General features: G+C 71.6%; 48 protein-coding genes (2 of these 48 cut by a window edge). 20 read left to right on the top strand and 28 right to left on the bottom strand.

Annotated elements, in window-relative coordinates; translation table 11 throughout:
* The 3 genes from AB0A90_RS28685 to AB0A90_RS28675 all read right to left on the bottom strand — a co-directional run.
* Positions 1-993 carry the 5' portion of a hypothetical protein gene (locus tag AB0A90_RS28685; protein ID WP_357253967.1) on the bottom strand. The gene continues 54 nt to the left of window position 1, outside the view, so the window shows 993 of its 1047 coding nt (coding positions 1-993); the start codon lies at positions 991-993; its stop codon lies beyond the left edge, outside the window.
* Between the two features lie 133 nt (positions 994-1126).
* On the bottom strand, positions 1127-3247 hold the full coding sequence (locus tag AB0A90_RS28680; RefSeq protein WP_357253965.1) for a RecQ family ATP-dependent DNA helicase: 2121 nt from the start codon (positions 3245-3247) through the stop codon (positions 1127-1129).
* A gap of 59 nt (positions 3248-3306) precedes the next feature.
* Positions 3307-5103 (bottom strand): BTAD domain-containing putative transcriptional regulator, encoded by a 1797-nt coding sequence (locus AB0A90_RS28675; protein ID WP_357253964.1) that lies wholly within the window; start codon positions 5101-5103, stop codon positions 3307-3309.
* Between the two features lie 141 nt (positions 5104-5244).
* Here AB0A90_RS28675 and AB0A90_RS28670 point away from each other — a divergent pair, with 141 nt between their 5' ends.
* A complete protein-coding gene (locus tag AB0A90_RS28670) occupies positions 5245-6066 on the top strand; it encodes a hypothetical protein (protein WP_357253961.1) in 822 nt (273 codons plus the stop codon).
* Positions 6067-6124: 58 nt separating this feature from the next.
* Here AB0A90_RS28670 and AB0A90_RS28665 read toward each other — a convergent pair whose 3' ends face one another.
* The 7 genes from AB0A90_RS28665 to AB0A90_RS28635 all read right to left on the bottom strand — a co-directional run bounded on the left by AB0A90_RS28665 (position 6125) and on the right by AB0A90_RS28635 (position 13464).
* Positions 6125-6871: an SDR family oxidoreductase gene (locus AB0A90_RS28665; RefSeq protein ID WP_357253960.1), complete on the bottom strand. Its 747-nt coding sequence runs from the start codon at positions 6869-6871 to the stop codon at positions 6125-6127.
* A gap of 104 nt (positions 6872-6975) precedes the next feature.
* Positions 6976-8079 (bottom strand): branched-chain amino acid ABC transporter permease, encoded by a 1104-nt coding sequence (locus AB0A90_RS28660; protein WP_357253958.1) that lies wholly within the window; start codon positions 8077-8079, stop codon positions 6976-6978.
* Complete coding sequence (locus tag AB0A90_RS28655) at positions 8076-8966, bottom strand: branched-chain amino acid ABC transporter permease (protein ID WP_357253956.1); 891 nt, start codon at positions 8964-8966, stop codon at positions 8076-8078. The genes AB0A90_RS28660 and AB0A90_RS28655 overlap by 4 nt, the downstream gene beginning before the upstream one ends.
* Positions 8966-9691, bottom strand: coding sequence for an ABC transporter ATP-binding protein (locus tag AB0A90_RS28650; RefSeq protein WP_357253954.1), 726 nt, complete (start codon positions 9689-9691; stop codon positions 8966-8968). Before AB0A90_RS28650 ends, AB0A90_RS28655 begins: the two co-directional genes overlap by 1 nt.
* Entirely contained in the window at positions 9691-10434 is a 744-nt protein-coding gene (locus AB0A90_RS28645; protein ID WP_357253952.1) for an ABC transporter ATP-binding protein, read from the bottom strand. Before AB0A90_RS28645 ends, AB0A90_RS28650 begins: the two co-directional genes overlap by 1 nt.
* Positions 10435-10437: 3 nt before the next feature.
* Positions 10438-11637: a substrate-binding domain-containing protein gene (locus AB0A90_RS28640; protein WP_357253950.1), complete on the bottom strand. Its 1200-nt coding sequence runs from the start codon at positions 11635-11637 to the stop codon at positions 10438-10440.
* A gap of 714 nt (positions 11638-12351) precedes the next feature.
* Positions 12352-13464: a glycerophosphodiester phosphodiesterase gene (locus AB0A90_RS28635; protein ID WP_357253948.1), complete on the bottom strand. Its 1113-nt coding sequence runs from the start codon at positions 13462-13464 to the stop codon at positions 12352-12354.
* A 141-nt stretch (positions 13465-13605) separates the two neighbouring features.
* Between AB0A90_RS28635 and AB0A90_RS28630 the strand changes: the two genes are divergently transcribed.
* Positions 13606-14940: a potassium transporter TrkG gene (locus AB0A90_RS28630; protein WP_357253946.1), complete on the top strand. Its 1335-nt coding sequence runs from the start codon at positions 13606-13608 to the stop codon at positions 14938-14940.
* 17 nt (positions 14941-14957) lie between these two features.
* On the top strand, positions 14958-15626 hold the full coding sequence (locus AB0A90_RS28625) for a TrkA family potassium uptake protein (protein WP_357253944.1): 669 nt from the start codon (positions 14958-14960) through the stop codon (positions 15624-15626).
* Positions 15627-15667: 41 nt separating this feature from the next.
* Here AB0A90_RS28625 and AB0A90_RS28620 read toward each other — a convergent pair whose 3' ends face one another.
* The 7 genes from AB0A90_RS28620 to AB0A90_RS28590 all read right to left on the bottom strand — a co-directional run bounded on the left by AB0A90_RS28620 (position 15668) and on the right by AB0A90_RS28590 (position 24392).
* Positions 15668-17332: a serine/threonine-protein kinase gene (locus AB0A90_RS28620; protein ID WP_357253943.1), complete on the bottom strand. Its 1665-nt coding sequence runs from the start codon at positions 17330-17332 to the stop codon at positions 15668-15670.
* A 71-nt stretch (positions 17333-17403) separates the two neighbouring features.
* The gene (locus AB0A90_RS28615) at positions 17404-18966 is read right to left on the bottom strand and encodes a fused MFS/spermidine synthase (RefSeq protein WP_357253940.1); all 1563 of its coding nucleotides are present in this window, start codon (positions 18964-18966) and stop codon (positions 17404-17406) included.
* Between the two features lie 36 nt (positions 18967-19002).
* On the bottom strand, positions 19003-20019 hold the full coding sequence (locus tag AB0A90_RS28610; protein ID WP_357253939.1) for a hypothetical protein: 1017 nt from the start codon (positions 20017-20019) through the stop codon (positions 19003-19005).
* Between the two features lie 192 nt (positions 20020-20211).
* A complete protein-coding gene (locus AB0A90_RS28605; RefSeq protein WP_357253937.1) occupies positions 20212-21021 on the bottom strand; it encodes an inositol monophosphatase family protein in 810 nt (269 codons plus the stop codon).
* Positions 21014-21466 carry a response regulator gene (locus AB0A90_RS28600; protein WP_357253935.1) on the bottom strand — a complete coding sequence of 151 codons (453 nt, stop codon included), beginning with the start codon at positions 21464-21466 and terminating at the stop codon, positions 21014-21016. The genes AB0A90_RS28605 and AB0A90_RS28600 overlap by 8 nt, the downstream gene beginning before the upstream one ends.
* Positions 21463-23196, bottom strand: coding sequence for an ATP-binding protein (locus AB0A90_RS28595; protein WP_357253933.1), 1734 nt, complete (start codon positions 23194-23196; stop codon positions 21463-21465). Before AB0A90_RS28595 ends, AB0A90_RS28600 begins: the two co-directional genes overlap by 4 nt.
* Positions 23193-24392 (bottom strand): fused response regulator/phosphatase, encoded by a 1200-nt coding sequence (locus AB0A90_RS28590; RefSeq protein WP_357253931.1) that lies wholly within the window; start codon positions 24390-24392, stop codon positions 23193-23195. The genes AB0A90_RS28595 and AB0A90_RS28590 overlap by 4 nt, the downstream gene beginning before the upstream one ends.
* Positions 24393-24785: 393 nt before the next feature.
* Between AB0A90_RS28590 and AB0A90_RS28585 the strand changes: the two genes are divergently transcribed.
* Positions 24786-27104, top strand: a complete 2319-nt coding sequence (locus AB0A90_RS28585) for a M28 family peptidase (protein ID WP_357253983.1) — start codon at positions 24786-24788, stop codon at positions 27102-27104.
* Between the two features lie 225 nt (positions 27105-27329).
* Positions 27330-27584: a hypothetical protein gene (locus AB0A90_RS28580; protein ID WP_357253929.1), complete on the top strand. Its 255-nt coding sequence runs from the start codon at positions 27330-27332 to the stop codon at positions 27582-27584.
* Positions 27585-27679: 95 nt separating this feature from the next.
* Here AB0A90_RS28580 and AB0A90_RS28575 read toward each other — a convergent pair whose 3' ends face one another.
* The 5 genes from AB0A90_RS28575 to AB0A90_RS28555 form a co-directional block, all read right to left on the bottom strand.
* Positions 27680-28285: a DUF2625 family protein gene (locus tag AB0A90_RS28575; protein WP_357253927.1), complete on the bottom strand. Its 606-nt coding sequence runs from the start codon at positions 28283-28285 to the stop codon at positions 27680-27682.
* Between the two features lie 77 nt (positions 28286-28362).
* On the bottom strand, positions 28363-28896 hold the full coding sequence (locus AB0A90_RS28570) for an SUKH-4 family immunity protein (protein WP_357253925.1): 534 nt from the start codon (positions 28894-28896) through the stop codon (positions 28363-28365).
* 7 nt (positions 28897-28903) lie between these two features.
* Positions 28904-29158, bottom strand: coding sequence for a Smr/MutS family protein (locus AB0A90_RS28565; protein ID WP_007465523.1), 255 nt, complete (start codon positions 29156-29158; stop codon positions 28904-28906).
* Positions 29159-29280: 122 nt separating this feature from the next.
* The gene (locus AB0A90_RS28560) at positions 29281-29649 is read right to left on the bottom strand and encodes a tetratricopeptide repeat protein (protein WP_357253923.1); all 369 of its coding nucleotides are present in this window, start codon (positions 29647-29649) and stop codon (positions 29281-29283) included.
* 99 nt (positions 29650-29748) lie between these two features.
* The gene (locus AB0A90_RS28555) at positions 29749-30519 is read right to left on the bottom strand and encodes an ROK family protein (protein WP_357253921.1); all 771 of its coding nucleotides are present in this window, start codon (positions 30517-30519) and stop codon (positions 29749-29751) included.
* 62 nt (positions 30520-30581) lie between these two features.
* Between AB0A90_RS28555 and AB0A90_RS28550 the strand changes: the two genes are divergently transcribed.
* The 3 genes from AB0A90_RS28550 to AB0A90_RS28540 all read left to right on the top strand — a co-directional run bounded on the left by AB0A90_RS28550 (position 30582) and on the right by AB0A90_RS28540 (position 33629).
* A complete protein-coding gene (locus tag AB0A90_RS28550; RefSeq protein ID WP_357253919.1) occupies positions 30582-32219 on the top strand; it encodes an ABC-F family ATP-binding cassette domain-containing protein in 1638 nt (545 codons plus the stop codon).
* A 38-nt stretch (positions 32220-32257) separates the two neighbouring features.
* A complete protein-coding gene (locus AB0A90_RS28545) occupies positions 32258-32566 on the top strand; it encodes a hypothetical protein (protein ID WP_357253917.1) in 309 nt (102 codons plus the stop codon).
* A 337-nt stretch (positions 32567-32903) separates the two neighbouring features.
* The gene (locus tag AB0A90_RS28540) at positions 32904-33629 is read left to right on the top strand and encodes a methyltransferase domain-containing protein (RefSeq protein ID WP_357253915.1); all 726 of its coding nucleotides are present in this window, start codon (positions 32904-32906) and stop codon (positions 33627-33629) included.
* A 16-nt stretch (positions 33630-33645) separates the two neighbouring features.
* On the opposite strand, the gene AB0A90_RS28535 is transcribed toward AB0A90_RS28540, so the two are convergent.
* Entirely contained in the window at positions 33646-34653 is a 1008-nt protein-coding gene (locus AB0A90_RS28535; protein WP_357253913.1) for a LacI family DNA-binding transcriptional regulator, read from the bottom strand.
* 147 nt (positions 34654-34800) lie between these two features.
* Between AB0A90_RS28535 and AB0A90_RS28530 the strand changes: the two genes are divergently transcribed.
* From AB0A90_RS28530 to AB0A90_RS28510, 5 genes are read left to right on the top strand one after another with little or no spacing between them, the layout of a single operon-like run.
* Positions 34801-36315, top strand: coding sequence for an alpha-N-arabinofuranosidase (locus AB0A90_RS28530; protein WP_357253911.1), 1515 nt, complete (start codon positions 34801-34803; stop codon positions 36313-36315).
* Between the two features lie 60 nt (positions 36316-36375).
* On the top strand, positions 36376-37707 hold the full coding sequence (locus AB0A90_RS28525) for an ABC transporter substrate-binding protein (RefSeq protein WP_357253910.1): 1332 nt from the start codon (positions 36376-36378) through the stop codon (positions 37705-37707).
* A gap of 6 nt (positions 37708-37713) precedes the next feature.
* The gene (locus AB0A90_RS28520) at positions 37714-38679 is read left to right on the top strand and encodes a sugar ABC transporter permease (RefSeq protein WP_357253908.1); all 966 of its coding nucleotides are present in this window, start codon (positions 37714-37716) and stop codon (positions 38677-38679) included.
* Between the two features lie 10 nt (positions 38680-38689).
* Positions 38690-39547, top strand: a complete 858-nt coding sequence (locus AB0A90_RS28515; protein ID WP_357253906.1) for a carbohydrate ABC transporter permease — start codon at positions 38690-38692, stop codon at positions 39545-39547.
* A complete protein-coding gene (locus AB0A90_RS28510; protein WP_357253905.1) occupies positions 39544-40572 on the top strand; it encodes a glycoside hydrolase family 43 protein in 1029 nt (342 codons plus the stop codon). The genes AB0A90_RS28515 and AB0A90_RS28510 overlap by 4 nt, the downstream gene beginning before the upstream one ends.
* A 42-nt stretch (positions 40573-40614) precedes the next feature.
* Here AB0A90_RS28510 and AB0A90_RS28505 read toward each other — a convergent pair whose 3' ends face one another.
* On the bottom strand, positions 40615-42111 hold the full coding sequence (locus tag AB0A90_RS28505; protein ID WP_357253903.1) for an amino acid permease: 1497 nt from the start codon (positions 42109-42111) through the stop codon (positions 40615-40617).
* A 200-nt stretch (positions 42112-42311) separates the two neighbouring features.
* Here AB0A90_RS28505 and AB0A90_RS28500 point away from each other — a divergent pair, with 200 nt between their 5' ends.
* On the top strand, positions 42312-43967 hold the full coding sequence (locus AB0A90_RS28500) for a family 10 glycosylhydrolase (protein WP_357253901.1): 1656 nt from the start codon (positions 42312-42314) through the stop codon (positions 43965-43967).
* Positions 43968-44148: 181 nt separating this feature from the next.
* Positions 44149-44688 (top strand): phospholipase, encoded by a 540-nt coding sequence (locus tag AB0A90_RS28495; protein WP_357253899.1) that lies wholly within the window; start codon positions 44149-44151, stop codon positions 44686-44688.
* 116 nt (positions 44689-44804) lie between these two features.
* On the opposite strand, the gene AB0A90_RS28490 is transcribed toward AB0A90_RS28495, so the two are convergent.
* Together AB0A90_RS28490 and AB0A90_RS28485 are read right to left on the bottom strand one after the other, a co-directional pair.
* Positions 44805-47645, bottom strand: a complete 2841-nt coding sequence (locus AB0A90_RS28490; protein ID WP_357253898.1) for an adenylate/guanylate cyclase domain-containing protein — start codon at positions 47643-47645, stop codon at positions 44805-44807.
* Positions 47646-47797: 152 nt separating this feature from the next.
* Positions 47798-48013 (bottom strand): zinc ribbon domain-containing protein, encoded by a 216-nt coding sequence (locus AB0A90_RS28485; RefSeq protein ID WP_357253896.1) that lies wholly within the window; start codon positions 48011-48013, stop codon positions 47798-47800.
* 53 nt (positions 48014-48066) lie between these two features.
* On the opposite strand from AB0A90_RS28485, the gene AB0A90_RS28480 reads away from it, so the two are divergent.
* The 5 genes from AB0A90_RS28480 (at position 48067) to AB0A90_RS28460 (ending at position 55911) form a co-directional block, all read left to right on the top strand.
* Positions 48067-49737: a lytic murein transglycosylase gene (locus AB0A90_RS28480; RefSeq protein ID WP_357253894.1), complete on the top strand. Its 1671-nt coding sequence runs from the start codon at positions 48067-48069 to the stop codon at positions 49735-49737.
* A gap of 72 nt (positions 49738-49809) precedes the next feature.
* Positions 49810-50826 carry a GNAT family N-acetyltransferase gene (locus tag AB0A90_RS28475; RefSeq protein ID WP_357253981.1) on the top strand — a complete coding sequence of 339 codons (1017 nt, stop codon included), beginning with the start codon at positions 49810-49812 and terminating at the stop codon, positions 50824-50826.
* 92 nt (positions 50827-50918) lie between these two features.
* Complete coding sequence (locus AB0A90_RS28470) at positions 50919-54197, top strand: lamin tail domain-containing protein (RefSeq protein ID WP_357253892.1); 3279 nt, start codon at positions 50919-50921, stop codon at positions 54195-54197.
* Positions 54198-54382: 185 nt separating this feature from the next.
* Positions 54383-54952 carry a sigma-70 family RNA polymerase sigma factor gene (locus AB0A90_RS28465; protein ID WP_357253890.1) on the top strand — a complete coding sequence of 190 codons (570 nt, stop codon included), beginning with the start codon at positions 54383-54385 and terminating at the stop codon, positions 54950-54952.
* Between the two features lie 17 nt (positions 54953-54969).
* Entirely contained in the window at positions 54970-55911 is a 942-nt protein-coding gene (locus tag AB0A90_RS28460; protein ID WP_357253888.1) for a CU044_5270 family protein, read from the top strand.
* Between the two features lie 111 nt (positions 55912-56022).
* Here AB0A90_RS28460 and hemB read toward each other — a convergent pair whose 3' ends face one another.
* Both hemB and AB0A90_RS28450 read right to left on the bottom strand, forming a co-directional pair.
* On the bottom strand, positions 56023-57006 hold the full coding sequence (gene hemB, locus AB0A90_RS28455; protein WP_357253886.1) for a porphobilinogen synthase: 984 nt from the start codon (positions 57004-57006) through the stop codon (positions 56023-56025).
* A 19-nt stretch (positions 57007-57025) separates the two neighbouring features.
* Positions 57026-57671: the final stretch of a uroporphyrinogen-III synthase gene (locus AB0A90_RS28450; protein WP_357253884.1), read on the bottom strand. It continues 935 nt past the right edge of the window; only the last 646 of its 1581 coding nucleotides appear in the window; its start codon lies beyond the right edge, outside the window; its stop codon occupies positions 57026-57028.

The raw sequence follows: 57671 nt of genomic DNA, 5'->3' as shown, positions 1-57671 counted from the left end.
GTCCAGGTAGAGGCGGTAGCGGCCTGGACCGGGAGTGGTCAACCAGAACTTGACCTGGCCGTCCACCAGTTCCGGCTCCGGGTGCACGTGCAGGTAGCCGAGGTCGCCCTCGCGCAACGCCACCAGGTGCCCGTACGCCCCGAGGTACCGCTCCAGCGGGGCGGCACCGCCGGCGCCGTCGATCCGGAAGGTCACCGGCACCGTCGCACCGGCCTGCGGAGTCCCCAGGTAGCCGACGGTGAACCCGTCCACCGTCGTCGAGGTGGCCGGGGCGGGCAGCGACCGAGGCCGGTAGTCGCCGGGCACGACCAGGTCGGCGCCGAGGGTCACCGCGGTCTGCGCGCCGTTGTCGGCGACCGCGGTGAAGTCGGCGTACGCGCGCCAGACGCCGGGCTGCGCGAGGGTCAACGGCACCGACCAGGTGCCATCCGCTGCCATGGTCGGATGCAGGTGCTGGTAACCGGTCAGGTCCCGCCGGACGACGATGAGGTGCAGCGGCTTGTCGTGCACGATGGCGAACCGGGTGACCGGCCGGCGCTGCGCGTCGCGTACCTGGAAGCGGAGCTGACCGGGGCGACCCGCCGCGAACTCGGTGACCAGGGGGGCCAGGGTGAACCCGGCCGCGCTGACCGCCAGCCCGCCCGGCTCGGTGGCCGCGCCCTGATCGGTGGTCGTGGCGGAGCCGTGGTTGTGCGGCGCGACGCCCGGCGGGTCGGTGTGCTCGGCGGCCAACGACGGGCTGCCGGTGGTCCCCGTGGCGTTCACCCGGCCGAGGCCGAAGCCGAGCAGCACCGCCAGCACCAACCCGCCGACCACCAACGCCAGCCGGAGTGTGCTCCGATCCGGTGCGGCGGAGACCGGGTCAGACACCACCGCCGAATCGGAGACCCGGTCAGAGACCAGCGCCGGATCGGGGACCCGGTCAGAGATCACCACCGCGTCGGGGACCTGGTCAGGCACCACCGGGACGGCGGCGGGGCGCTGGTCGGTCATGCCGCCCACCGTACCGCCGCGACGGACCACCCCGGTCCGACGCCCGGACGGCGTGGCGACCGTCGCATTCGCCGCCGCCCGGGAACTATCCGGCACCGACGTGCGCGCGGCGGTCCACCCGGGTCGCGGCAGGTCAGCCGGCCACGGCGAGGGCGAGCGGGAGCACGTCGGGCGCGCCCGCCCGGCGCAGTGCCCGAGCCACCAGGGTCATCGTCCAGCCCGAGTCGACCAGGTCGTCGACGAGCAGCACCGGGCCGTCCAGGCCGGCCACGGCGTCGGCCAGGTCGACCGGCACGGTGAACGTGTCGTGCAGCGCGCGCACCCGTTGGGCGCTGTTGCCGCGCGGACCGGCCGGCCCACCCGGACCGGCCGGGGTGACCTCGCCGAGCAGCGGCAACCGGCCCACGGCGGCGATCCGTTCGGCCAACGAGCCGACCAGCCGGGGTCGTCGCCGGGAACCCACCGCGACCACACCCACCGGCCGGCGCGGCCACGGGTCGTCGCCGTGCGCCCACGCCTTCAACACCTCCACCACGGCCGCGACGACGTCGTCGGGCACCGGCGCGTCCGGCGCCTCCGGGCCGACGAGGTCGCGCAGCCGGCCGCCCCAGCCCAGGTCGGAGAGGCGCCCGACGGCCCGCCCCGGCAGCGCCTGCTCCGCGGGGGCGATCCGGCCCTTGAGGGGTACGCCCACCGCGTCCAAGCCGGTCGGCCAGAGCTTCTTGGGGGCGATCTCCACGCCAGGTCGGCCCAGGAACGTCTGCGCGGCGGCGAGCGCGGCCGTCGACACGTCGGCGACGAAGATCGGGTCGGCGCACCTGTCGCACCGCCCGCAGTCGGCCGCCCCGGCGTCGTCCAGGCACTCCCGTAGATACCGCATCCGGCAGTCGGGCGTGGTCGCGTACTCCCGCATGGCCTGTTGCTCGACGGTGCGTGCCTCGGCGACGCGGCGCAACCGGGCCTCGTCGTAGACCCAGGGCTCTCCGGTGGCGAGCCAACCACCGCGCACCCGGCGGACCGCGCCGTCCACGTCGAGCACCTTGAGCATCAGTTCCAGGCGGGTCCGGCGCAGGTCGACGAGGGGTTCGAGGGCCTGGGTGCTGAGCGGGCGGTCGGTGTGCAGCGCGGCCAGCACGGCACGCACCTGCTGCTCCGGAGGGAACGCCAGCGAGGCGAAGTAGCGCCAGATGGCCGCGTCCTCGACGCCGGGCAGCAGCAGCACCTCGGCGTGCTCCACGGCGCGGCCGGCGCGGCCGACCTGCTGGTAGTACGCGATCGGTGAGGGGGGTGCGCCGAGGTGGACGACGAAGCCCAGGTCGGGTTTGTCGAAGCCCATGCCGAGCGCGCTGGTGGCGACCAACGCCTTGATCTTGTTGTCGAGCAGGTCCTGCTCGGCGGCTCGCCGGTCGGCGTCCTCGACCTGCCCCGTGTACGAGGACACCGGGTAGCCGCGGGAGCGCAGGAACTCGGCCGTCTCCCCCGCTGCCGCCACGGTCAGCGTGTAGACGATGCCCGAGCCGGGCAGCTGGTCCAGGTGGTCGGCGAGCCAGGCCAACCGGTGCGCCGGGCTGGGCAGGTCGAGCACACCGAGGCGCAGCGACTCGCGGTCCAGGGTGCCGCGCAGGACGAGGGCGTCACCCAACTGCTCCGCCACGTCCTGGGTGACCCGGGTGTTGGCGGTGGCGGTGGTGGCCAGCACGGGCGTGCGCTCGGGCAGCTCGGCAAGGAACGTGCGCAGCCGCCGGTAGTCGGGGCGGAAGTCGTGCCCCCAGTCGGAGACGCAGTGCGCCTCGTCGACCACCAGCAGCCCGGTGGTCGCGGCCAGCTTGGGCAGCACGCCGTCGCGGAAGTCCGGATTGTTGAGCCGCTCCGGGCTGATCAGCAGCACGTCCACCGCACCGGTCTGGATCTCCGCGGTGATCTCGTCCCACTCGTCGAGGTTCGCCGAGTTGATCGTGCGGGCCCGGATGCCGGCCCGGGCGGCCGCCTCGACCTGGTTGCGCATCAACGCCAGCAGCGGCGACACGATGACCGTCGGGCCGTGCTCGCCGCCCTCCCGCAGCAGGGCGGTGGCCACGAAGTAGACAGCCGACTTGCCCCAACCGGTGCGCTGCACACAGAGCACCCGCCGCCGGTCGACGACCAGCGCTTCGATCGCCCGCCACTGATCTTCGCGCAGCCGGGCGTGGTCGCCGGCCAGCCGACGCAGCACCGCCTCGGCCCGTTCCCGTACCGCCGCCCGCTCGTCGCCCATCCGGCATTTCTACCAGCAACGGGAGACGTCCCTGCCCGTCGCGCCCTGTGCGGGTCGCCTCACTCGACCCGGCCGGGTGTGGCCGCGGGCGGGGCGGGCACCGGCGGCGGGGGCAGGAAGATGAGCAGCTCGCGCAGGGAATCGGTGAGCACCGGCGGGAGGAGGCACCGGCCGGCCAGGTCCTCCATCGAGCCGAACGGCCCACGGAGCCAACGGTCCATCACCACCTGCCGTGCCTGCCCGGCGGTGATCCCGGGCAGCTCGGCGATCGTCGGCTCGCCGACCGCGTTGACGTCCACCAGGCCGCCGTCGTCGAAGGTGCGGTACAGGTCGGGCCGACCGATGTGCAGCTCCTGCCGCGCCGCCGGGTAGTGGTAGAGCAGGTAGCGGGCCTGCTCACGGCGGACCCGACGGTCGTCGACCACCGGCGGAGGCGACCCCGCGATCCGATTGGTGAGGGCCGACCAGAGCGCGCCGTTGAGCAGAATCGTGTGCACGACCCCGATCAGCCAGACGAGCAACCAGGCCACGACCAGGAGACCTTCGGTGTCGCTCATCTCCTCCGAGTCGCTGTTGCCGAATATCGCGATGATCGTGGCGGTCAGCGACAGATAACCCACACCGATGAGTCCGTTGCGCCAGCTTCGCCGCCAAGTGGCGTAGAGCAGGACCACCAGCCAGGTGAGCAGACCGAAGGAGAACACCGCGGTCAGCGTGCCGACGATCGTCACGCTGACACTCAGCCAGCTCGGCGCCGACTGCCCCCGGGTGTTCCGGGACGAATGCCGGTCCGGGGGCACCGCGACCGGAAACGGAACGGGCGGTGGGGTGAACGCGACAGCCGGCGACCCGGGCGGGCTGGGCTGCGCGGTCGGCGGCGGCAGGGGCGGAGCGGCCGGCGTTGGTACGGGCGGCACGGGCGGCGTTGGTACGGGCGGCACGGGCGGCGTTGGTACGGGCGGCGTTGGCGCGGCCGGCACGGGCGTCGGTGACGGTGCCGCCGGCGCGGGCGGGTCGGCTGGTTGTCGAGGGCTGGGAGCCGGCGTGGGTCGGGGTGGTTCCGGCTCGCTCGACGGCTTCGCCACGGTGAGGGTCGGGTCGGAGCAGAGGATGCGCCGGTGCAGGGCCTGAAGCGCCTCGCCCGGCCCGATGCCGTACTCCTCTCGGAGGAGGTCGCCGAACTCCCGGTAGGCCGCGAGCGCCTCCGCCTGCCGCCCACCGCGATAGAGCGCCAGCATGAGTTGGTGCCGCGGTCGTTCCCGGACCGGGAACTCGGCCACCAACTCCACCAGTTCCCCGACCATCTCCCGGTGCCGGCCGAGGTCCAGCATCAGATCGGCCCGGGTCTCCAACGCCACGGCCCGCAGTTCGATCAACCGTTGCCGTGCCGCCTCCAGGAACGGCCCGGTGAAGCCGGTGAACGGCTCGCCCTGCCAGAGCGCCAGGGCGGAGGCCAGTTCGGTCAACGCCTCAGCGGCACGACCCTCGGCCCGTCGCTGCCGGGCGCGGTGGATCCCCCGCTGGAAACGGACCGCGTCGACCGCGTCCGGATCGACGCGGAGCAGGTACCCGGCATCGGTCAGGCTCAACACCTGGCCCGGCGTACGCGGCGACCGCTCCGGCTCCAACACCCGGCGCAACCCGGCGACGTACTTCTGCACCACGTTGGGGCCGTTCGCGGGCGGATCCTCCGGCCAGACCGCCTCGACGATCTGCCCGGTGGACACCGGACGGCCTGCGGAGAGCAGCAGCACGGTCAGCACAGCACGCTGTTTGCCGGGGCCGAGGTCGATCTCGCGGTCGGCGTACCAGGCCCGCTGAAGCCCGAGGATCTCGAAACGCAGCGTTGCTGACATGCCTATTCCCGCTCCTGACACCTCCGGCAGCGCCGGACGGCAGTGCCCGGCAGCCGGACGGCAGCATATCGGCAGCCGCACCGCCGTGCCTGCCGACAACATGGTCATCGGCACCAGCCACGCAGCGAGAAAGAGAATGTGATGACACAGGCAACGGGCACCGCGAGCACCACCCGCCGCACGGTCGGCGTGATCGCCGCCATGCTGGCCACGACCACCCTGCTCGGCGGGTGCGGACCCAAGAGCGAACCGACCTCGGCGCCGCAGAGCAGCCCGAGCGCCAGCCCGACCGCCGACCCGAAGCAGGTGCTCCTGGATGCCGTCCCGGACGGGGCCGAGGGGACGTTCCGGTTCAGTGGCAGGGACGCGTCCAGCACGATCGCCGGACGAGTCGACCCGGACGCGAAGGGCGTCGAGCTGAACACCACGATTCCGCCCGGCGCGGATGGCATCACCGTCAAGATGTCGGTGCTGATCATTGCCGAGGAGGCCTGGATGAAGATCAAGTTGACCGGCCAGGCGGGCCTGCCGAAGTTCCCGGACAAGTGGATGAAGCTGGACCGCACCAAGCTCGCCGACAGCGAGACCATTCCGGCCTACGACGGCGTCGACCAGGGCAACGTGGGTCCGCTCATCCAGGCGGCCACCTCGGTGGAGGAGAAGAGCCCTGGGCAGTACGCCGGAGTCATCGACGTCAGCACCGGTAACGCCGCAGAGGTGTTGGAGGAGGGTGAGGCGGCGGCGCTTGGCGAGGCGGGCAAGACGGTGCCGTTCACCGCTGTCGTCGGCGCGGACAAGCGGCTGTCCTCGCTGACGCTGAAGATCCCGGCGGCCGGCAAGGCGAAGGCGTACGACTACGTCGTCAACTACGCCGACTACGGCACCACTCCGAAGATCAGCGTGCCGGCCGGCGCCGCCGCGACGATCGCGCCGAAGATGGCGTACGAGATCTTGAACGGCTGATCGACCACGTAGGAGGGCGGCGACCAACGGGGGTCGCCGCCCTCGTGCGTTCGTGTGGTCAGCGGCCGAGGACCGAGCCCCCGTTGACGCCGAGGACCTGGCCGGTGACGTATCCGGCGGCCGGGCTCGCGAGATAGCGGACGGCCTCGGCGATGTCGTCCGGTAGCCCGGCCCTCGCGACCAGGGTCGCCGCTACCCGCTGCGCGTGCCCCTCGGCGGTCATCCGGTCGCCGAAGAACTCGGTCTCGGCGACATAACCCGGGCTCACCACGTTGACCGTGATCTGGTCCGGGCCGAGCTTCGCCGCCAGGTCGTACGCCCAACCGTGCAGGGCCGCCTTCGCGGCCGAGTACGCCCCACCGCCGCCACGCTGGGCGGCGATCGAGCTGACCAGGATCACCCGCCCGCCGGGCCGACGCAGGACCGGCCGCAGCGCCTCGGTCAGCAACACGGCGGTGAGTACGTTGGCGTCCAGGTTGGCCCGCCAGTGCGCGGCGGTCCCCTCCAACGTGGAGGTGTCCCCGCCCAGGTAGCCGCCGGCGTTGTTGACCACCACGTCGACCGGCCGACCGCCGACCGCCGCGAGCACCCGGTCGAGCTGCTCCGGCTCGGTCAGGTCAGCGGTCACGGCGGTCACGGCGTCCGGCCGCCCGCAGTCGACCGCGATCTGCGAGGCGGCGGCCGACAACACGTCCGCGCGCCGCCCGACGATCAGTACGTCGTAGCCGTCCCGAACAAGCGAACCGGCAACGGCCGCCCCGATCCCGGTCCCACCCCCACTGACAACAGCGACCCGAGAGTCCATCTCCCCAACCTCCCCCTGCACCGAAACCCGTCGATCATGAAGTTATCGCCATCCGCCGTGTTGTGGCGATAACTCCATGATCGACGGGCTCAGAGGGGGTGGGGTTAGCGCGGGGGGCGGAGGGAGCGGGTTAGGTGGGTTAGGCGGGGGGCCAGGCTGGTCAGGCCTCCTGGGAAGAAGTAGACGGCCAGGATGAAGACCGTGCCCAGGACGAACAGCGGCTGGCTCAGCGGGCGGCTGAGGACGGCCGGCAGGTTGTCCACCGCGTCGCTTGTGCCGAACGCGGTGAGCCGGTGGTCCAGGTACATGTAGAGGACGCCGCCGAGCACCGGCCCCCAGCGGGTGCCCGGACCGCCGAGCACCACCATGACCAGCAGCGACAGGGTCAGCTCGGAGGACGTGATGTGCGGTGAGGCACCGCCGACGATCAGGACGTAGACCACCCCGCCCGCCGACGCCAGCCCGCCGGCGAGGGTGAACGCCACCAGCTTGTAGCGGTACGGGTCCAGCCCGAGCACACCGATCCGCCGCTCGTCGTCCCGCAGACCGGCGAGCACCCGACCGGTCGGTGACCCGCTCACCCGGTGCACCACGAAGACCACAAGCGTCAGGTACGCGAGCGCCAGCCAGTACAGGTTGACGGTGTTGGTCACGCCAACCAGCCCGGCGGGCAGCCCGGACACGTCCAGCGGCAGGCCCTCCTCGCCGCCGGTGAGCCCGCCGAAGTCCCGGGCCACCAGGATCGCGCCGACCTGGGCGAAGGCCAGCGTGACCATGGCGAACGCGATACCCACGGTCCGCAGCGCCACCGCGCCGAGCAACGCGGCGAGGATCGTCCCGCCGGTGATGGTCAGCAACGCCGCCTGCCACAGCGGCAGACCGGCCCGGGTGATGAGGATGTCGGTGCCGTACACGCCGGCGGCGAAGTACAGCGCGTGCCCGAAGGAGAGCATGCCGGTCCGGCCGAAGAGCAGGTCGTAACCGGCCGCCAGGCCACCGAAGATCAGGCAGATGGCGAGCAGTTGCAGGGTGCCGGGCGAGTTGACCGGCCCCTCGAAGATCCCCGGCAGGGAGATCGTCGAGTACGGCAGGATCGCCAGCACCACCACCGCGACCAGCGGCAGGAACGGGCGCACCCGGTGCCACCGCCCCCGCTGCGGGGTCAACTCGTCGGGCACCTGCGCCGGAGGCGCGTCGATCACCGTCATGCCGTTGCCACCTTTCCGGCGATGCCCTGCGGACGCAGCAGCAGCACCACGGCCAGCAGCCCGACCACGCAGATGTCGCCGAGCCCGGACGTGCCGTAGTAGTTGACGAACTGCTGCACCAGCCCGACCACGACCGCCGCGTACGCGGAGCCGACCACCGAGCCCATCCCACCGATCACCACCACGATGAACGCGAAGATCAGCAGTGAGCTGCCCTGGCCGGGCGAGACGGTGCCGAAGTAGACCCCGCCGAGCGCCCCGGCGAGCGCGGCGGCCGCCCCACCGATCGCGAAGACCAGGGTGAACGCCTTGCGCACGTCGATGCCCAGCGCGGTCACCATCTCCCGGTTCTCCACGCCGGCCCGGATCACCAGCCCGTACCGGGTCCAGCGCAGGAACGCCAGGATCGCGCCGAGCACCAGCACCGCCGCGATGATCAGCAGCAGGCCACCGTTGGGCACCTGCGCGCCGAGGATCGCGGTCACCTGCCGGGTCCAGTCCGGACGCGGGAACGGCCGGGCGTCCGCACCCCAGGTGGCCTGCAACAACGCCACCCCGGCGAGGGACAGGCCGACGGTGACGAGCACCTGTTCGATGGTGCGGGAGTAGAGCGGGCGGATCAGCACCAGCTCGACCAGGATCGCCACCAGCGTGCCGGCGGCCACCCCGAAGGCGACCGCGAGCACGAAGCCGAACCCGTCGGAGCCCGCGCCCGGCAGGTTGCCGGCCGCCCACCAGGTGCCGTACGCGCCCACGCCGAGGAACAGCCCGTGCGCGAAGTTGAGCACGTCGGCCAGGCCGAAGACCAGGGACAGGCCGGACGCGACCAGGAAGTACAGCGCCGCCAGGCCGAGCCCGGTCAACGTCAACAGGATCACGGTCCCCATCAGTGGGACACCTCCGCCGAGCCCACACCCAGCAACGACTTGGTCAACGCGGTCTCCAACAGCAACTCGTGGGCGTCGCCGGTCCAGGCCACCTTGCCGGCGGCCAGCACCACCGCATCGCGGGCCAGCCGGCGTACCACCGCCAGGTTCTGCTCGACGAGCAGCACCGGGACCGACTCCGCAACCCGTTCCAACACCTCGGCCACCTCGGTCACCACCTTCGGCGCCAACCCCTTGGTCGGCTCGTCGACCAGCAGCAGCCGGTTGTCGTTGAGCAGCACCCGCCCGATCGCGAGCATCTGCTGCTGCCCGCCGGAGAGCGAACCCGCCCGTTGCCGTCCGCGCCGGTCCAGCTCCGGGAAGAGCGCGAAAACCTTGTCGTACGCCGGGCTGGTGCCGCGCCGTTCGGCGAGCCGCAGGTTCTCCGCGACGGTGAGGCCGGCGAACACGCAGCGGTCCTCGGGCACGTAGCCGAGCCCACCGCGGACCAGCCGGTGGGTGGGCCGGGCCAGCAGGCTCTGCGCGCCCATCCGGATGGTCCCGCGGACCTCGCCGGCGGGCGGGGTGAGGCCGACGATCGCGCGCAGCGTGGTGGTCTTGCCGACGCCGTTGCGGCCGAGCAGGACGGTCACCCCGGTCGGCGCGACCGTGAACGACACCCCCTGGAGGATGTGCAGCCCGGAGATCCGGACCGACAGGTCCTCCACCGTGAGAACTGGTTCCATCAGAGCGACTCCCCCAGGTAGGCCTCTTGCACCGTGGGGTTGGCCATCACCGTCTCCGGGGTGTCGCAGGCCAGCAGCGCGCCGTGGTGCATGACGGCGATCCGGTCGGCCAGTTCCAGGATGACGTCCATGTGGTGCTCGACCATCAGCACCGCCCGGCCGCTGTCGCCGGTCAACGACTTGATCACGGCCACCAACTCGGGTACGTCCTCGGCGCTGACCCCGGCCATCGGCTCGTCCAGCAGCATCACCCGCGGTTCGCCGGCGAGCAGCAGGGCGATCTCCAACTTGCGCTTCTCGCCGTGGGCCAGGGTGCCGGCGAGGGCCGTACCCCGGTGGGCGAGGCCGACCCGGTCGAGTGCCGTGTCGGCGGCGGCGGCGACCTCCCGGTCGGCCGCCGCCCGCCGCCACAGTGCCATCGAGCCCCCGCGGTGCGCCTGCACGGCGAGCCGGACGTTCTCCCGCACGCTGAGCGAGCCGAAGACCGAGGACGCCTGGAAGGTACGGCCCAGCCCGAGGCGTGCCCGCCGGTGCGGCGGGAGCTCCCCGATGTCCTGCCCGTCCAGGACGACCCGGCCCTCCGTGGCCCGGCGCAGGCCGGTGATCAGGTTGAACAGTGAGGTCTTGCCGGCGCCGTTCGGCCCGATCACGCCCAGGAACTCTCCGGGCGCGAGGTCGAGGTAGACGCTGTCGACGATGGCGACCTCACCGATCCGCCAGGTCAGACCGCGGGTGGCGAGCATGACTCAGCCCTTCATGGCCACGGCCGGCGGCGCGGTCTCGTCACCGGTGAGGCTCTTCTGCGCGGTCGCCGTGAACGCGGTGCCGCTGCCGGTCAGCTTGGCCTGGAACATCGGCTGGAGCAGCGCGTGGTCGGCGGCCCGGATGGTCATCTTGCCCTTGACCCCGTCGAAGCTCCAGCCCTCCAGGGCGGTGACCATCTTGTCGACGTCGTCCCCACCCTCCTGCACCGCTCGGACCACCATCTGGGCGGCGGCGAAGCCGTCCGGGTGGAACAGGTCGATGGTGCTGACCTTGGCCTTCAGCGCCTTGCTGGCCTCCGTGTCACTGGCACCGTCGAAGTAGTGCGACAGGAAGGAGATCTTCGTGCCGGCCGCGCCGAAGGTGGGCCAGGACGAGCGGATGTCCAGGCCGGTGACGACAGTGGTGGACGAGAGCACGCCCTGCTGGTCGAGGCTCTGCCACATCGCCGGGGCGGTGGTGCCGGCCCAGGCCACGAAGAGCAGGTCCGGCTTGGCCGCCTTGATCTGGCTGGCGAACGGCGTGAACTCGGTGGCGCTGGCCGGCGCCCGGACACTGCTCACGGTGGCGCCCGCGCCGCCGATGACGGCCTTGACGGCTGCCTCGTTGGCGTCGCCGAACGCGCCGTCCTGGGCGAAGACCACGACCTTCTTGCCGGTCGGGTCGCCGATGAACGACTTGGCGGTCACCACGTCCTGGTAGGACTGCCGCCCGGAACGGAACGTGTACTTGTTCGCGCCCGTCACCGCGTCGGTGGCGGCCGGACCGGAGATGAACAGGACCTTGTTCTGCGCCGCGATCGGCGCGACCTGAAGCGCCACGCCGGAGGCGGTGGAACCAGCAATGATCTTCGTGCCCTTGCCGATCAGGTCCTTCGCGGCGGAGACAGCCTTGGCCGGGTCACCCGCGTCGTCGACCTCGGTCAGCTCGATCTTCCGGTCACCGACCTTGCCGGTGCCCTTCGTGGCGAAGTCCAACCCCGCCTTGAACCCCTCGATGTACTGCTTTCCGTAGCTGGCCAGGGCTCCCGACTGGGAGTACACCAGACCGACCTTGACCGGCGCGGCGTTGTCGCCGCCGCCGGTGGCGGTGTCCTGCGGGCTACCACAGGCCGTGGCGGCCAGTGCCGCAGCCATCATCGTGGCGGCGGAGAGGAACGCCCGCCGCGTGTGCCGGACCGTCATCGCGACTCCAGGGTGAGGACAGGATGCTGTGTTGTCGGCTCACGCTAGAAGTGACGTCACCCACGAGCTATGTGGCGGAAACACACAAGTAACAGGAATGAGGTGGCCGGGGGTTACAACGGGCCGCACCGCCACTCGGGAGCCCTTCCCTCCCGATGGCCCAAACCCCTACGGACCACCCGGCGGATGTGTCGCCTCGCGCCACCCGCCCCGCCCGGTCAACCGCAGGGCCCGTCGTGGTCGGCCGGGCGCGGACACCGCCGACGACCGCGGAGCAAGCTGTCACAGAAAACCTGATGCCGTACGCACTGAGTAGCCCAAACCAACCCCACCCGCCAAGCCCAGCGGCCAAGATCTGCGCAACTTCCCCGAGGTTGCTGCCTCGATCGGCTCTGAGACAGCAACCTCGGGGAAGTTGCCGCCTCACGCCCGGCCCATCCCCTCATGATCGTGCTCGATCCTGGATGTAGTGCCATATCGACGCGGCGACCCCACTCGATCCTGGATCGAGCACGATCTTGCGAAGTGAAACCGTCAGAAGCGGGCATCGCCCTGCGCCAACCCTCGACAGAACGCGATCTTGCGAGCGGTGGCCTGGACGCGCCGCTGGCCCGCCTTCCGGGTGGCGGACGACGGGCCAGCAGATGGGCCGGGCGTGATCGGCCCGGTGGTCAGCTCGGAGCGGATCAGCTCCGGACCGACGTTCGAATGGGGTCAGAGGCCGGCGCGGGCGGCGACGGCGGTGTCGGGGTGGTCGCTGAAGACGCCGTCCAGGCCCAGGCCGAGGAAGAGTTCGTACTCGGCCGTGATGTCGCCGCGCCCGTTCGGGTCGGTGCCGATCCGGAAGTCGACCGGGAGGAACTGGTTCTCCGCCCGGAACGTCCAGGAGTGCACGAGCAACCGCTCCCGGTGCGCGTCGCGCACCACGTTGGTGGGGGCGAGCAGGGCGCCGGTGGCGTCGCGGGGCACGATCAGGTTCTTGTTCGCGCCGATGCCGTCGGCGTACCCGGCGATCCACTTCAGCCCGGCCGGCGTGGCCAGGTCCTGGTAGCTGCGGGTGTCGCCGGCGGCGGTGAAGTCGTACGGGCGGCCGGTCGCGTCGAGCAGTTGGACCAGCTTGACGTCGGTCAGCTTGCTCAGGCGGCGCAGGTTGGCCGTCTCGAACGACTGGATGAAGACCGGCGAGTTCTTCCGGTCCAGCTTGTTCTGCCGCAGCACCCGCAGCAGCGGCTCCTCCAGCGGCCGGCCGATCGAGGCGAAGTAGGTGGGGTGCTTGGTCTCCGGGTAGATCCCGATGGTGCGGCCCCGTGCCCGCCCCTCGGTCCGGGCCAGGTCGATGACCTCCTGGAGGGTGGGCACCTCGAAGCGGCCGTCGAACGCGGTGTTCGCCACGCGGACCTGCGGCAGCCGCTCCTTGGCTCGCAGCGTCTTCAGCTCGGCGAGGGTGAAGTCCTCGGTGAACCAGCCGGTCACCGCGACACCGTCGATGGTCTTCGTCGCCTTACGGGCCGCGAACTCCGGGTGCGTCGACACGTCGGTGGTGCCGGAGATCTCGTTCTCGTGCCGGGCGACAAGCACCCCGTCGGAGGTGGAGACCAGGTCCGGCTCGATGTAGTCGGCGCCCATCCGGATCGCCAACCGGTAGGCCTCCACCGTGTGCTCAGGCCGGTAGCCGCTGGCGCCCCGGTGAGCGATCACGATCGGCCGGTCGTTCGCTCGGGAGCGGTCCGCGTCGGTCGCCGTGCCGGCCTCGGCCATGGTCGGCACGGCCACGGCGGCGGCGAGCAGCACGCCGGCCAGGCCGAGGGTCGGAAGGGTACGTCGCATCGCGGCTCCTGTCATCGGGGGAAAGCCGCTTCAGCAGATCGCCCCGGGTTGACCGGCAGTTGGTCGATGGCTGGCCGGAAGGTGAATCTCCGGAATGCGCGTTCCCCCGCCAGGCGACGGGCGGAAAAGGAAGATTGTCTGGTGCGCCGGTTCTTCCGCAACCCCGTGCGGCTGGTGCCGTTCGCCTTCCTGGTGCCGATCCTGCTCGGTGCCGGGCTGCTCATGGCACGGTGGGCGACCATCGATCACCAGCGTCCGCCGCTGGTCACGGCGCTCTTCACCGCCACCTCGGCCGTGTCCGTCACCGGCATGGCGGTCACCGACACCCCCAACTACTGGTCCGGTTGGGGACTGCTGGTGATCACCCTGCTCACCCAGCTCGGCGGTCTCGGCATCCTCACCGCGGCGGCGCTCGTCATCCTGGTGGTCTCGCGCCAGCTCGGCCTGCGCAACCGGCTGCTGGTGCAGGCTGAGACGGCGGAGTTCGGCATCGGTGACGTGGGCCGGCTGCTACGCCGGATCGCGATCACCGTCTTTGCCTGCGAGGCCGTGCTGACCGCTCTGGTCGCCGGCCGGCTCTGGTGGTCGTACGACTACCCGCCCGGGCGGGCGCTCTGGTCGGGCGTGTTCCACGCCGTCCAGGCGTTCAACAACGGCGGCTTCGCGCTCTACACCGAGGGCCTGCTGGCCTTCGACCGTGATCCGTGGGTGTCACTGCCGTTGGCGTTCGGGGCCATCGTCGGCGGGCTGGGGTTTCCCGCCCTGTTCGAGGCCGTTCGAGAGTGGCGCAAGCCGGCGGGCTGGGCGGTGGCCACCAAGCTGACCATCTGGGGCAGCATCGCCCTGCTGCTGCTCGGTTTCGTCGGCCTGCTCGCCGCCGAGTGGACAAACGCCAGCACCATCGGCTCGTACGACGCCGGAGGCAAGGTGCTCGCGTCGTTCACCCAGATCGCGCTGAGCCGCACCGGCGGTTTCAACGTGCTGAACATCGCCGATCTCCAAGAGGAGAGCTATCCGCTGCTGATCGTGCTGATGTTCATCGGTGGCGGCAGCGCCAGCACGGCCGGCGGCATCAAGGTGTCCACGTTCTTCCTGCTCGCGTTCACCATCTGGGCGGAGTTGCGCGGCGAGCCCGACGTGACGGTCGGGCACCGCCGGGTGGCCACCGCGAGCCAGCGGCAGGCGGTGACCGTGGCCCTGCTCAGCGTCGCGCTGGTCACGGCCGGGACCATGCTCCTGCTGCTGCTCACCGAGGGCGTGCGGTTCGTCGCCGCCCTGTTCGAGGTCACCTCGGCGTTCAGCACCACCGGGCTCACCGTCGGTCTCGCCAGCGAGCTGCCGGCCAGCGGTCAACTGGTGCTGACCGTGCTGATGTTCATCGGCCGGGTCGGGCCGCTCACCCTCGGGTCGGCGATCGCCCTGAACACCAGGCGCAAGCTCTACCGCTATCCGCAGGAACAACCAATTGTCGGCTAGGAGCGAGGAGGGTCGAGGTGTCGGCGAGACGATCGGACGGCGGCGGCATCGTGGTGATCGGGTTGGGTCGGTTCGGCTGCCACCTGGCCGCGTCGCTCACCCGGATGGACCGCGAGGTGCTGGCCGTCGACCGTAACCCGGACCAGGTGCAGCGCTTCTCGGACCAGCTCGACCGGGTGGTCCAGGCCGACGCGACCGAGGATGGGGCGCTGCGGCAGCTCGGCGTCACCAGCTTCGGCCGGGCGGTGGTGGCCATCGGGGCGTCGGTGGAGGCGAGCGTCCTCACCGTGCTGGCGTTGGTCGAGTTGGGTGTGCCGCAGATCTGGGCACGGGCCACCTCGCAGAAACACGCCAAGATCCTGTCGTCGGTGGGCGCGCACCACGTGATCTTCCCGGAGGCGGAGACCGGCGACCGGGTGGCGCACCTGATCGTCAGCCGGCTGCTCGACTTCATCGAGTTCGACGACGACTTCGCGATCGCCACCGTCCGGGTGCCGGAGTCGCTCGTCGGGCGCACCCTGCTCGACCTGCGTCCGGAGGAACGATCCGGGGTCCGGGTGATCGGCGCGAAGGCACCCGGCGAGCGTTTCCGGTACGCCTCGGACGACACGGCGCTGGCCCAGGGTGGGGTGCTGGTGGTGGAGGGTGGCATCGACCAGGTGCAACGGTTCGCGGGACGACGCTGACCGTCACTTCTTACCGCCGTGCCCCTTCCCCTTGCCCTTTGTCACTTCCCCGCTTTTCCCGGACCACCACCCGGCCCCTTGCCCTTGCCCGGCTTCTCAGGCTTGGCCTTCGTCGCTCCGCTGCCCGCAGCGGGGCCACCCGGGCCGCCGCCAGCCGTCGCCGCCTTCGGCGGGGCCTTGGGCAGAGTCTCCGTCGGGGTGGCCGCCTTGCTCGGTGGGGCCGGGGCCGGGGCACTGCCGGCGACCCCGGAGACGCGCACCCCGCAGGCCACCTCGCCGAGTCGGAACTCGACAGGCAGCGGGTTCGCCCCGCTGTACGTCCCGGTGAGGGTGAGCTTCTCGGCGGCACCGGGCGCCAACGTGTTGCGCTGCTCCGCCGGCCGGACCACTACGGTGCTTCCCTGCTGGTACGCGGGTGCGGGTTCCGACTTCGTCACCGTCTGCTGACCGGGGAAGCTGAAGCTCATCGCCCAGTCCCGCAGCTCCCGGTCGCCGGTGTTGGTGAGCGTCAGGTCCGCGGCGAAGTCGGTGCCGGAGTCCGTGCGCAGCGCGTACGCCACCTCGCACGGCACCTTCGCCGGCAGACCCATTCGGGCCTCGGTTGTCGGCCGTCCCTCACCGCTTGCCGGACTGCGTGAGGTGAAGCCCCACATCGCCCCGGTGACCGCGATCAGCCCGACGGCGGCCACCCCGGCCTCCACCCGCCGCCGCCGGGTCACCCGCTGCCGGACTCGCCGGTCCCGATTGCGGGTACGCGACAGCGGCAACGCGTCGGTCGCCGCCGACCAGGGCAGGATCGTGGTACGCGCAGCGCCCAGCAGGGCCGGGTCCAGGGGTCCGCCGGCCGGGGAGACCGGCACCGCCGCGAGCATGCCGGCCGCGTCGGCGAGGATCCGGGTCACCTCGGCGGTGGCCGGTCGGTCGGCGGGCCGCTTCGCCAGGCAGCGCCCCACCAGCTCGGTCACCTCGTCGGGCAGCCCCTCGACGGCGGGCATCGGTTCCGGTTCGTTGTACATGTGTGCGCGCAACATCTGGGTGGTCGTGGTGGCGCGCCACGGCAGCCGCCCGGTGAGCATCCGGTAGAGCAGCAGCCCGACGGCGTACACGTCGGTGGCCGGGGACACCTGGCCGTTGTCCAGCCGTTCCGGGGCGAGGTACGCGGGAGTGCCCAGCAGCGCGCCGTCCGGCCCCTTCTCGCTCTCCCCCACGAGCGCGGAGATGCCGAAGTCGACCACCTTGACCCCGGTCGACGTGAGCATGACGTTGCCCGGGGTGACGTCGCGGTGCACCACGCCGCGGGCGTGCGCGGTGGTCAGCGCCGAGCTGACCTCCGCGCCGATCGTGACCGCCTCGCGCCAGGGCAGTTGGGTCTCCCGGCCCAGCCGGCTGGCCAGCGAGGCGCCGTCGACCAGCTCCATCACCACGTACGGCACGGTCAGACCGACCTGCTCGGACTCGCCGTAGTCGTACACGTTGGTGATGTTGGGGTGGCAGAGGCGTGCGGCGGCCTGCGCCTCGATCCGGATCCGGTGGCGGAACGCGCGGTCGCTGGCCAGCCTGGAGGCCAGCACCTTCACCGCGACCTGACGGCCGAGCACCTCGTCGTAGCCACGCCACACCACGGACATCCCGCCCGCGCCGAGCTGCTCGATCAGTCGGTACCGCTCATCGAGGAGCTGCGCGCCGTTTCGGTCCCCACTACCCATGGTGACCGTTGTTGCCCAGGATCAAACGTCCTACACCTGGAGTGTCGGAATCGGTCAGAGTTGTCACTCGATCAGGCGGTGGCCAGCAGTTGGTCCACCGGGGCGTAGTCGTCGGTCAACACCAGCGCCCCGCCGACGAAGTCCGTCAGCTCGGTGCCGGAGAGCAGGCTGACCTTCGGGTCCACCTCGGCCAGTCGCGCCCGCACGGCCTCCAGCGGCAGTGGCGCGTCGGAGCCGACGATGAGGAAGTTGGAACCCTGCTCCTCGGCGAGCGCCTCCGGCGGCGCGATCAACGCGACGTGCCGGAACTCGGCGGCCACCGTGGCCAGCTCGGCGCGGATGAACCGCAGTGGCGGGTAGTCGATCACGTTCTGCACGTACACGCCGCCGGGGCGGGTGACCCGCCGGACCTCGGCCGCCATCTCCCGGGTGGCCAGGTGCCAGGGCACCACCAGGTGACCGAACGCGTCACCGACCACCAGGTCACGGCTGTCCGTCGGCTCGTCGCCGACGAGCATCCGGGCGTCGCCCACCACCGCCCGCAGCTCCGGCCCGGTCCGTACGCCCAGCTCCTGCTCGCCCAACTCGACCAGCCCACCGTCGATCTCGAACACCACGTTGTCGGTGCCCGGCCGGGTGGCGGTCAGGTAGCGCGGCACGGTGAACCCGCCGCCGCCCAGGTGCAACGCGTCCAGCCGCTGACCGGCCGGCGCGGCGACGTCGGCGACGGCTCCGATCCACTTCGTGTACGCGTACTCCAGGTGTTTCGGGTCGGCGAGGTCCACGTACGAGTGGTGGGCCGAGTTGAGCAGCAGCGTCCGGCCGGTGGGCCGGTTCGGGTCGGTGGTGACCCGGGCGCAGTGGTACGCCGTCTCGATGTCGCACGGGTTCGGTGCCACGGTGGCGAGGCCCGCCCCGACCAGGCCGAGCACGGCCAGCGCGGCCCGGGTCCGGGCCGGACCGGGCAGCTCGGTGGGCTCCTGTCGGCGCAGATACCAGCCGAGGCCGATGCCGACCAGCCCGAGCGCGATCGCCAGGGTCACCAGGATGACCGTGCTGCGCAGGGCGGCGACCAGCACGAAGCCGGTGAGCAGGGTCGCGGTGATGCCGCCCAGGGTGCCGATCCCGGAGAGTCGACCGACCACCTGGCCGGTGCGACGCAGGTCGGCTAGTTGAAGCTTCACGACCAACGGGGTGACCGCGGCCAACAGCGCGGCCGGTACGAACACGGCAAGCGAGACCAGGAGCAGGATTCCGCTGGCCGCGCCACCGCGCAGCACCTCTCCGGCGTACCGGACGACGGGCAGGGTGACGGCGGTGGCGATGCCAGCCAGCACGAGCGCCGGGGCCAGCAGGCCGCGCGGGTTGCGCCGGTCGGCCAGCCAGCCGCCGGTCCACGCCCCGTAGGCGATCGCGGCCAGCGCGACACCGATCACCGAGCTGGTCACCTGGAGGGTCACCCCGACGTACGGGCCGACCAGGCGCAGCGCGACGGTCTCCAGCACCAGCACGGCGCCGCTGGAGAAGAAGACCAGGAAGGCGGCCAGGCCGTTGGGCAGCGCCCGGCCGGTGACCGGCACGGACGGGGCGGCGGCGGCCGGCGGGGCCGCGACGTCGGGCGGTGGGGAACTCATCGTCGCGATGGTACGCAGTGAAGCTGGGGCCCAGGGTCAGTACAGCGATAGATGAACGTGGTTCGTGTGGGACGCGGCGGGACTGCCGCTGCCGCTGTACGAACGCCACCCGGTGCCGGGATGCCAGATCTGCCGGTACCAGATCACGTAGAGCACGCCCAGTCGGTCGGCGTTGCGCACGTGCCAGGCGGCCAGGCTGTCGCCGTACGCCTTGTCGCCACCTGTCGCGTTGCGGTCCTCGAAGCCGTTGGTGGCCGCGGCGAAGTCGCAGGCCCGCCCCTTCGGGTGCTCCCCGCCGCCACCGCTGCGCTTACAGGAGACGTGCCGCTTGTAGCCGGCCGCCTGGGTCTGCTTGAGCGCGTTGAGGGTGCGCGGGGTGATGCAGCCGGAGGTGGTCGGGTCCTTCACGGAGCAGGACTCCGACGGCCAGGATCCGTCGGAGTTACGCGGCGCGGGCTTCGCGGAGGCGGAACTGCCCCCGCTGAAACCGTTGCTGCTGCCCGAGCTGACCTCGGCGAGCGCCGCCTCGGCCTCCTTCTTCTTCTTCGCCATCACGGCGAGCTGCTTCTGCTGCTCGCGGACCTCGGCGTCGATGGCGACCTTGGCCTCGTGCGCCTGCTGCCGGGCTGCGACGAGATCACGCAGCCGCTTGCTGTCCCGCTGGGCCATCAGGTCGAGATCGCTGGCGCGCTCCAGGAACGCCTGCGGCGTGGCGGTGTTGAGCAGCATCGACGCCGGCCCGAGCCGACCGATCCGGTAGGACTGAGCGGCGACCTCGCCGACCTGGGCGGTGAGCCCACCCATGCGACCCTCGATCGCCGTCAACTCGCCGGTCAACGCCGTCTGGCGGCGCTTGGAGTTGTCGAGCTTGGCCTTGGCCTCGATGTGCCCCTTGGCGGTCAGCTCCAACGCATCCTGCAGCTTCTTGCTGCCGCCCTCACCGGGCTCGGCGTACGCCGGCACGGCGGCACCGCCGAGCACCAGGGCGACGGCGGCGAGCAGAGTGAGCAGGGTGCGGCGACCGAGCCGCGGGTCGAGCCTGGTCCTGGGCACGAAAGCGTCCTTCCGTCGACCGCCGGCCCCCGGTGAACAACTGCGCGGCGGCGTCCCCACCGGCGCCGGTCGGCGGCCTGCTGGCGGAGACCGCCGTCACGATACCGGACGGTGAGCCGCTGACCAGCCCCCCGACGCCGGGAACGCCCCGATGTCGACGGAGCGTTCCGACGCCGTCGCGCAGTGCCCGGATCAGGGGGCGAGAAGGGCTTCGCGCACCTCGGTCCAGACCTGCTCGTTGGCTGCGACGAGCAGACCGTGGCCGTCGTCGGCGGGGTGGTAGTCGACACCGTCGAACCGGCGGGCGACGCCACCCGCCGCGCGGACCAGCACGGTGCCCGGGGCATGATCCCAGGGCAGGGTGCGCCAGAAGAGGACGAACTGCTGCTCGCCGGTGAGGATGTCCAGGTATTCCCGGCCGGCGCAGTGCTGGCCGGGCAGCAGCTCGCCGAGCCGCCGACCGCCGGCGCGGACCCGGTCGCGGGTCTCCGGCGGCAGGAACCGGGTCATCGCCGCGCCGCGTAGCTCGCCGAGCGGCGGCACCGGGATGGTGCCCTCCACCGGCTGGCCGTTGAGCAGGGTGCCGTCGTCCGCCCAGCCCCCGGCGAGGGTGTCGGCGAGCGGGTCGAGGATCCAGCCGGCGACCGGCTGCCCGTCGGTCAGCAACGACACCATCAGGGCGAACGGCCGGCGACCGGCGGCGAAGTTGGCGGTGCCGTCGACCGGGTCGACCAGCCAGACGTCACCGGCGTCCCGCAGGTGCCGCAGCAACCCCGGGTCGTCGGCGACACCCTCCTCACCGACCACCGTCGAGCCGGGCCGCAGCCGGCGCAAGCCCGCCGAGAGCAGCTCCTCGGCCCGGCGGTCGGCGACGGTGACCACCTCGCCGGGCGCCTTCTCCGACACGTCGGCGTCGTCGAGTTTGCGGAACAACGGCAGCACGACCTGGTCGGCGGCCTCCCGCAGGAGGTCGCCGACGTCGTCGAGCAGGGTGTCAGCCACGCGGCGGCAACTTGACCACGCTGACGAAGAACTCGTCGATCTGGCGGACCACCGAGATGAAGCGCTCGAAGTCCACCGGCTTGGTCACGTAGGCGTTGGCGTGCAGCTGGTAGCTGCGCAGGATGTCCTCGTCGGCCTGGGAGGTGGTGAGCACCACCACCGGGATCCGACGCAGGTTCGGATCGTTCTTGATCTCTTCCAGCACCTCCCGGCCGTCGCGCCGGGGCAGGTTGAGGTCGAGCAGGATCAGGTCGGGCGCCACCGCGTCCGCGTACTGGCCCTCCCGGCGCAGGTAGGCCAGCGCCTCGGCGCCGTCGGAGACGACGGTCAGCCGGTTGCGCAGCTTGTGCTCCTCGAACGCCTCCTGGGTCATCAGCACATCACCCGGGTCGTCCTCGACCAGCAGGACCTCGATCGGGCTCTTGCCATCCGCCGGCGCGGTCATCCCACCGTCTCCCTCATGTCACCCGTTCTACCGCTTTCCGGCGCCTCGTCGGCCCGGTCCGGCTGGTCCGAGGAGTCGGACTGCTCGGTCGCCGCTGCCGGAGTCTCGTTCGAGGGCGTGGCGTCGCCCGCCGGCAGGGCCTGCGGCTGCTCCGACGAGTCGGCGGCGGCCGCCGCCTCCAGGTCCGCCGGAAGCGCCGGCAGGGTGAACCGGATCGCCGTGCCCTCCGGCACGTCGGTGTCCACCCAGACCCGACCCCCGTGATATTCGACGATCTTCTTGACGATGGCCAACCCGATGCCGGTGCCCGGGTACGCGTCCTTCGAGTGCAGCCGCTGGAAGATCACGAAGATCTTGTCGGCGAACTCCGGCTCGATCCCGATGCCGTTGTCCTGGCAGGTGATCTCCCACTCGGCGTCCACCAGCCGCGCCGAGACGTGCACCCTGGGTGGCACATCCGCCCGGCGGAACTTGATCGAGTTGCTGACCAGGTTGGCCAGCAGGTTGGTGAGCAGCGGTTCCTCACCGGAGATCACCGGCAGGTCGGTCCAGGTCAGCTCCGCGTCGGCGTACTGCCGCGCGGCCTCGGTCTGACCGGCCACGTCGCCCATCACCTTGTTGAGGTCGACCTCGACGAAGCCGGTGGTGAGCCGGCCGATCCGGGAGAACGCGAGCAGGTCGTTGATCAGGCGCTGCATCCGCTGTGCGCCGTCCACCGCGAAGGCGATGTACTGGTCGGCCCGTTCGTCGAGCTGCCCGGCGTAGCGACGCTGGAGCAACTGGCAGAAACTGGCCACCTTGCGCAGCGGCTCCTGGAGGTCGTGCGAGGCCACGTACGCGAACTGCTCCAGGTCACGGTTGGACCGGGTCAACTCCTCGGCCTGCTTCTGGAGCTGGCTGTTGACCCACTCGATCCGCTCGCGGGCAGCCCGCACCTCGGCCAGGTCGGCGGCGATCTTCTGCCGCATGGCGTCCACGTCGTCGCCGAGCTGGATGAACTCCGGCGGGCCGGTGGTGGCGATGCGGTGCTGGTAGTCGCCCTCGGCGACCTCGCGGACCTGGGTGGCCAGGCCGGTCAGGGGCCGGATCACCATCCGGTCCAGCGAGAGCAGCAGCACCGCGCCGGCCACGACCACCACCAGGGCGGCGACGATCAGCAGTACGACAAGCACGTTGCTGCTGGTCCGCACGTTGTCGGCGGTCTGCTCCCGGGCGGCCAGGACCTCCCCCTGGAGGTCGTTGACCGCCGTGCGCACCTCGTCGAACTGCTGCCGGGCCTGCTCGGTGACGAGTGCCTGGCCCGCGCTGGTGCCGCTCTGCTCGGTGGTGGTGATCACCGGCTCGGCCACCGACTGCCGCCACTGCGTGATGCGCTCCTCGACGGTGCGCAGCTCCTGGCTGATCTGCGGGTAGTTGTCGAGCAGCGACCGCATCGAGACGGTGACGCTCTTCTCCTGGGCGAGCCCCTCCCGATAGGGGTTCAGGTCGTCCGGGTCACCGCTGACCGCGTACCCACGGATCGCCGTCTCCTGGTCGAGCAGCGCGTTGAGCAACTCCTGGGACTGGACCCGCAGTGGGCCGGTCTCGTTCAGGACGGCGTCGATCTGGGTGCGGTTGCGGGCGGCCATCGCCGCCTCCGCGCCGGCCAGGGCGATCAGCAGCACCCCCACGACGGTGAGCAGCGTGATGACCCGCCGGCGCAGACTCCAGCCGCCGACCACCGGCTTCACCGGCCACCACCCCGGCTCACCAGCAGCATGGCCACGTCGTCGGCGAGCGCGCCGCCGTTGAGCCGCTCGGCCCGGCCGACCAGCCAGGCGGGCAGCTCGGGCAGCGACACCGAACGGTTGGCCGGCTCGTCGAGCAGCCCGCTCAGCCCCAACACGTCGAGGCGATCGTTGCCCGCTCCCACCCGCCCCTCGATGAGCCCGTCGGTGTACATCAGCAGGGACCAGTCATCGGTGTCGAACTCCAGGTCGTAGGCGATCGGCCGGCGGGGTCGTACGCCCAGCAGTCGGCCGCCGGGCGCGGGCACCGGGGCGACCCGGCCGCCGGCGAGCAGCAGCGGCGGCGGATGCCCGGCGAGTCGGACTGTCGCACGGTTGGCGTCCAGGTCGAGCCTGGTGGTGGCCACCGTCGCGAAGATCTCCTGAAGGCGGCGCTCACTCATCAGCACCTGCTCCAGCGCGGGCAGCACCTCGTCGTCCGGCACTCCGGCGAGCACAAGTGCCCGCCAGGCCACTCGCAGCTCGACGCCGAGCGCGGCCTCGTCCACGCCGTGCCCACAGACGTCACCGACGATCAGGTCGAGACGGTCCGGACGGGTCTGCACCACGTCGAAGAAGTCCCCGCCGATCAGGGCGGCGTGCCGGCCGGGCCGGTAGAAGGTGTGCACCGCCACCTGGTCGGTCGTCATCAGCGGCTGGGGCAGCAGACCGCGTTCGAGGCGGGCCGACTCGGCCTGCCGCAGCTCGACCTCCCGCAACCGGCGGGCGTTCTCGTCGGCGCGCTTGCGTTCCACGGCGTAGCGCAGCGCCCGGGTCAGCAGCACTCCGTCGACCTGGCCCTTGACCAGGTAGTCCTGTGCGCCCTCGGCGACCGCCACGACGCCCAGGTGCTCGTCCGAGCGGCCGGTCAGCACGCAGACCGCGGCGCCGCTGGACATCTCCAGCACCTGACGCAGCCCGTCCAGCCCCTGCGCGTCGGGCAGGCCCAGGTCGAGCAGGACGCAGTCGACGTCGTTGATCCGCTGCCGCGCCTCTCGCAGGCTGGTGGCGACCAGCAGGTCGATCATCGAGTTGGTCTCGGCGAGCAGCTCACCGACCAGGAAGGCGTCGCCCTCGTCGTCCTCCACCAGCAGCACCCGCAGCCGTTCGCCCGGCGGCAGGTTGGCGTGCCGCGCCAGGCCACCGTGCGGGTACGGCACAACTGGGGACCCGGCCGAGCCGGACCCCCGGTGCGGCCGGGTCACCGCCGCGAGACGCGGGAGTTCGCTGGTGATGTCGGGCTCCTTCCGAGTGCCCTGCTGATCCTGTATTAGACAACGGTCGCACACAACACGATGCCCACGGCACGGGCGGGGATGGGGCGCATCACTGCCCGCCGACTGACAAACCTCGCGGGTGATCGGTGCGGGGCCGTACCGGCCATGCCGTCCGGGACCGCCGGGGGGCAGGATGGTGCCACCCCAGGCCCCACCACCCCCCGAGGAGTTTCCGTGGGCGCACCCCCCACCCCGGCCCCGACTGGCACACCGGCCCGTCCTGCTCCGGGCGTACCCCCTGCGGATCGTGCGCTGACCAGGCCGCACCGGCGGCTCGTGGCCGCCGCGGCGGCGCTCGTGGCGTTGGCCGCCGTGGGCGCCGGCAGCCTGCTCGACCTGCGGACGCCGACGCCGAAACCGGCGGACGCGCCGGTGGGCGAGTTCAGCGCCGGCCGGGCGTACGAGGACGTCCAGGTGATCGCCGCCCGGTCGCACGTCGCCGGCAGCCCTGCCAACGACCAGGTTCGGGCGCACCTTGAGCAGCAGTTGCGCGGGTTGGGCCTGGAGACCGAGGTGCAGGACACCGTGGCCCCGGAGGCCGGGCAGCTCAGCGGCGCGGCGGGCGGGGCGACCCTGGCCCGCGTCCGCAACGTGGTGGCCCGGCTGCCCGGCACCGCCTCGACCGGCCGGGTCTTCCTGGTCGCCCACTACGACTCGGTGCAGACCGGGCCGGGCGGCAACGACGACGCGGCCGGCACCTCGGCCATCCTGGAGGTGGCCCGCGCGCTGAGCACCGGTCCGCGGCCCCGCAACGACATCGTCTTCGTGTTGACCGACGCGGAGGAGGCGTGCCTCTGCGGCGCGTCCGCGTTCGCCGCCAGCCACCCGCTGGCCGCCGACGGCGGGGTGGTGCTCAACCTGGAGGCGCGCGGCTCCACCGGGCCGGTGATCATGTTCGAGACGTCCCGGAACAACGCGAAACTGGTGGACGTCTTCGGCCGGGCCGCCCCGCACCCGGTCGGCACCTCGTTCGCGGTGGAGATCTATCGGGCGCTGCCCAACGACACCGACTTCACCGCGTTCCTGGACCAGAAGTTCGTCGGGCTGAACTCGGCGTACATCGACGGAGGCGCGATCTACCACACCCCGCTGGACACGCCGGCGGCCATGGACCGGGGCAGCCTCCAGCAGCACGGCGACAACGCGCTGGGCCTGGCCCGGGAGTTCGGCCGCACCGACCTGACCGAGCTGCGCTCCGGGCACGACGCGACCTACTTCCCGGTCCCCGGTGGGCTGGTCCACTACCCGGGCACGTTCACCCTGCCGTTGGCCCTGCTCGCGGTGGCCGCGGTGGCCGCGCTGGGCTGGCTGGTCCGTCGACGGGGCCGGGCCAGCACCGGCCGGCTCGCCGCCGGCTTCGGGCTGGCCCTGGCGCCGATCGTGGTCGCGCCGGTCGCGGCCCAACTGCTCTGGCTGGCGATCACCACGATCCGACCGGGGTACGCGGAACTGCTCGATCCGTACCGCCCGGTCTGGTACCGCCTGGCCGTCGTGGCGCTCGCCGCCGCCATCCTGTTCGCCTGGTACGCGCTGCTGCGCCGCCGGATCGGCCCGGCCGCGCTTGCCGTGGGCGGGCTGGCCTGGCTGGCCCTGCTCGGGGTGCTGCTCGCCGTGGCGGTGCCCGGCGGGGCGTACCTCACCACCCTGCCGGCGCTGGCCGGCGCCCTCGGTGGGCTGGTCGCGCTGCGTACCCGGCAGACCGGGCCGTGGCCGGTGGTGGCGGTGACCGCCGCCGCGGCCGTCGGTGTGGTCATCCTGCTGCCCACCGTGGTGCTGCTCTTCCCCGCGCTGGGGATGGGCATGGGTGGGGTGGCCGCGCTGGTCGCCGTGCTGCTCGGCCTGGCCGCCCTGCCGGTGGTCGACCTGCTGCACCCGCAGGCCGGCGGCCAGCGCGGCGTGCGGGCGTTGCGGGCGCGCCGGCTCGGCCTGCTGCCGGCCGTGGCCGCCGCCGTGGCGACGGTGGTGCTCGCCGGGGTCGGGCTGGGCGTCGACCGGTTCGACGCCGCGCATCCCGCGCCGACCCACCTGATGTACGCGATGGACGCCGGCACCGGCCAGGCCCGCTGGCTCAGTCACGAGAGTGACCCGCAGTCGTGGACGGACGGCTACGTGGACGGGACGGCGGACGTCGGCGACGACTTCCCCGGGCTCGGCGACGGTGAGCTGCGGGCCGGGCCGGCACAGCCGGCGAACCTGCCGGCGCCGAAGCTGGACGTGCTGGGCGACGCCACGTCTGGTGGAGAACGCACGCTGCGTCTGCGGCTCACCCCGCAGCGGGCCGCCCGGCTCGCCACCCTGCACGTCGACACGTCGACGGCCACCGTCCTGCGGGCCGAGGTGGCCGGGCGGCCGGTGCCGGTGGAACCCCGCGCGGGCAGGTGGGGCTTCGGGCTGGTGTTCCACGCCCCGCCCACCGAGGGCATCGAGGTCACGTTGACCCTGCGGCCCACCGCCGGGCAGGTGGCGCTGCGGGCCATGGACGCCAGTGACGGGTTGGACGCGCTGCCCGGCTTCCGCCCCCGGCCGCCGGCCGTCGGCGTGGTCGGGTCGCACAGCTCCGAGATGCTGGCGGTCGCCCGCACGTACCCCTTCTGACAGACGACACGGTGGTCCGGCCGGCCGCGCTCGGCCGGCCCACCCAAGATCGTGCTCGATCCAGGAAAGAGTGCCCTCGACCACGAGCGAGGGGACTACAACCAGGATCGGGCACGATCATGCGTGGATCGAGCGATGGTCGGCGGGCCGAGCCACGACGAGCAGCGGCCCGCGCTGAGTACCGGGACGGGTGCGCGCCGACGGGATCGACGATGTGCTGGCAGCATGTCGCGACACATCATCGACAGTCGCCGGGCACTCGATCCGGCTCGCTGGGGACGGGTTGGCGTCGGCGCGCTGCTCGTCGTGCTGCGGTCCGCCGGGTGCGCCTCCTCAGGCCACGACAGGGCTCGGGACTCGGTTGTGGAGCGGGCCGAACAGGTCGCCCACGAGACCGAGCCATGGGCGACCGACTCCCTGAGCCTGAAGGGCTGGAAAAGCAACGAGTCCCGGGTGCGCGGGCCGCTGCGGGTCACGTAGTGCGGTGCCCCCGCGAGATCACTCCCGCGCTGATCGAATGCCCACCTGGGGTTCCGGCACCGCGAAACTAGCCGGAGGGGCCCCCGGCGCCCGTGTCATCTGCCAGCGACCATTTGGTGAATCGAAACGAGTTCAGCAAGCCGGATCGGCTTACGGGACACCACCGAGAGATCCTTGCCCTCCCTGGTCCACGGCGGCGGCAGTGTGTGGATCCCCTGATCCAGGGCGACGTTGGCCACCTCGACTTCCCAGCCCGGCCAGCGCAAACCCTCATAAAAGCCAGTCAATGAGCCAGCGAGCATCGCCTCCAGCCAGTCGCCATACCCAAGCTCAAGGTCTTGCCAAGCCACGTCCTCCGGGCCGAAGTAATGCACCGTCGGCCGTGCTCCCGGCTCCGCCTGCAACCACGCGAACTGCCCGCCCATCACATCGAAGGCGACGACCAGATGAGCAGTTCCAGGAACCATCTCGGCGGCAACATCCGGCAGCGCGTCGTGCCCGCCGCCGAGCACCCGAAGCCAACCGTGATCGATCACCAGCCCGCCACTGTTGGCCACCACGGCACCGAGCCACGACCTGGTCGTGACTTCCAAGGCTGCCAAGCAAGCTGCCGCCCGCTCAAGATTGACCGGCAACACCTCCACCGGATACGGAGCCGCCGCCGCCAACGCCGAAATTTCGGCCCACGCAGACTGTTCCACCCCCGCAGCCTCCCAGGAGCATCAACACGTGGCTGTGCGGGCCTGCCACAAAACAAGGAAGACGATGTCTGCCTCGATCAGTAGAGCCACCGGTCGAGCACTCCGGGCCAGAAGTGGGTTGTGTGGTCGCCGTCCCCGTACGCGGGCGGGTCCAGGTCCCTGATGCGTTCCAACAGGTCGGCGATCTCTGCAAGCGCCTGCTCCTCCGCCTGTCCGTCCTCGTCCCAGCGGTCGATGACGGTTGAGCTGGTCAGCCAGCTACCAACCATGTGCAGCGAACACAGCCAGTGGACGATCGTCGAGTTGACGAACGCGGCGCCGCCGTCCGACGACCACAGGTGCACCTCACCGGTCCCCGGCGCGGCGCCGTACCCCCAGAGGGGATCGTCGGCGCTCGCCAACCGGTACCTCGTCGGCTCCGCTTCGAATGACACCGCACCGACGAGGCCATCGATCAGCGGTACGCCAGAGGAGCTCAGCGCGGCCTTCTGCGGCTCGGGAAGCCGCCACGTCGCCACGTCCTGCTCGGTGGCACGCACCACCCGCCCAGTACCGGCCCAGGCCGTCATCGCGTCGAACGCGGGAGGCAGCAGAAGATCATCAGCGGGCACGCCGTCGCTACTTCCAGCGGAAGTGCACGAAGAGGCGGCCGAAGTTCTTGGAGTCCTTTTCCACGCGGTGGTAGAGCTGCTTGACGTCCTTCTGGTCGAGGAACCGCAGCACCCGCTTCTTGAGCTGTCCCGACCCCTTGCCGGGGATGATCTCGACGAGGGTGGCCTTCTTCGCCACCGCCTCGTCCATGATCCCGCGCAACGCGCGGTCGATGTCCTGCCCCTTGTTGAAGATCTCGTGCAGGTCCAGCTTGAGCTTCATGCCGCGGCCCCCGCCCGGTCAGGTCCCATGCCCGCCATCCTAGGCACGATCGGCGGTAAGCCCGCCGGACGACGAAGGGGCGGCCCCGCAGGACCGCCCCTCGCACCGTCACCGGTCCACGCTCAGCGCGTGCCGCCCACCCGGGTTTCCACCCGCTCCAGCGCGGTCCGGTAGTCGTCGTTCGTCGCGTACATGGCGGCGGCGATCCGCAGATGCCGCAGCGCGTCGGTGTGCCGGTTCAGCCGCTCCAGCGTCCGACCGAGCACGTGGTGCGCGTAGTGGTCGCTCGGGTCCCGTTCGACAAGCTCGCGCAGGTGCTCCTCGGCCCGGTTGAGCTGGGCCGACTGGAAGTACGCCCGAGCCAGCAACTGCCGAACCGCCGCGTTGCCGGGTTCGGCGTCGACGATCGGCTCCAGCAGTCGGGCTGCCCCGCTCGGGTCACCGGTTTCGAAGAACATGGTCGCCCGCCGGTAGTCCGCCAGAAGATCCATCTGCCCACCTCCTCGGGTCGCACCGTCACCTGTTCCGACGCTGGCACAACGTCAGGCGTTTGGCGACTGTTCCCGAGGCCGAGATCCGGCGAGATCACGTCAGGTTCGCGCGTCCCGGCGGCCTGCGGCCAGCTCCCAGGCGCGGACGCCACCGACGATTCCCGCCGTGTTCGGCACCACCACCACGTCGTCGCCCATCCGGGTCAGCTGCTCGGGCCGGATCAGTCGGGAGTTGCCCCCGCCCAGGTAGAGCCGGTCCCAGCGGAACACCGGGCGGAGCCCGTCCACCACCTGCCGGATCCGCCGGGACCAGAAGGCGTCGCCGAGCCGCCGCCGCTCCGGCTCACCCACGTACGTGTCGTAGGTGGTGCCCCACCGCACCGGCGCGTGCGACAGCTCCAGGTGCGGTGCGAGCACCCCGCCGTCGTAGAGCGCGCTGCCCAGCCCCGTCCCCAGGGTCAGCACCAGCTCGCAGCCGGTGCCGGCGACCACCCCGGCGCCGTGCACCTCGGCGTCGTTGAGTACCAGCGCCGGCACCCCGAACGCGTCGGCCAGCGCGCCGCGCGCGTCCCAGCCGGACCACTCGGCGACCAGGTCCGGGTCGACCCGGGTGCGCGGGCCGCTGCGGGTCACGTAGTGCGGTGTGGTCACCACCACCCCGTGCCGGATCATCCCCGGTACGCCGACCGTCAGCCGGTCCGCCGTTGGCAGGCGCCCACCGAGATCCAGCAGGGTCCGGACGAAGAGCGCGGGCGGCAACGGGTACGGGGTCGGCACGCGCAGGGGTCGCGCCCGCATCGTCCCCGCCTCGTCGAGCACGGACGCCTTGATGCCCCCGCCGCCACAGTCGATCGCCAGTGTGGTCACCACGCCGTTGAGTCTGCCCGCTGGGGGCTGGTCGTATGCGGGCGGCCGGATAGGCTCCCGAACTGATGAGCGCCACGATGATCGTCAAGGACCTGGCCGCCGGGCACGGCGACCGCCCACTCTTCGCCGGGCTGGACCTGGTGGTGGCCCCCGGCGACGTGGTCGGCCTGGTGGGGCCGAACGGGGCCGGCAAGTCGACGCTGCTGCGTACCCTCGCCGGTTTGTTGCCGGTCGAGGCCGGCACCGTGCGACTCAGCCCGCCCACGGCGAGCGTCGGGCACCTGCCGCAGGAGCCGGAACGGCGGCCGGGCGAGACCGTGCGGGACTTCCTGGCCCGCCGGACCGGGGTGACCGCCGCGCAGGCGGCGTTGGACGCGGCGACCGAGGCGCTGACCGCCGGGGCGGTGGGCGCCGACGACGCGTACGGCGACGCGCTGGAGCGGTGGCTCGCCCTGGGCGGCGCGGACCTGGACGAACGCGCCGAGCAGGTGAGCGCAGACCTGGGGCTCGCGGTCGACCTGGACCACCCGACGACCGGGCTCTCCGGCGGTCAGGCGGCCCGGGCCGGGCTGGCGTCGCTGCTGCTCAGTCGGTACGACGTGTTCCTGCTCGACGAGCCGACCAACGACCTGGACCTGGCCGGGTTGGAGCGGTTGGAGGAGTTCGTCACCGGGCTGCGGGCCGGCACGGTGCTGGTCAGCCACGACCGCGAGTTCCTCCTCCGCACGGTGACCCGGGTGCTGGAGCTGGACCTGGCGCAGCAGCAGGTCAACCACTACGGCGGCGGTTACGCGGCCTATCTGGAGGAGCGCGAGGTGGCCCGCCGGCACGCCCGCGCGGAATTCGAGGAGTACGCCGACACCAAGGCGGGGCTGGAAGCTCGGGCCCGCACCCAGCGCGGGTGGATGGAGAAGGGCGTGAAGAACGCCCGACGCAAGGCCACCGACAACGACAAGATCGGCCGCAAGTTCCGCGCCGAGGCCAGCGAGAAGCAGGCCGCCAAGGCCAAGCAGACCGAACGGCTGATCGAACGGCTCGACGTGGTCGAGGAGCCCCGCAAGGAGTGGGAGCTGCGGATGGAGATCGCCGCCGCACCCCGTGCCGGCGCCGTCGTGGCCACGCTGCGAGGTGCGGTGGTACGCCGGGGAGGGTTCACCCTCGGCCCGGTCGACCTCCAGATCGACTGGGCGGACCGGGTGGCGGTGACCGGGGCGAACGGCTCGGGCAAGTCCACCCTGCTGGCCGCGCTGCTGGGGCGGCTCCCGCTGGACGCCGGCACCGCCTCACTCGGACCCGGGGTCGTGGTGGGCGAGGTCGACCAGGCACGAGGGCTGTTCCTCGGCGACGCGCCGTTGATCGACGCGTTCCACGCGGCCGTACCGCACATGTCGCCGGCAGACGCGCGGACCCTGCTGGCCAAGTTCGGCCTACGGTCGGCGCACGTGCCGCGACCGGCGGCCACCCTGTCCCCGGGTGAGCGGACCCGGGCGGCGCTGGCGCTGCTCCAGGGCCGCGGGGTCAACCTGCTGGTCCTCGACGAACCCACCAACCACCTGGACCTGCCCGCCATCGAGCAGCTCGAGTCGGCGCTGGCCAGCTATCCCGGAACGTTGCTGCTCGTCACGCACGACCGGCGAATGTTGGCCGCCATCGAGACGAACCGTCGGCTCCGGGTGGACGGCGGGCGGATCGCCGAGGATTGATCCGTGCCCGCGCGGCCGCGCGGGGTGAGAATGACGCCATGCTCAAGTGGGAGTACGCCCTGCTGGTCCGCCGCCGCCAGGCGGCGAGCAACGACCTCGGCTGGGAGGTCGTCTTCGTCTGGTACGGCCCGGACGGCTCCATGGTCGACGTGACGCCGTACGGCGACACCTCGCTGGCCCACCTGAACCGGGCTGGTGACCAGGGCTGGGAGTTGGTCGCGATGAGCGAGGACCCGTCCCTGCCCGGCCACCACGAGTTGCACCGCTACCACCTGAAGCGGCCGAAACCCGCCGCCCCGCAACCCCGCCAGCGGGTGCGCGGGGGCCGTCGGACCCTATCGGGCTGACCCGACCGGCCCGGCGCGGCCCAGTGCCCGGCGCGGCCCGTTGGCGTGGGGCAAAAGGCTCTCGCAGGCCGACCGCCGGCCTGCGGCGAGGCGACCTGGCCTGCCGCGTGTTCGCAGGAGCCGATCTGACCGGTGGCGGTTCGGCACGGGACGGCGTGCCTCCGTTGAGCCTGATGCCCCTGAGTCATCTTGATGCCGGTGTGGCATCAAGATGATTGCCGTCCTGCCCCGCAACCTGCGACACGCCCATGCCCGCCGCGCCGGAGGGGGCGACGACGCGGACGAGCCGGGCATAGCGGGCGCGATTGCGGGTATCGCGCGGCGGGAGGTGGCCCGCATGGTCGCTTTGGCACAGACTCCACCCTCGGCCGACCGGCTGCGGGCGATCGACGATTCCCTCGCCCAGGCATGGGCGGACCAGGCTCGGCACGACGACCGGCTGCGGGGCCTGGCGGTCGAGGTGCGGTTCGACCGGGGGGTGGCCCACCTCACTGGGGACGTGGCCGAGCCCGCCGAGCTGCGGCTGGTGCGGGACCTGGTGGGGCGACTGGCCGGCGTCTACGGCGTCTGGTGCCGGGTCGGCGTCGGCGGGCGGGCGCCGGTCGTGGTGGACCTCGGGTGCGGTCCGACCAAGCAGTGGTCGACCAACCTGGGGCTGGACATCTACCCGGCGCCGGGGGTGAACGCGGTCGCGGACCTGTCCGGCTCGCTACCGCTTGCCGACGATTCGGTGGATGTCCTCTTCGCGGTGCACATCCTGGAGCACCTGATCGACTTCCTGCCGCTGGTGGACGAGTGCCACCGGGTACTCCGTCCAGGCGGCGTGCTGCACGTGATGAGCCCCTGGTGGGGGCACGTGAACGCGGTGGCCGACCCGACTCACGTCCGACTGATGGACGTCCAGACGTTCAAGGGGATCTGCCAGGGCCGGCCACCCGGCGCCCCGCGCTGGTATCCCCTGCACGCCGGCTGCGACGGCGCCTCGATCTTCGCCGACCTGACCCCCCTGCCCCCGAAGGCCGAGACCGCAGCAAAGTCCCACCTGGCCCGCTTCTTCGACTGACCCACCCGGCCCGACGTCAGGGGGTCCGGGTGGATTCGCGGAGTTCCAGGCGGTAGGGGGCGGAGAGCTCTCTCGTCGGGGCGGCGCGGTCGCCGTCCAGCCGGTTGGCCAGCAGTTCGACGGCCAGTTCGGCGATCCGCTCCTTGTCCGGGGCGACGGTGCTGAGCGTGGGAATGGAGAACCTGCCGTCCTCGATGTCGTCGAAGCCGACCACCGCCACGTCCTCGGGCACCCGCAGGCCGGCCTCGTGCAGAGCGCGCAGGGCACCCAGGGCGAGCGTGTCGTTGAAGCAGAAGACGGCGTCGGGGCGTACGCCGGAGGTGAGCAGGCCCCGCATGGCGGCCGCGCCGTCGGCGCGATGCCAGGCCGACGCGGGCGCCACCAGGGTTTCGTCGTAGTCGAGCCCGGCGGCGCGCAGCGCGTCGGCGTAGCCGGCCAGGCGCAGCCGGGCGCTCGCGCCCTCGTCCGTGCGCTGGGAGCCGATGGCCGCGATCCGGCGGTGGCCGAGTTGGATCAGGTGCTCGGTGATCTGCCGGGCGGCGGTCACGTTGTCGATCACCACGCGATCCGCGGGGCCGTGCTCGACCCGCTCACCGAGCAGCACCATGGGGGTGCCGTCCAGGCCGGCCAGGTCCTCGGCGGTGAGTGCCAACGGGCTGAAGATGAGCCCGTCGATGAGGTGGTCGGTGATGCCGGAGGCGACCACCCGTTCCTGTTCGCGTCGACCGCCGGTCTGGTCGATGAGCACCGTCCAGCCGTACGCGGCGGCGGCGGTGACCACGTAGCGGGCCAACTCGGCGAAGTACGGGATGTCCAGTTCCGGGACCGCCAGCGCGATCACGCCGGTGCGGCCCTTGCGCAGGTGGCGGGCCGAGAGGTTGGGCCGGTAGTTGAGTTCGGCGATGGCCTCCTCGACGCGGGCACGGGTGTCCGGCCGGACGTGCAGGTAGCCGTTGACGACGTTGGAGACGGTCTTCACCGACACTCCGGCCCGTTCGGCCACGTCCTTGAGTCTGTGTCGCACTCCGCAACCTCCCCGAGGTAACCCAGCGCACCCTACCTTGTCACCTGCTCTTTACAACGTTGCCTACAACGTTGTAGAAACGGTGGACACCGGGTGAACGGTGACTGCGCTCACCCGGGCATCGGCACGAGGAAAGGTGGCACCCCCTTGCGGACCGCGCAGCTGACGGTCGACCCGGCCTTCTCCATCGGCCCGGCCGACCGACGCCTCTTCGGCTCCTTCGTCGAGCACATGGGGCGGTGCGTCTACGGCGGCATCTACGAGCCCGGCCACCCCAGCGCCGACACCCGTGGCCTGCGCCGCGACGTGCTGGACCTGACCCGCGAGCTGGGCGTCTCGGTGGTCCGCTACCCGGGCGGCAACTTCGTCTCCGGCTACCGCTGGGAGGACGGGGTCGGCCCGGTCGGCAACCGGCCGCGCCGGCTCGACCTGGCCTGGAAGACGATCGAGACCAACGCGTTCGGGTTGGACGAGTTCATGACCTGGGCCACCGAGGCCGGTGTCGAGCCGATGATGGCGGTCAACCTCGGCACCCGCGGGGTGCAGGAGGCCCTGGACCTGCTGGAGTACACCAACCACCCGGGCGGCACGGAGCTCTCCGACCTGCGGCGCAAGCACGGCGCCGAGGATCCGTACGGGGTGCGACTGTGGTGCCTCGGCAACGAGATGGACGGTCCGTGGCAGGTCGGCCACAAGACCGCCGACGAGTACGGACGCGTCGCCGCCGAGGCCGCCCGCGCGATGAAGATGATCGACCCGTCGATCAGCCTGATCGCCTGCGGCAGCTCCAACCGGCGGATGCCCACCTTCGCCTCGTGGGAGGCGACGGTGCTGGAGCACACCTACGAGCACGTCGACTACATCTCGGCGCACACCTACTACGACCCGTCCGACGGCGATCAGGCCAGCATCCTGGCCTCGGCCGTCGACATGGACAACTTCATCACCGAGGTCGTCGCGACCGCCGACCACGTGGCCGCCAAGCAGCGGCACAGGCGCAAGCTGAAGATCTCCTTCGACGAGTGGAACGTCTGGTACGAGTCCCGCCTCCAGGCCGACCTGGACCGGCGCGGCTGGGTCGAGGCTCCGGCGCTGATCGAGGACACCTTCACCGCCGTCGACGCGGTGGTCGTCGGTGACCTGTTGATCACGCTGCTCCGGCACGCCGACCGGGTCGGGGTGGCCGCGCAGGCCCAGCTGGCGAACGTGATCGCGCCGATCCGCACCCGCACCGGTGGCCCGGCCTGGCGGCAGAGCATCTTCCACCCGTTCGCGCTGACCGCCCGCTACGCGCGGGGCACCGTGCTGCGTACCGAGCCCGTGTCGCCGCGCTACGACACGAAGAAGTACGGGGACGTGCCGGTGCTCGACACCGTCGCCGTGCACGACGAGGAGACCGGTGAGTTGACCGTGTTCGCGGTCAACCGGGACTCCACCGATCTCCCGCTGGAGATCGACCTGCGCGGCATGCCGGGTACGTCCGGTCTGTCGTTCGAGTGCATCGCTGCCGGCTCTGACCCGTCGGCGACGAACACCGAGGCCGAGCCGGACCGGGTGACGCCTCGGAACCTACCGATCCCCACCCCCGACGGCGGCCGGTGCACCGTGCTCCTGCCCGCCGTGTCCTGGAGCGTGCTCCGCTTCGGCCCGGCCGGCGCCTAGCTGTCGCACCTGGCTGAGCAGGCACAATTCATACCGTCCCCCCTCAAGGAGAGATAAAGCATGATCCAGAACGACATGAGCCGGCGGCGCCTGCTCGGCCTCGGTCTCGGACTCGGCGCCGCGGCCTCGCTGACCCTCGCGGGTTGCGGCGGCGGCGATGACAACGCCTCCGGGCCGGCCGCCGGCAACGGCGGCAAGGAGTACACCGGCCCCAAGGTGGACCTGAAGCTGTGGAACGGCTTCACCGGCGGCGACGGGGACATCTTCAAGGCGCTCGTCAACCAGTTCAACACCGAGCACCAGAACATCGCGGTGTCGGTGGCCACCTACCAGTGGGAGGACTACTACAACAAGCTCCCCGGTGCGGCCTCCAGCGGCAACGGCCCGGACATCGCGGTCATGCACATGGACCAGCTCGCCACCTTCGCCGCCCGCGGCGTGATCAGCGAGCTGGACGACGTGGCCAAGAACCTGGAGCTCTCCGAGGCGGACTTCGCGCCCACGGTGTGGCAGGGCGGGCTCTACAACAACAAGCGGTACGGCATCCCACTGGACATGCACCCGCTGGGCTTCTACTACAACAAGGCCGTCATGCAGAAGGCCGGCCTGGACCCGAACAAGCCGCCGACCACCAAGGACGACTTCACGGCGGCGCTCGCCGAGTTCAAGAAGTCGGGCGTGCAGGGCTTCTGGATCAGCCCGTTCCAGTTCACCGGCGGCATGACGTTCTACTCCCTGCTCAACCAGTGGGGTGGCAGCCTCTTCGACGCCGAGGTGGCCAAGGCCACGTTCAACTCCGGCCCGGCGGTCGAGGCGTGCACCTGGCTGGTCGACATGATCAAGCAGGGCCACTCGCCGGCCAACGTCGGTCAGGACGCCGAGTACCTGGCGTTCAAGAGCGGCAAGAACGCCTTCACCTTCAACGGCATCTGGCAGATCAACGACCTCAAGAAGAGCCCCGAGGTGCAGTGGGGCGTCGCCCCGCTCCCCCAGCTCGGCAGCAAGCCGGCGGCCTGGGCCAACTCGCACAACTTCACGATCGTGAAGCAGCGGGCGACCAACGCCAACAAGGTCTCCGGCGCGAAGGTCTTCATCAACTGGCTGAGCCAGCACTCGCTGGACTGGGCCAAGGGCGGCCAGATCCCGGCCCGCAAGGACGTCCGGGAGAGCGCCGACTTCAAGGCGCTGCCGGAGATCTCGGCACTCGCCCCCGAGCTGGAGTACGCCGCGTTCCCGCCGGCGACCCCGGGCCTCGGCGAGGTCATCAAGACCTTCTACGACTCGTTCAACGTGGCCGCGCTCGGCAAGAAGACGCCGCAGCAGGCGCTCGACGAGGGCGTGGCCAAGGCCAACAAGCAGCTCGAGGAAAACCGCAAGAAGTACGGGAGCTGATAACCAGTGGCGGACGTGATCGAGGTCGGGGCGGCGCGCGGTGACGCGCCGCCCCCGGCGGCCAACGAAGCCCGCCGGACCGCTTCGGCGGGTCGGACCAGACGGGCGACGCCATACCTGTTCCTTGCCCCCTACCTGGTCCTGTTCGGGGTCTTCGGCCTGTTGCCGATCATCCTCGGCCTCTGGCTGAGCGTGCACCAGTGGGACTTCCAGCTGCCCAACCGGCCGTTCGTCGGGTTGGACAACTACAAGCAGCTCTTCTCCAGCGACTCCGCCGTGTACGGCGACTGGTGGCAGAGCATCCGCGCCACCGCGATCTTCACGGTGCTGTCGGTGCCGCTGCTGGTGGTCGTACCGCTGGGGTTGGCCCTGCTGCTCAACCGCTCCTTCCCGGGCCGGACGTTCTTCCGGGCGGTCTACTTCGCGCCGTACGTGCTGGGCGTCGCGGTGATCGGCCTGCTCTGGCGGTTCCTGCTCGACGCCAACCTGGGCCTGGTCAACCGGCTCCTCGGCGTGGTCGGGTTGCCGTCGGACACGCCCTGGGTGACGAACATGCCGTGGGCGTGGATCTCGCTGGTCGGCGTGACCGTGTGGTGGACCTCCGGCTTCAACGCGGTGATCTACCTGGCCGGGTTGCAGGACATCTCGCCGGAGTTGTACGAGGCGGCCCGGATGGACGGGGCCAGCGCGTGGCAGCGGTTCCGCAACGTCACCCTGCCCGGGTTGCGTCCGGTGCTGCTCTTCGTGATCACGACGACCGTGCTCGCCTCGGCGAACATGTTCGGCCAGTCGTTCCTGATCACCCAGGGGACGCCCGGCACGGAGACCCGCACGGTGGTGTGGTTCATCGTCGAGGAGGGCCTGCGCAACAACAACGCCGGCCGCGCCGCCGCGATGAGCATCGTGTTCGCCCTGCTGCTGGCGGTCGTGAGCATCGCCAACTTCCGCCTCTTCCGCTACAAGGAAGACTGAGGGGATCGCCATGACGACGCCCACGCCGACCACCAACGGCTCCGGATCGGGGCCGCGCCGGGTCGGGCTCTACGCCATCCTGGTCGCGCTGACCCTGGTCTTCCTGGTTCCGCTGGTGTGGATGGTCATCACCTCGCTGAAGACCTACACGGCCGCCCAGGAGATCCCGCCGAGTTGGCTGCCGAATCCGCTCGCGGGTTACGGCTACGAGCAGATCCTCAACAACTCGGCGAACCCGGTGCTGCGGTGGTTCCTCAACAGCATGGTGGCCGCCACGCTGCACTCGCTGCTGGTGTTGGTGACCGCCTCGATGGCCGCGTACTCCCTGGCCCGGCTGAAGTTCCGGGGGCGTGGGGTGACCTTCGCCCTGATCGTCGGGACGCTGTTCATCCCGCCGACCTCGTTGATCATTCCGAACTTCCTGATCGTCGACCAGCTCAACTGGATCGACACCCTCGCCGTGGTGGTCGTGCCCGGCGCGGCCAGCGCGTTCGGGGTCTTCTTCCTGCGGCAGTTCTTCCTCTCCCTGCCGAACGAGCTGGAGGAGGCCGCCACGCTGGACGGTGCCAACCAGTGGCAGATCTTCTACAAGGTGGTGCTGCCGCTGTCCAAGCCGGCCCTGGCCACCCTGGCCGTGCTGTCGTTCCTCACCAACTGGAACGACTTCCTCTGGCCGATCTTCGTGCTGTTCAGCCCGGAGAAGCTCACCCTGCCGCCGGGCCTGGGCCTGCTCCAGGGCTCGTACGTCACCGACTACCCGGTGATCATGGCGGGTGCGGTGCTGGCCAGCGTGCCGGTGCTGATCCTCTTCGTGCTCGCCCAGCGGCACATCATCCAGGGCGTCTCCCGCAGCGGTCTGAAGGGATGACGCGCACGACCGCCCGGCGACGTGGCGCGGCGGCGATCGTTCTCGCCGCCGCGCTGCTCGTTTCGGGCTGCGCCGACGACACCGAGCCCACCCCCACCACGAGCAGCGGGAGCGAGCCCAGCATGTTCACCAACCCGGTCGTGAAGACCGACGCCCCGGATCCGCAGGCGATCCAGGTGGGCGACACCTGGTACCTGTTCCACACCAACTCCGGCGGCCGCAACGTCCCGGTGCTCACCTCGACGGACCTGGTCGACTGGACCGAGGCCGGGGACGCGCTGCCGACGCTGCCGGACTGGGCGGACGCCGGCAAGACCTGGGCGCCGGAGGTCATCCAGTTGGCGCCGGACCGGTTCGCGCTCTACTACACCGTGGCCGGCCGGGAGTCGGGCCGGCAGTGCGTCGGACGGGCGGTGGCCAGCGCGCCGCAGGGGCCGTACTCGGACGACGCGGCCGGCCCGCTGATCTGCCAGGCCGACCTGGGCGGGGCGATCGACGCCAGCCCGTTCCGGGACACCGACGGCAGCCTGTGGTTGCTGTGGAAGAACGACGGCAACGCGATCGGGGTGGACACCTGGCTCTGGTCACAGCGCCTCGCCGACGACGGTCTGACCCTCGTCGGCGAGCCGACGAAGCTGCTGAAGCAGACCGAGGCGTGGGAGGGCACCCTGATCGAGGGGCCGTTCTTCCACCGCCAGGACGGTCGGCTGCTGCTCTTCTTCGCCGCCAACGCCTACGACCGGGCCGAGTACGCGGAGGGCTACGCGGTCTGCGAGAGCCCGACCGGCCCCTGTGTGAAGGCCGCCGAGAACCCGATCCTGAAGAGCGCCGAGGCCGCCTCGGGCCCAGGTCACGCCTCGATGGTCGTCAAGGACGGCCGGACCTGGCTGCTCTACCACGCCTGGCCGCCCGGCCAGGAGGGCAGCACCGACCCCGGTCGGCAGGTCTGGCTCGACGAGGTGACCTGGGTCGACGGCAAGCCGGTGGTCAAGGGTCCGACCGCCACGCCGCAACCCCGTCCCTGAGCTGATCGTGCGGAGGGGCCGCCCGGCCCCTCCGCACCTCGGTCAGGCGCTCGGCTCGCGCGGCGCCGGGGCGACCGCCGGTTCGTGCTGGGCCAGCCGGTTGCGGCGGTAGCCGTAACCGAAGTAGATCAGCGCGCCGAGCAGCATCCAGGCCAGGAACCGAAGCCAGGTCTCCACCGACAGGTTGAGCATCAGGTAGAAGCAGGCCAGCGCGGAGACGATCGGCAGCACCGGGGAGAACGGCACCCGGAACGGCCGCTCCAGGTCCGGGCGCTTGCGACGCAGGATCGGCACCGCGATCGACACCAGCACGAACGCGCAGAGCGCGCCGATGCTGACCAGGTCGGCCAACGCGGAGAGCGGCAGGAAACCGGCCAGCAGCGCGACCGCCACCGTCATGATCGCGGAGATCCGGTACGGGGTGCCCCAGCGCGGGTGCACCTTCGCGATCGACGGCGGGATCAGCCCGTCCCGCGCGATCGCGAAGCCGATCCGGCCCATCGCGACCAGGTCGACGAGGATGACGCTGGTCAGGCCGGCGACCGCGGCGATGGAGACCAGCACGGCGGCCCAGCCCGCGCCGACCGACTCGAACGCCGACGCGATTGGGGCGCCCCGGTCGATCTCGGTGTACGGCACCATCCCGACCACCACCAGCGAGACGCCGATGTAGAGCACGGTGGAGATCAGCAGCGTGCCGAGCAGACCCAGGGTGAGGTCCCGCTTGGGCTTCTTCGTCTCCTCGCCCAGGTTGGCGACGGCCTCGAAGCCGGTGTACGCGAAGAACACCACGGCGGCGGCGCTGAGCACCCCGACGAAGCCGAAGACGGACGGTTCCAGCCCGAAGAGCGCCTGCGTCACCGGTTGCTTGATGCCGTCGTCGCCGCTCCCGGCGGGCTCGGCCGGTGGGATGAACGGGCTGAGGTTCGCGGCCTTGACGAAGAACAGACCGGCCACCACCACGAACACGCAGATCGCCACCTTGACCAGCACCAGCAGGTTGGTGATCCGGGACGACTCCCGGATGCCGACGATCGCCACGATGCCGAGGATCAGCACGATGGCGATGGCGCCGATGTTCACCGTGCTGCCCTCCTCACCGAACCATCGGGTCGGCAGGTCGAGCAGCTCCGCGAGGTAGCCGGACCAACCTCGGGCCACCACGGCCGCGCCGAGCGCGAACTCCAGCAGCAGGTCCCAGCCGATGATCCAGGCGACGATCTCGCCCATCGTGGCGTACGCGTAGGTGTAGGCGCTGCCTGCGGTCGGCACGCTGGAGGCCAACTCGGCGTAGCAGAGGGCGGCGAGCAGGGCGACCACGCCGGCGATGGCGAAGGAGATCACCACGCCCGGTCCGGCGCTGTCCCGGGCTTCGATGCCGGTGAGGGTGAAGATGCCGGTGCCGATCACGATGCCGATGCCGAAGCCGGTGAGGTCGAGCGCGCCGAGCCGTCTCTTCAGGCCGAGCGTGCCGTCACTGCCGTCGGCCTCCCCTTGGGCTATCACGTCCTTGATTGGTTTGGTGCGCAGCACGGACACGCGGTCACCCCTCCCACCGTGCGACCACCTCCGTGGCGGCCGGTGACCGCCGTTGCTACCCAGCGGCGCGATTGGTCAACCACGAACCCTTGCGGCGCTTGCCAAATTGTGAAAATTTTCTACCAGCAACGCGGACATCCACGGCGAATCTTGCCGCGCGCCGCGAACCATCCGGGAGCCCCAACGAAGGGACACACCGCATGAGAGCCACCCGACTCGGAGTCGCCGGGCTGGTCGCAGCCCTGCTCGGGACGACCGTCACCGCCACCCCCGCGAGCGCCGCGACCGATGCCGCCACTCCCACCACCACCTGCGTCACCGACCCGGCCACGCCGAAGCGCCAGTTCCGGGCCATGTGGATCTCGTCGGTCGTCAACATCGACTGGCCCAGCAAGGCATCCCAGACCAGCCCGGACCGGGTCGCCACCCAGCAGGCCGAATATCGGGAACTGCTCGACCTCGCCCAGCGGCTGCACCACAACGCCGTCGTGGTGCAGGTCCGGCCCACCGCCGACGCGCTCTGGCCCTCGCCGTACGAGCCGTGGTCGGAGTACCTGACCGGGACCCGTGGGCAGGACCCGGGCTGGGACCCGCTGGCCTTCCTCGTCGACGAGTCGCACAAGCGCAACCTGGAGTTCCACGCCTGGTTCAACCCGTACCGCGTCTCCATGCCGGCCCCCGGCGGTGCCGGCGCCGACCTCACCCAACTCGCTCCCGGCCACCCGGCGCGGCAGCACCCGGACTGGACCTTCGCCTACCCGCCGGCCGGCGTGGCCGGCAGCCGGCTCTACTACAACCCCGGCATTCCCGAGGTACGCGAGTTCGTGCAGACCGCGATGATGGACGCGGTCCAGCGGTACGACATCGACGGCGTCCACTTCGACGACTACTTCTACCCCTACCCCAGCGGCACCTACCAGGTGCCCGACGACGCCACCTTCGCCACGCACAACCGGGGCTTCACCGACCGGGCGGACTGGCGGCGGGACAACATCAACCTGCTGGTCCAGGAGATGAACGGCAAGATCAAGGCGGCGAAGCCGTGGGTGAAGTTCGGCGTCAGCCCGTTCGGCATCTGGCGCAACAAGGCCGCTGACCCGCTCGGCTCGGACACCACCGGCAGCCAGTCGTACGACATCATCTCCGCCGACACCCGCACCTGGATCAAGCAGGAGTGGATCGACTACGTGGTCCCGCAGCTCTACTGGTACATCGGCCAGTACCCGGCCGCCGACTACGCGCGACTCGTCCCGTGGTGGGCCGAGACGGTGCGCGGCACCCGCGTGCAGCTCTACATCGGCCAGGCCGACTACAAGAGCGGCGACCCCGCGTACGGACCGTACTGGCAGAACCCGCGTGAGCTGTCCGACCACCTGACGCTCAACCGGTCGTACCCGGAGGTGCAGGGCAACGTGCACTTCTCGGCCGTCCAGGTGCGGGCCAACCGGCTCGGCGCCACCGACATCTACGCCGCCGAGCACTACTCCCGGCCCGCGCTGGTGCCGGCCATGCCGCACCTGCCGGCCAGGCCGCTGCTCTTCCCGGTGGTCACCAAGGCGACCCGACAGGCCGACGGGGTACGGCTGACCTGGCGTCAGCCGGCCAACGGTGCTGGGCCACTCGGCACCGCCACCTCGTACGCGATCTACCGGTTCGACGGCACCGCCCTGCCCGGTCGGTGCGGCACGGCGGACGCCGCACACCTGGTCGATACCGTCCGCGCCACACCCGGCGGCACGCAGTCCTGGGTGGACACCTCGGCCGTGCCCGGTGAGCGCTATACCTACCAGGTGACCGCGCTGGACCGGTCGGCCAACGAGAGCCCCACCAGCCCGCCGGCGTTCGTCAGGCGCTGACCCGTTCCCCGGAATGCCCCGGTCGCCCCGAGCGGCCGGGGCATTCGTCTGTTTGAACCCATGTCACCAATTGTTGGCGAGGCACATACCGAGCAGTTGATCAGCTGATCGAAACTTGTCGACATCCGGTGACCCGCCGGTAACTTCCCGCCCCACCCGCCCACCCCCGCGGAGGTAACAAGTGCCCCGACGTCTTGCCACCCTGTTCGCCTCGGGCGTGCTCGCGCTGCTCGCCACCCTCGCCATCGCCTCCCCCGCCGCCGCCGCCGTCACCCCCGCCCAGAAGCTGTCCGTGCTGTCCAGTTGGACGCAGACCAGCGCCTCCAGCTACAACTCCTGGAACAGCGCCCGGGTCAACCGGGCACCCTGGGCCGAGTACAACTTCACCTGGTCCACCGACTACTGCTCGTCCAGCCCGGACAACCCGCTCGGGTTCACCTTCAGCCTCAGCTGCTACCGGCACGACTTCGGCTACCGCAACTACAAGGCGGTCAGCCAGTTCCCCGCCAACAAGTCCCGACTGGACAGCGCCTTCTACGAGGACCTGAAGCGCGTCTGCACCACGTACAACACGGTCGTCCGACCGGCCTGCTACAGCCTGGCCTGGACCTACTACCAGGCGGTCAAGACCTTCGGCTCGGTAGCAGCCGTCCAGCAGGCCGACATCGACCGCGCCGCCCAAATAAAGGCCGAAGCCGAAGCAGCCGCCGCCCGCGCCTAACCCCCCACCCCCACCCCCTCGGCGGCGTTGATCAAGAGGTTTCGGTCACCAGGAGCCTGTTTCCTGACGCAAATCTCTTGATCAACAAGGCTGAGGGGGTGGGGGCAGGGCTGGGGTTAGGCGCGTTCGGTGCGGGTTGCTGGGTGGCGGTCGGGGTCGGCGGGGCGGCGGGGGGTGGGCTGGGACAGGCCGGTGCTGAAGCGGGTCGAGTCGGCCGCCAGGTCCGGGTGTTCCACGTCCAGTGCCAGCGCGGCGGCCTCGTCCAGCCCCAACTCGGCACCCTCGCCGTACGCGTCGTCGAACACCGCGTCACCCAGTTGCGCGCGCAGTTCGGCCTGCTGTTCGGCCCAGTAGCCGCCGTAGATGCCCGGGGTCGCGCGCATGCTCGCCCGGGTGGCCTGCGCCGCCCCGAACAGGCGAGCCGCGGTCAACCGGTCCCCGCCGATCACGCAGCGCACCGCGACCGCGTTCAACGTGTCACACGCCCGACCGTGGTAGCCGTGGCCCATCCGCGAACGCAGTGCCACCAGCAGGTGCTCGTGCGCGGCGATCACATCGCCCCGGGCCAACGCGACCATCCCGAGCAGCATGTCCACCGACCGCCGACCCCGCTCCACCGGGCGGGCCGCCTCCACCGGACGCACCGCCCCCAGCAGATCCGCCGCCTCCCCCAGGGCGCCCCGCCGCCAGAGCAGCTCAGCCAGGCTGAACACCGCCAACAGCGCCTCGCCGACCACGTCCTGCCCGTGCGCCCAGTCGATGACCTCCCGGCACACCCGCTCGGCCTCGACGAACTGCCCCATGTCCACCAACGGCGCGGCCCGGCCGGCGAGCACCCGGGCCAACAACCCGGCATCACCGGCCTGCCGGGCGGCCGCCTCCGCCCGCTGGGAGTAGCGCAACTCCTCGGCGAACTCACCGTCCGCGCCGGCGTGCAACGAATGCATGTGGTAAACCGCCGCCAGCTCCGCCTCCGGGATCCGCTCACCCGTCTCGGCGATCCGCCCGTACAACCGGAACAGCCACAGCCGCCCCTCCCGGGCCAGGCCCCGCTCAAGCCACCACTGGTCCAGCCCACCGGCCAGACCGAGACCGGCACGGGCACTACCGCCCGTGGCGCACCACCGCAACGCTGCGCGTACCTCCCCGGCCAACGGGTCGAGGGCGTACAGCGACAGCGTCACCGGGCGGCCGTCCTGACCCAGGTGTGCCCGGTCCACCGCATGGGCCGACCAGGCGACATGCCTATTCCGGGCGGCCCGCTCCTCACCCGCCTCGGCCAGCCGCCGCGCCGCGTACGCCCGGATCGGGTCGAGCATCCGGTAGGTGCTACCGGTGGCCCGCGGCTCGGCCAACACCATCGACTTGTCCACCAGCACCGACAGTGGATCCAGCGGGTCGTCGCCCAGCAGCCACTCCACCGTCGCCAGGTCCACCGGCCCGGCGAAGACCGACAGCCACCGCAGCAGGCGGGCGGCCCGAGGCCCGAGCGTCCGGTACGACCAGGTGACGGTGGCCTGCATCGTCAGGTGCCGTTCCGTGGCCGACCGCTGCACCGCCCTGCTCGCCGCGGTGGGTGGCGACGCCCCGGACGCCGCGGCCACCAGGTCCACCGTGTCCTGCTGGTTGCCGGACCAGCCGCGCTCCACCGGTGGCGGATCCGGGTCCTCCCGACCGGCGTCCAGAGTGCCGAGAACATCGTCGAGGCGTTCCGCGAGCTGGCCCACCGAGAGCACCCGCAGCCGGGCGGCGGCCAGCTCGATGGCGAGCGGTAACCCGTCCAACCGCTGCACCACCCTGCGGAGATCGGCCGACTCGGCCGGGTCCGGCCGCCGGCCGCCTCGCGCCGCCGCCGTACGGTCCAGCAGGAGCGCCACCGCATCGCTCTCCGCACCGTCCGCGCGCGGGTCGACCGAGAGCGGCGGGATCCGCCACACCACCTCACCCGGCAGGCTGAACGACTCCCGGCTGGTCGCCAGCACCCGTACGCCACCACCGCCGGACAACAACCGCGCGATCACCTCCGCGCAGGCGGCCGGCTGGGTGTCACAGGTGTCCAGGACGACAAGCATGCGGCGGCCGGCCGCGTACTCGACAAGGGTGTCCAGCATCGGCCGGCCCGGTTCGGGTCGCAGGCCGAGCACCGCGGCGATCGCGAATGCCACCAACCCCGGGTCGGTCACCGCGGCGATGTCGACGAACCACACCCCGTCCGGGTACGACTCGACGACCCCGCTGGCCAACTCCACCGCGAGCCGGGTCTTGCCCGCCCCGCCCGCGCCGAGCACCGTGATCAGGCGGTGCTGCTTCACCAGCAGGCCCAACTCGACGCGCTCGGCCTGCCGACCGACGAACGACGTCACCTGGGTCGGCAGATTGTGCGCCACCGCGTCGGCGGTGCGGGGACGCGGGAACTGCCGCTCCAGGCCCGGCGCGACCAGTTGGAAGAGCCGCTCCCGGTCGTCGAAACCGCGCAGCCGGTGCAGGCCGAGGTCGAGCAGGGTCGCACCGGGCGGCAACGGCTCGGCCCGACGGGCGGTGGGCGCCGAACAGAGCACCTGCCCGCCGTGCGCCGCGGCGGCCACCCGGGCGGCCCGGTGCACCTCGGGGCTGGCGTAGTCGCCGTCGCGCGGCTCGGCGTAACCGGTGTGCAGGCCCATCCGCACCCGGGGTGCGGCTTCGGCGGTCGGCCAGTCGTGGTTGGACAGCGCCCGCTGGGCGGTCAGGCAGGCGGTCAGCGCCGCTGCCGCGTCCTCGAAGGCCAGGAAGAACGAGTCGCCCTCGGTCAACAACTCCGCGCCGCCCGTGCTGGCCAGCGTCCGGCGCAACAGCCGTCGGTGCTCGGCGAGCACCGGGCGGTAGTCGGGGCCGAGCAACTGGGCCAGCCGGGTCGAGCCCTCGATATCGGTGAACACGAAGGTCACCCAACCGCTCGGGAGCTGGATCCGTGGCGACATGCGTGGAACCTCCGCCCGTGACGTCGGGTTCATGCTGCCTGAGTCCGAGCGGTAACGCATCGTGAGAACGGTCGGGCAGATGCCGCCTCAAAGTGCCACTCGGACCCGGTCACGGCAAGAACAGCCCACCAGGTGGCGGGGAATTGGTCCGATCAGCAGCCGCAGGCGCCTCCGCAGCACCCACCACCGGAGGACGCCGGGGCGCCACCGACGGCCCCACCCCGACCGGTGACCGCGACCGCGGAGAGCAGCTTCACCGTGTCGGTGTGTCCCTGCGGGCAGACGGCCGGGTCAGCGGCAGCCGCCATCGGACGGTTGACCTCGAAAGTGTCGCCGCAGGCGCGGCAACGGAACTCGTACCGGGGCATGCGCCCAGGGTACGGGAACTGACGTCCGGCGGAGGATGGGTGATACTCGACGGGTGGTGGACGGCGAGGACGACACGCGTGTGCAACCGTTACGACCGGCCGCGCCGCTGGACGGGCCACTCGAGGGCTCGGGGGCCGCGCCCGACCCGGTACGCGCGGTGCCCCGCCCCCGCCGGCCCTGGCTGAGCGGCCGGACCGCGAGTACGCCGCCCACACCTGCCACCACCTCCGGACCGACCGACGCCCCCTCGGCCAGCCCGACCGACGCCACGTCGTCCAGCCCGACCGACGCCCCCAGGTCCGGGCCGGGCGCGGCCGGCGTCGGCGCGAAAGACCGGGTCGAGCCCGATCCGGTCGCCGACGACAGCGCTGACACGCGGGCAGCGGCCCCCAGGACCGATAGCCCGAAGACCGACAACCCGAAGACCGAAGACCCGAAGACCGGCGACCCGAAGGTCGGAGACCAGGCGACCGGAGACGCGAAGGCGACCGGCAGCGCCACTGCTCCGGGCGCGCCGCAGTCCGCCACCGGGCCGAGTGCCGACAAGTCGACAGACGACACGAAGGCCGGTGCGCCGGCCGACGACACGAAGCCCGGTGTGTCCGCTGACGAGACGAAGCCCGTCACCAAGGTCACCGCGGATCTGGCGAAGACCAGTGTGGACGAAATTCCCGCCGTGCCGGCGTCCGGCGCCTCCCGGCGACGGCGGGTGCCGTTCGCGCACGCGGTACGGCTGCCGCCGCGCCGGGTGGCAGCCTCGGCCGTCCGTGCGACCCGGGCCTGGGCTCGTCGACCGAGTGGCCGTCTCACCCTGCCCGGCCTCTTCCTGCTGGCGCTGGTGGCCGCGACCGCGGCGGCGGGCGCCCTGCTCGTGCCGGCCACGATCCGCGCACCCCGCCCGGTCGCGGCCGACGCCTCCGGCACGCCCACCGTCCCGCCGGGGGTGCCTGCCCGCCTGCCCACCGGCCCGGTGCCCGAAGGCGGCCTACCGGGTGGCGGACTACCCAGCGGTGGACTTCCGAGCGGTGGACTGCCCACCGGCGGACTGCCGACCGGCGGACTGCCCACCGGCGGACTGCCCACCGGCGGACTGCCCACCGGTGGACTGCCGAGCGGTGGACTGCCGACCAGCGGACCCGGCATCGGCGGGCGGCCGTCGGACGCCCTGGCTGGCTGGGCTCAACAGGTCGGCGCCAAGGTGAACATCCCGGCCGTCGCCATGCAGGCGTACGGCTACGCCGAGCTGATGCTCGCGCAGACGAACCGCAGTTGCGCGCTGAGCTGGACCACGCTGGCCGCGATCGGGCAGGTCGAATCGGGGCACGGGTCGGCCAACGGCGCGCGGTTGGGGCAGGACGGCAAGGCGCTACCGAAGATCATCGGACTGCCGTTGGACGGCAACGGCGGCCGGATGCGGATCATCGACACCGACCGTGGGGTGCTCGACGGGGACCTGACCCTCGACCGGGCGATCGGGCCGATGCAGTTCATCCCGACCACCTGGCAGGAGATCGGCGCGGACGCCGACAATGACGGGATCAAGGACCCGCACGACCTGGACGACGCGGCCCTGGCGGCGGGTAACTACCTCTGCAAGGGTGGTCGGAACCTGAGCATCCCGGGCGACTGGTGGAACGCGATCCTGTCCTACAACGATGTACGGCGGTACGCCCAGGACGTCTACGACACCGCCAACCGGTACGGACGGGCCAGCCGCCCGTGACGTGATCGTCTCGATACGTTGGAGAACTGGACACTTCCCCCCGGCCTCTGTTAGCGGCAAGCTAGACGGGTGATGGTGCGCGAGTGGGACCCGAGGACCGCGTCGTCCGCCGAGATCGCGTCGCTGCTGGTCACGCTGAACGCGGTGCTGGCGGCCGACCTGCCGCAGGATCCGCCGTGGCGGGAGACCTCATTGCGCGAATACCTCGCCGAGGTGATGCCCGGCGAGCGGCGGATCTCCTGGATCGCCCAGGCCGAGGCGACCGACCCCGGCGACCTGGGCGCGGTGCTCGGCCAGGTGCACGTGCTGCTCCTCGGTGACATCGGCGTGCTCGAGGTGCTGGTGCACCCGTCGGTGCGGCGCAGCGGTCTCGGTCGTGACCTGGTGTTGCGTGCTGCCCGCCGGGTCTACCAGGAGGGCTTCCGGTCGATCGGGGTCGAGGTGGTCGGCGACACGCCCGCGGTCGGGTTCTACGAGTCGCTCGGCTTCACCCGGGAGTACGTGGAGACGCGCAGCGTGCTCGACCTCACCGCGGTCGACTGGGCCGAGCTGACGCAGATGGCCACCGGCATCGCGGCGGGCTACCACCTGGAGTTCTTCCCCGGTGGGCCACCGGACGACCTGATCGAGGCGTACGCGCGGGCGAAGGCCGAGGTGCGCGACGTCGACGACGGTGAGCTGCGCCCCAGCTCCTACGAACCGGAGCGGCTGCGCGACAGCCTCGACACCCTGCACCGGCGGGGCATGAAACCGTACATCGTGCTCGCCCGACACGAGCAGAGCGGCGAGGTGGCCGGCCTGACCGAGGTGGTGGTGCCCGCCCAGCACCCCACCCGCGCCGACCAGTACGACACCATCGTCGCGCAGGACCACCGGGGCTACGGCATCGACCGGGCGATCAAGGCCCGGATGCTGTTGGAGCTGCGCTCCGCCGAGCCGGAGCTGATCGAGGTGCAGACCTGGAACGCGCAGGCCAACGAGGCGATGCTGAAGGTCAACGCCGAGCTGGGCTACCAACCGGACCGCGACTGGTGCGAATACAGCGTCGACGTCGCCGAGCTGGTGCACCGGCTCGATCCGCCACGCTGAGGGAATTCACGCAACTGTCCACTGGGGGATGGACGGTGGACCACCGCGCACCTTAACGTGCGTTGACCCCATCCACCCATCGTGGAGGCCCTATGCGCCCGCGCCGCTCAATCGCCGCGCTCGCGACCGCCACCGCCGCCGTGACCATCACGGCGCTCGGCGTCGCACCCACCGCGGCCAGCGCCGCGCCCACCGATCTGTTCATCTCGGAGTACGTCGAGGGTTCGTCGAACAACAAGGCGATCGAGCTGTTCAACGGCACCGGCGCCCCGGTTGACCTCGCCGCCGGCGGCTACCGGTTCCAGCTCTACTTCAACGGCTCCACCACGGCCACGACGATCGCGTTGACCGGGAACGTGGCCGCCGGTGACGTGTTCGTGTTCGCCAGCGCGTCGGCCGGGGCCGCCATCCTCGCCCAGGCCGACCAGACCACCGGGGCCAGTCTGTTCAACGGTGACGACGCGGTCGTGCTGCTCCGGGGCGTCACCGTGCTCGACTCGATCGGGCAGGTGGGTGTCGACCCGGGCACCGAGTGGGGTGCGGGCGCCACCAGCACCGCGGACGACACCCTGCGCCGGCTGCCGACCGTGACCAGCGGCGACACCGACCCGACGGACGCGTTCGACCCCGCGGCCCAGTGGGCCGGCTTCCCGGTGGACACCTTCGACGGCGTCGGCGCGCACTCCGTGGACGGCGGCGGCCCGGTCGACGTCCCGGCCACACTGACCTGCGGCGGCCCGCTGGTCACCAGCGCGGGCACGGCGGCGAGCCGGGAGGTCACCGCCACCGATCCCGATGACACGATCGTCGACCTGGTGGTGACCTCGGTCAGTCCGACCCCGTCCGCCGGCTCGATCACCCGCACGGCGCTCACTCCCGCGGGGGGCGTCGGCGGCACCGCCCGTGCCACGATCGACGCGAGCGCCGACCTGGCCGCCGGGGCGTACACCGTCACCCTCACCGCGACCGACGCGGACGGCGGCACCGCGAGCTGCGCGCTGGCCGTGCAGGTGACCCGGGAGTTGACCGTCGGTGAGGTGCAGGGCCCGACCACCGACACCGAGTCCGGCCCCGCCGACCGGTCGCCGCTCGCACCGGCGAGCGGCAACGGCACGAGCAGCACGCTGTACGACGTACGCGGCGTCATCACCCAGTTGACCCTGGCCCGCACGTCGGCCGGCGCGGAGCAGCGCGGCTTCTTCCTGCAGAGCCGTACCGGCGACACCGACGGCGACCCGACCAGCTCCGACGGCATCTTCGTGTTCATGGGCGCGTTCACCTCGCTGATCGGCGGTTACGTGCCGACGGTCGGCGACGAGGTCGTGCTGCGGGCCCGGGTGTCGGAGTACTACAGCTTCACCCAGCTCTCCGGCGCGTCGCTGGTCCGCCGGATCGGCGGTGGGCTGGCCGTGGACACGGCGGTCGCGGTGACCGACGCGGTGCCGCCGGCCGTGCTGAGCGACGCGCAGCGCTTCTGGGAGCGGCACGAGGGCTCCCGGATGCGGGTTCGCGCGGGCAGCGGCGCGGTGAGCGGCCGGGACGTCTTCTCCTCCACGGCCGACGCGGAGCTGTGGGTGGTCGACCGCGACGACCCGTTGCTGGACCGCGCCGACCCGTACTCCCGGCGGGTCTTCCGGGACTCGCACCCACTGGACAACGACCCGACCCGCCGCTTCGACGACGGCAACGGTCAGCGGACGCTGCTCGGCAGCATGGGCGTGAAGGCCACCGCCGGGGACAGCGCCGCGCTGCTCCCGCCGGCGCACACCTTCGACACGCTGCGGGCGGACGCGGTGGGCGGGGTCTACTACTCGTTCGAGAAGTACGGCGTCCAGGTCGAGCGGGCGGAGTTCGCCGCCGGGGCCGACCCGTCGAAGAACAACCCGCCCAAGCCGGCCGACCGGTCGCAGGAGGTGGCCGTCGCCACCTACAACGTGGAGAACCTGTACGACTACCGCGACGACCCGTTCGACGGCTGCGACTTCACCGGTAACGCCGGCTGCCCGGGTGTCGACCCGCCGTTCGACTACGTGCCGGGCAGCGAGACGGAGTACCGCGAGCAGCTGGCCGCGCTCGCCGACCAGATCGTCAAGGACCTGCACGCACCGGATCTGATCCTGGTGCAGGAGGCCGAGGACCAGGACATCTGCACGGTCTCCGGGGCGGCGCTGAGCTGCGGCGACACCAACAACGCGGACGGCGCTCCGGACAGCATCCAGGAGTTGGCGCTCGTGGTGGCGGCGGCCGGCGGACCGGCGTACGCCGCGGCCTATGACCGGACCGGCGCGGACGCCCGTGGGATCACCGCGGCTTTCCTGTACCGCACCGACCGGTTGTCGCTGACGGCCGCGACGGCCGACGATCCACTGCTGGGCTCGACACCGTCCGTCCAGTACCGCGCTGCCGGCCTGCCGGCCAACGCGGACGTACAGAACCCGAAGGCCCTCAACGCGGTGCTGCCGGCGGATGTGGACACCTCGACCGGGCGGGACGGCACCAACGTCTTCACCCGCGCCCCACAGCTCGGCAGGTTCAGCGTGGCCGCGTCGCCCGGTTCGACCGAGCGGTTCACCCTGTACGCGCTCAGCAACCACTACTCCTCCGGCCCGGACAGCCGGGTCGGGCAGCGGCGGGAGCAGGCCCGCTACGGCGCGGCGATCGTCACCGCGATCGAGGCGGCCGACCAGAGCGCCCGGGTGGTCTACGGCGGGGACCTGAACGTCTTCCCCCGCCCGGACGATCCCATCGCCACCGGCGAGCAGCCCACGCCGTCGGACCAGCTCGCGCCGCTGTACGAGGCGGGTCTGCACAACCTGTGGGACAACCTGGTCGCGGAGGTGCCGGCGTCGGCGTACTCGTACAGCTTCGAGGGGCACGCGCAGACCCTCGACCACCTGTTCGTCAACGACGCGCTCTACGGCGATCTGGTGCAGGTGCGGGCGGCGCACATCAACGCCGACTGGCCGGCGGAGTTCAGCGGCGACGGGTCACGGGGTTCCAGCGACCACGACCCGCAGGTGGCCCGGTTCCGGTCCCGCGCCTCGCTGACCGTCGCCGACGCGACGGTGGTCGAGGGCAACCAGGGCACCCGGCAGCTCACCTTCACCGCGACCGTGTCCCGGCCGTTGTCCCAGCCGGTGCTGCTCTGTGCAACCACCGTCGGCCTCACCGCGCAGTCGGGTTCGGACTTCGACCCGTACGCCGGGTGCAAGGTGTTGGCCGCCGGGCAGACGGCGGTGGCGTTCCCGGTGACCGTGCGCGGCGACCGGAGGCGGGAGTCGGACGAGAAGCTGACGCTGCTGGTGGCCGGCGTGCCCGGCCTGCGGCTGGCCGACCCGCTCGCGGTCGGCACGATCACCAACGACGACTGAGGGGTCTCCGCCCGCCCACGAATGATCGCGCTCGATCCAAGATGTAGTGGCCTCCGCCGACCAGGAGGCCACTACATCTGTGTTTCTGCACGATTTTGGCAAAAAGCGCGGCGCTGGCGGATGTAACGCCGAATCGCCGCCGAACCAAGGAAGGGGTGTAAGGACGGCCAACGAGAGGACGGCCTGTGAGTAGCCCGAGCCCAGGCGGGGACGACCTAGCCGCCATCGGTACGGACCCCGCGGCGTTCGAGCGGTTCTACCGCCGACACGTCGAGACGATCGGGCGGTTCGTGGCCCGCCGCGTCGACGACCCGCACACCGCCGCCGACCTCACGGCCGAGGTGTTCCTGGCGGTGATCGACTCCGCGGCCGGTTTCCAGCCGGAGCGCGGAAACGAGCTGGCCTGGCTCTTCGGCGTGGCCCGCAACGTCATCGCGGCCGAACACCGCCGGGCTACCCGTCATCTGCGGGCCAGCGGTCTCGTGGCGGGACGACGGCTGTTGGACGCCGACGACATCGCCCGGATCGAGGAGCGCATCGACGCGGAATCGCTGGCGCGCCGTACCTATCGCGCTCTCGGCGGTCTGCCGGAGCACACGCGCGCCCTGCTCGAACTCGTCGCCGTCGACGGCCTGTCCCTGACGGACGCGGCCGCCGCGCTCGGGATCTCCCCGGTCGCCGCGCGGGTCCGGGTGCATCGGGCCCGTCGGGCGGTACGCCTCGCTCTCGCACAGTCCGAATCCGCGCTCGTCTGATCGGAGGGAAGGTCACCATGAGCAGAACCCCGCAACTGGGCAACTTCGAGGCACGGCTTCTCGCCGAACTGAAGGAACACCTCGGCGCCCGAACCACCGAAAGCGCCCCGGCCGCCGACGCAGCCCCGACGACCGTCCGTGCGACACGGGGCGCACGGTGGCGTAGGCCGGGCTGGCGGCTGGCCGGGGTCGGTGGGCTTGTCGTCCTGCTCACCGCCGTCGGACTGGTGACCCAGACGGTCGGCGACGCCCCACCGACGGCGAGCGCGGCCGAGGTCCTGACCGAGGCCGCGGACACGGCCCGGCAGCAGCCCGACCTGGTGGCGCGTCCCGGCCAGTTCCTCTTCATCGAACTGCGGCTGACCGCCCGGGAGGAGCCAGCGGCCGGCCCGTACGTCGATGAGCGGCTCCAACGCTGGGTGCCGGTCGGCGACGATCCGACCTGGCAGCAGCGGCGGCGGTTGGAGAGCCGCCCGGACGAGTGGCGAACCGACAACGTCTCGCACCTGCCGCCGCCGCCCGGCTATTTCCAGGGCCTGCCCACCGAGCCGGAGCAGATGGCGCAGCACCTGCGGGATCACCCGATCCCCCTGGACCTACCCGCCGGCGCGGACCTGGAGGCCATCCAGAACGACCCGACCACGATCTTCACCGACGGGATGTGGATGCTGGAGGGCTACGTGCCGCCGCAGTCGCTCGGCGCGCTGTTCCAGGCGATGGCCCGAGTGCCGGGGGCGAGCGTGTTGCCCGGCGAGGTGCGGGACGCCGCCGGCCGACGGGGCGTGGCGCTGCGGACTCCCGGCGTGTTCGCCGCCCACGTCGACCTGATCTTCGACCGGGAGACCCACGTCTACCTCGGCACCCGCCGGCTCACGGTGCGGGATGGCAAGGAGTCGCCGTACATGAGCACCGCCGTCACCCGGCTGGCCGTCGTCGATCGGCTGGGACAGCTGCCCTGATCGGCAGAACGGGCCGATGATCGGAAATAGTGGCCTCTCCTGCCGAGGAGGCCACTATTTCCGCATGATCGCGCCGCGGGCAGCCCGTGATCGCGCCGTAGGCGGCCCGCCTCAGTAGCGCTGGCGCAGCAGCCCGGCGGCCTCGACAGCCCAGTAGGTGAGGATGACCTGCGCGCCGGCCCGCTTGATCGAGGTGAGCGTCTCCAGCATCACCCGCTCCCGGTCGATCCAGCCGTTCGCGGCGGCCGCCTCGACCATCGCGTACTCGCCGGAGACCTGGTAGGCGGCTACCGGGACGTCCACCGCGGCCCGTACCGCCGCCACCACGTCGAGGTAGGGCAGCGCCGGCTTGACCATCACCAGGTCGGCGCCCTCGGCGACGTCGAGCGCCACCTCGCGCAGGGACTCCCGCAGATTGGCCGGGTCCTGCTGGTAGGTGCGCCGGTCGCCCTCCAGCGCCGACTCCACCGCCTCGCGGAACGGGCCGTAGAACGCCGAGGCGTACTTGACGGCGTACGCCAGCACGGCCACGTCCTGGTGCCCGGCGGCGTCGAGCGCCTTGCGGACCACGCCGACCTGGCCGTCCATCATCCCGGACGGCCCGACCATGCCGACCCCGGCGGCGGCCTGGGCCACCGCCATCTCGGCGTACGCGGCCAGGGTGGAGTCGTTGTCGACCTCACCGTCTGCGGTGAGCAGCCCGCAGTGCCCGTGCGAGGTGAACTCGTCCAGGCACAGGTCGCTCATCACCACCGCGGCGTCGCCCACCTCGGCCACCACGTCGCGGATGGCGACGTTGAGGATGCCGTTCGGGTCGATGCCGCCGGAGCCGGTCGGGTCCCGCCGTTCCGGCACGCCGAAGAGCATGATCCCGCCGACGCCGGCCTGGACCGCCTCGGCCGCCGCCTTGCGCAGCGAGTCCCGGGAGTGCTGGAGCACCCCCGGGAGCGACCCGATGGCACGGGGCTCGCTCAGCCCCTCCTTGACGAACATCGGCACGACCAGCTCGGCCGGGTCGACCCGGGTCTCGGACACCAGCCGGCGGATCGCCGGGTTGCGGCGCAGCCGGCGGGGCCGGATCTCGGGGTACGACATGGCAGGCCTCCTCGAACGACTACCGGAAGCGCAGAGCGGTCGGGCCCTGCACCTTCGAACCGCGGCGCTGCTTGGCCGGCATGGCGGCCAGCTTCTCGCGCAGCTCGACGGCGTAGGCGGCAAGCGCCTCCACCAGGTCGGGCACCGAGGCGTGCGGCGGCTGGACGTCGACCCGCAGGCCGAACTCCGTCGCGGTCTCCGCCGTCTTGGGCCCGATAACCGCAACCACGGTACGCGCGTGCGGCTTCCCGGCGATACCGACCAGGTTCCGCACGGTGGAGGATGACGTGAACAAGACAGCGTCGAACCCGCCCGACTTGATCGCGTCCCGGATCTCGGCGGGCGGCGGCGCGGCCCGCACCGTCCGGTACGCGGTCACGTCGTCGACCTCCCAGCCGCGCTCGGTGAGCCCGGCGGCGAGCGTCTCGGTGGCGATGTCGGCACGCGGCAGCAGCACCCGGCCCACCGGGTCGAGGATCTCGTCGTGCGGGGAGAACTCGGCGAGCAGCCCCTCGGAGGACTGCTCCCCGGCGGGGATCAGCTCCGGCTGGATACCGAACGCGCGCACCGCGTCGGCCGTCGCCTCACCGATGCAGGCGATCTTGACGCCGCCGAAGTGCCGGGCGTCCAGCCCGTGCTCGGCGAACTTCTCCCAGACCGCGCGG

It is taken from the genome of Micromonospora sp. NPDC049204, assembly GCF_040647935.1.
Classification (GTDB): Bacteria; Actinomycetota; Actinomycetes; order Mycobacteriales; family Micromonosporaceae; genus Micromonospora.
The sequence above is the reverse complement of the archived record's forward strand: the minus strand, read 5'-3'. Positions and strand labels throughout refer to the sequence as shown.

Bases quoted from the DNA above. Each gene is read 5' to 3' on its own strand.
- AB0A90_RS28680 (WP_357253965.1), bottom strand. From the start codon at position 3,247: ATGGGCGACGAGCGGGCGGCGGTACGGGAACGGGCCGAGGCGGTGCTG.
- AB0A90_RS28675 (WP_357253964.1), bottom strand. From the start codon at position 5,103: ATGTCAGCAACGCTGCGTTTCGAGATCCTCGGGCTTCAGCGGGCCTGG.
- AB0A90_RS28670 (WP_357253961.1), top strand. From the start codon at position 5,245: ATGACACAGGCAACGGGCACCGCGAGCACCACCCGCCGCACGGTCGGC.
- AB0A90_RS28665 (WP_357253960.1), bottom strand. From the start codon at position 6,871: ATGGACTCTCGGGTCGCTGTTGTCAGTGGGGGTGGGACCGGGATCGGG.
- AB0A90_RS28660 (WP_357253958.1), bottom strand. From the start codon at position 8,079: ATGACGGTGATCGACGCGCCTCCGGCGCAGGTGCCCGACGAGTTGACC.
- AB0A90_RS28655 (WP_357253956.1), bottom strand. From the start codon at position 8,966: ATGGGGACCGTGATCCTGTTGACGTTGACCGGGCTCGGCCTGGCGGCG.
- AB0A90_RS28650 (WP_357253954.1), bottom strand. From the start codon at position 9,691: ATGGAACCAGTTCTCACGGTGGAGGACCTGTCGGTCCGGATCTCCGGG.
- AB0A90_RS28645 (WP_357253952.1), bottom strand. From the start codon at position 10,434: ATGCTCGCCACCCGCGGTCTGACCTGGCGGATCGGTGAGGTCGCCATC.
- AB0A90_RS28640 (WP_357253950.1), bottom strand. From the start codon at position 11,637: ATGACGGTCCGGCACACGCGGCGGGCGTTCCTCTCCGCCGCCACGATG.
- AB0A90_RS28635 (WP_357253948.1), bottom strand. From the start codon at position 13,464: ATGCGACGTACCCTTCCGACCCTCGGCCTGGCCGGCGTGCTGCTCGCC.
- AB0A90_RS28620 (WP_357253943.1), bottom strand. From the start codon at position 17,332: ATGGGTAGTGGGGACCGAAACGGCGCGCAGCTCCTCGATGAGCGGTAC.
- AB0A90_RS28615 (WP_357253940.1), bottom strand. From the start codon at position 18,966: ATGAGTTCCCCACCGCCCGACGTCGCGGCCCCGCCGGCCGCCGCCGCC.
- AB0A90_RS28600 (WP_357253935.1), bottom strand. From the start codon at position 21,466: ATGACCGCGCCGGCGGATGGCAAGAGCCCGATCGAGGTCCTGCTGGTC.
- AB0A90_RS28580 (WP_357253929.1), top strand. From the start codon at position 27,330: ATGTCGCGACACATCATCGACAGTCGCCGGGCACTCGATCCGGCTCGC.
- AB0A90_RS28565 (WP_007465523.1), bottom strand. From the start codon at position 29,158: ATGAAGCTCAAGCTGGACCTGCACGAGATCTTCAACAAGGGGCAGGAC.
- AB0A90_RS28560 (WP_357253923.1), bottom strand. From the start codon at position 29,649: ATGGATCTTCTGGCGGACTACCGGCGGGCGACCATGTTCTTCGAAACC.
- AB0A90_RS28550 (WP_357253919.1), top strand. From the start codon at position 30,582: ATGAGCGCCACGATGATCGTCAAGGACCTGGCCGCCGGGCACGGCGAC.
- AB0A90_RS28545 (WP_357253917.1), top strand. From the start codon at position 32,258: ATGCTCAAGTGGGAGTACGCCCTGCTGGTCCGCCGCCGCCAGGCGGCG.
- AB0A90_RS28540 (WP_357253915.1), top strand. From the start codon at position 32,904: ATGGTCGCTTTGGCACAGACTCCACCCTCGGCCGACCGGCTGCGGGCG.
- AB0A90_RS28525 (WP_357253910.1), top strand. From the start codon at position 36,376: ATGATCCAGAACGACATGAGCCGGCGGCGCCTGCTCGGCCTCGGTCTC.
- AB0A90_RS28515 (WP_357253906.1), top strand. From the start codon at position 38,690: ATGACGACGCCCACGCCGACCACCAACGGCTCCGGATCGGGGCCGCGC.
- AB0A90_RS28510 (WP_357253905.1), top strand. From the start codon at position 39,544: ATGACGCGCACGACCGCCCGGCGACGTGGCGCGGCGGCGATCGTTCTC.
- AB0A90_RS28500 (WP_357253901.1), top strand. From the start codon at position 42,312: ATGAGAGCCACCCGACTCGGAGTCGCCGGGCTGGTCGCAGCCCTGCTC.
- AB0A90_RS28490 (WP_357253898.1), bottom strand. From the start codon at position 47,645: ATGTCGCCACGGATCCAGCTCCCGAGCGGTTGGGTGACCTTCGTGTTC.
- AB0A90_RS28485 (WP_357253896.1), bottom strand. From the start codon at position 48,013: ATGCCCCGGTACGAGTTCCGTTGCCGCGCCTGCGGCGACACTTTCGAG.
- AB0A90_RS28475 (WP_357253981.1), top strand. From the start codon at position 49,810: ATGGTGCGCGAGTGGGACCCGAGGACCGCGTCGTCCGCCGAGATCGCG.
- AB0A90_RS28470 (WP_357253892.1), top strand. From the start codon at position 50,919: ATGCGCCCGCGCCGCTCAATCGCCGCGCTCGCGACCGCCACCGCCGCC.
- AB0A90_RS28460 (WP_357253888.1), top strand. From the start codon at position 54,970: ATGAGCAGAACCCCGCAACTGGGCAACTTCGAGGCACGGCTTCTCGCC.
- hemB (WP_357253886.1), bottom strand. From the start codon at position 57,006: ATGTCGTACCCCGAGATCCGGCCCCGCCGGCTGCGCCGCAACCCGGCG.